Source organism: Nitrospira sp. (genome assembly GCA_016788885.1).
In the GTDB taxonomy this organism is placed as follows: domain Bacteria; phylum Nitrospirota; class Nitrospiria; order Nitrospirales; family Nitrospiraceae; genus Nitrospira_A.
The window spans coordinates 1-56526 of the sequence record JAEURX010000043.1 but is presented as its reverse complement, the minus strand read 5'-3'; the positions used below and the strand labels follow the sequence as shown (position 1 = coordinate 56526).

At 59.4% G+C, this 56526-nt stretch carries 60 protein-coding genes and 1 other RNA gene; 56 read left to right on the top strand and 5 right to left on the bottom strand.

Annotation, left to right across the window (positions count from 1 at the left end; translation table 11 throughout):
- The first annotated feature begins 354 nt into the window (after positions 1-354).
- The 7 genes from JNL86_11995 (at position 355) to JNL86_11965 (ending at position 9748) form a co-directional block, all read left to right on the top strand.
- Positions 355-2049 carry an NADH-quinone oxidoreductase subunit L gene (locus JNL86_11995; GenBank protein ID MBL8043629.1) on the top strand — a complete coding sequence of 565 codons (1695 nt, stop codon included), beginning with the start codon at positions 355-357 and terminating at the stop codon, positions 2047-2049.
- 73 nt (positions 2050-2122) lie between these two features.
- Complete coding sequence (locus tag JNL86_11990; protein ID MBL8043628.1) at positions 2123-3415, top strand: hypothetical protein; 1293 nt, start codon at positions 2123-2125, stop codon at positions 3413-3415.
- The gene (locus JNL86_11985; GenBank protein ID MBL8043627.1) at positions 3403-6669 is read left to right on the top strand and encodes a DUF2309 domain-containing protein; all 3267 of its coding nucleotides are present in this window, start codon (positions 3403-3405) and stop codon (positions 6667-6669) included. Before JNL86_11990 ends, JNL86_11985 begins: the two co-directional genes overlap by 13 nt.
- A 54-nt stretch (positions 6670-6723) precedes the next feature.
- Complete coding sequence (locus JNL86_11980) at positions 6724-7065, top strand: DUF190 domain-containing protein (GenBank protein MBL8043626.1); 342 nt, start codon at positions 6724-6726, stop codon at positions 7063-7065.
- Positions 7066-7182: 117 nt separating this feature from the next.
- Positions 7183-7452: a hypothetical protein gene (locus JNL86_11975; GenBank protein MBL8043625.1), complete on the top strand. Its 270-nt coding sequence runs from the start codon at positions 7183-7185 to the stop codon at positions 7450-7452.
- A 318-nt stretch (positions 7453-7770) separates the two neighbouring features.
- On the top strand, positions 7771-9378 hold the full coding sequence (locus JNL86_11970) for a hypothetical protein (GenBank protein ID MBL8043624.1): 1608 nt from the start codon (positions 7771-7773) through the stop codon (positions 9376-9378).
- Between the two features lie 76 nt (positions 9379-9454).
- Positions 9455-9748: a hypothetical protein gene (locus JNL86_11965; GenBank protein MBL8043623.1), complete on the top strand. Its 294-nt coding sequence runs from the start codon at positions 9455-9457 to the stop codon at positions 9746-9748.
- 11 nt (positions 9749-9759) lie between these two features.
- Here the strand turns inward: JNL86_11965 and JNL86_11960 are convergent, their stop codons facing one another.
- Together JNL86_11960 and JNL86_11955 are read right to left on the bottom strand one after the other, a co-directional pair.
- Complete coding sequence (locus JNL86_11960; protein MBL8043622.1) at positions 9760-10797, bottom strand: tetratricopeptide repeat protein; 1038 nt, start codon at positions 10795-10797, stop codon at positions 9760-9762.
- A 17-nt stretch (positions 10798-10814) separates the two neighbouring features.
- Entirely contained in the window at positions 10815-12296 is a 1482-nt protein-coding gene (locus JNL86_11955) for an FAD-dependent thymidylate synthase (GenBank protein MBL8043621.1), read from the bottom strand.
- A gap of 211 nt (positions 12297-12507) precedes the next feature.
- Here JNL86_11955 and JNL86_11950 point away from each other — a divergent pair, with 211 nt between their 5' ends.
- The 9 genes from JNL86_11950 to JNL86_11910 all read left to right on the top strand — a co-directional run bounded on the left by JNL86_11950 (position 12508) and on the right by JNL86_11910 (position 23629).
- Positions 12508-13785, top strand: a complete 1278-nt coding sequence (locus tag JNL86_11950) for a histidine--tRNA ligase (GenBank protein ID MBL8043620.1) — start codon at positions 12508-12510, stop codon at positions 13783-13785.
- Between the two features lie 97 nt (positions 13786-13882).
- Positions 13883-14203 carry a DsrE family protein gene (locus JNL86_11945; protein MBL8043619.1) on the top strand — a complete coding sequence of 107 codons (321 nt, stop codon included), beginning with the start codon at positions 13883-13885 and terminating at the stop codon, positions 14201-14203.
- A 22-nt stretch (positions 14204-14225) separates the two neighbouring features.
- Positions 14226-14576 (top strand): DsrE family protein, encoded by a 351-nt coding sequence (locus JNL86_11940; protein ID MBL8043618.1) that lies wholly within the window; start codon positions 14226-14228, stop codon positions 14574-14576.
- A gap of 15 nt (positions 14577-14591) precedes the next feature.
- On the top strand, positions 14592-14864 hold the full coding sequence (locus JNL86_11935; protein ID MBL8043617.1) for a hypothetical protein: 273 nt from the start codon (positions 14592-14594) through the stop codon (positions 14862-14864).
- Positions 14865-15220: 356 nt separating this feature from the next.
- The gene (dnaA, locus tag JNL86_11930; GenBank protein ID MBL8043616.1) at positions 15221-16555 is read left to right on the top strand and encodes a chromosomal replication initiator protein DnaA; all 1335 of its coding nucleotides are present in this window, start codon (positions 15221-15223) and stop codon (positions 16553-16555) included.
- Positions 16556-16578: 23 nt separating this feature from the next.
- A complete protein-coding gene (dnaN, locus tag JNL86_11925; protein MBL8043615.1) occupies positions 16579-17709 on the top strand; it encodes a DNA polymerase III subunit beta in 1131 nt (376 codons plus the stop codon).
- Between the two features lie 153 nt (positions 17710-17862).
- Positions 17863-20337 carry a DNA topoisomerase (ATP-hydrolyzing) subunit B gene (gene gyrB, locus JNL86_11920; GenBank protein MBL8043614.1) on the top strand — a complete coding sequence of 825 codons (2475 nt, stop codon included), beginning with the start codon at positions 17863-17865 and terminating at the stop codon, positions 20335-20337.
- Between the two features lie 174 nt (positions 20338-20511).
- A complete protein-coding gene (gyrA, locus tag JNL86_11915) occupies positions 20512-22971 on the top strand; it encodes a DNA gyrase subunit A (GenBank protein ID MBL8043613.1) in 2460 nt (819 codons plus the stop codon).
- A gap of 40 nt (positions 22972-23011) precedes the next feature.
- Complete coding sequence (locus JNL86_11910) at positions 23012-23629, top strand: hypothetical protein (protein MBL8043612.1); 618 nt, start codon at positions 23012-23014, stop codon at positions 23627-23629.
- Here JNL86_11910 and JNL86_11905 read toward each other — a convergent pair.
- Complete coding sequence (locus tag JNL86_11905; GenBank protein ID MBL8043611.1) at positions 23571-24071, bottom strand: DUF721 domain-containing protein; 501 nt, start codon at positions 24069-24071, stop codon at positions 23571-23573. The two genes, JNL86_11910 and JNL86_11905, sit on opposite strands and share 59 nt — an antisense overlap.
- Positions 24072-24123: 52 nt before the next feature.
- Between JNL86_11905 and smpB the strand changes: the two genes are divergently transcribed.
- The 30 genes from smpB to JNL86_11755 all read left to right on the top strand — a co-directional run bounded on the left by smpB (position 24124) and on the right by JNL86_11755 (position 46751).
- Positions 24124-24603 carry an SsrA-binding protein SmpB gene (gene smpB / locus JNL86_11900; protein ID MBL8043610.1) on the top strand — a complete coding sequence of 160 codons (480 nt, stop codon included), beginning with the start codon at positions 24124-24126 and terminating at the stop codon, positions 24601-24603.
- A 498-nt stretch (positions 24604-25101) separates the two neighbouring features.
- The gene (locus tag JNL86_11895) at positions 25102-25548 is read left to right on the top strand and encodes a DoxX family protein (GenBank protein ID MBL8043609.1); all 447 of its coding nucleotides are present in this window, start codon (positions 25102-25104) and stop codon (positions 25546-25548) included.
- 182 nt (positions 25549-25730) lie between these two features.
- Positions 25731-26069 (top strand): hypothetical protein, encoded by a 339-nt coding sequence (locus JNL86_11890; GenBank protein MBL8043608.1) that lies wholly within the window; start codon positions 25731-25733, stop codon positions 26067-26069.
- 14 nt (positions 26070-26083) lie between these two features.
- Positions 26084-26968 (top strand): pirin family protein, encoded by an 885-nt coding sequence (locus JNL86_11885; protein ID MBL8043607.1) that lies wholly within the window; start codon positions 26084-26086, stop codon positions 26966-26968.
- Complete coding sequence (locus JNL86_11880) at positions 26965-27606, top strand: DsbA family oxidoreductase (protein ID MBL8043606.1); 642 nt, start codon at positions 26965-26967, stop codon at positions 27604-27606. The genes JNL86_11885 and JNL86_11880 overlap by 4 nt, the downstream gene beginning before the upstream one ends.
- A 12-nt stretch (positions 27607-27618) precedes the next feature.
- Positions 27619-28062 carry a VOC family protein gene (locus tag JNL86_11875; protein ID MBL8043605.1) on the top strand — a complete coding sequence of 148 codons (444 nt, stop codon included), beginning with the start codon at positions 27619-27621 and terminating at the stop codon, positions 28060-28062.
- 4 nt (positions 28063-28066) lie between these two features.
- A complete protein-coding gene (locus JNL86_11870; GenBank protein ID MBL8043604.1) occupies positions 28067-28585 on the top strand; it encodes a DUF5069 domain-containing protein in 519 nt (172 codons plus the stop codon).
- Positions 28563-29669 carry an NAD(P)H-dependent oxidoreductase gene (locus JNL86_11865; protein ID MBL8043603.1) on the top strand — a complete coding sequence of 369 codons (1107 nt, stop codon included), beginning with the start codon at positions 28563-28565 and terminating at the stop codon, positions 29667-29669. Before JNL86_11870 ends, JNL86_11865 begins: the two co-directional genes overlap by 23 nt.
- A 29-nt stretch (positions 29670-29698) precedes the next feature.
- Positions 29699-30121, top strand: coding sequence for a hypothetical protein (locus tag JNL86_11860; protein MBL8043602.1), 423 nt, complete (start codon positions 29699-29701; stop codon positions 30119-30121).
- Positions 30118-30564, top strand: coding sequence for a VOC family protein (locus JNL86_11855; protein MBL8043601.1), 447 nt, complete (start codon positions 30118-30120; stop codon positions 30562-30564). The genes JNL86_11860 and JNL86_11855 overlap by 4 nt, the downstream gene beginning before the upstream one ends.
- Before the next feature lie 229 nt (positions 30565-30793).
- Positions 30794-31030, top strand: coding sequence for a CDGSH iron-sulfur domain-containing protein (locus JNL86_11850; GenBank protein ID MBL8043600.1), 237 nt, complete (start codon positions 30794-30796; stop codon positions 31028-31030).
- A gap of 45 nt (positions 31031-31075) precedes the next feature.
- Positions 31076-31816 (top strand): FAD-dependent oxidoreductase, encoded by a 741-nt coding sequence (locus JNL86_11845; GenBank protein MBL8043599.1) that lies wholly within the window; start codon positions 31076-31078, stop codon positions 31814-31816.
- A gap of 266 nt (positions 31817-32082) precedes the next feature.
- Positions 32083-34173: a sigma 54-interacting transcriptional regulator gene (locus JNL86_11840; protein ID MBL8043598.1), complete on the top strand. Its 2091-nt coding sequence runs from the start codon at positions 32083-32085 to the stop codon at positions 34171-34173.
- An 89-nt stretch (positions 34174-34262) separates the two neighbouring features.
- Complete coding sequence (locus JNL86_11835; protein MBL8043597.1) at positions 34263-34703, top strand: periplasmic heavy metal sensor; 441 nt, start codon at positions 34263-34265, stop codon at positions 34701-34703.
- A 140-nt stretch (positions 34704-34843) separates the two neighbouring features.
- Positions 34844-35947 (top strand): efflux RND transporter periplasmic adaptor subunit, encoded by a 1104-nt coding sequence (locus JNL86_11830; protein MBL8043596.1) that lies wholly within the window; start codon positions 34844-34846, stop codon positions 35945-35947.
- Positions 35944-37923: an ABC transporter ATP-binding protein gene (locus tag JNL86_11825; GenBank protein MBL8043595.1), complete on the top strand. Its 1980-nt coding sequence runs from the start codon at positions 35944-35946 to the stop codon at positions 37921-37923. Before JNL86_11830 ends, JNL86_11825 begins: the two co-directional genes overlap by 4 nt.
- 20 nt (positions 37924-37943) lie before the next feature.
- Positions 37944-39074: an ABC transporter permease gene (locus JNL86_11820; GenBank protein ID MBL8043594.1), complete on the top strand. Its 1131-nt coding sequence runs from the start codon at positions 37944-37946 to the stop codon at positions 39072-39074.
- A 10-nt stretch (positions 39075-39084) separates the two neighbouring features.
- Complete coding sequence (locus JNL86_11815; GenBank protein MBL8043593.1) at positions 39085-40239, top strand: ABC transporter permease; 1155 nt, start codon at positions 39085-39087, stop codon at positions 40237-40239.
- Positions 40240-40492: 253 nt separating this feature from the next.
- On the top strand, positions 40493-40630 hold the full coding sequence (locus JNL86_11810) for a hypothetical protein (protein MBL8043592.1): 138 nt from the start codon (positions 40493-40495) through the stop codon (positions 40628-40630).
- A 30-nt stretch (positions 40631-40660) separates the two neighbouring features.
- Positions 40661-41167: a DoxX family protein gene (locus JNL86_11805; GenBank protein MBL8043591.1), complete on the top strand. Its 507-nt coding sequence runs from the start codon at positions 40661-40663 to the stop codon at positions 41165-41167.
- Between the two features lie 62 nt (positions 41168-41229).
- The gene (locus JNL86_11800; protein ID MBL8043590.1) at positions 41230-41517 is read left to right on the top strand and encodes a hypothetical protein; all 288 of its coding nucleotides are present in this window, start codon (positions 41230-41232) and stop codon (positions 41515-41517) included.
- Positions 41518-41530: 13 nt separating this feature from the next.
- On the top strand, positions 41531-42448 hold the full coding sequence (locus JNL86_11795) for a hypothetical protein (protein MBL8043589.1): 918 nt from the start codon (positions 41531-41533) through the stop codon (positions 42446-42448).
- Positions 42449-42540: 92 nt separating this feature from the next.
- Positions 42541-42837 carry an antibiotic biosynthesis monooxygenase gene (locus tag JNL86_11790; protein ID MBL8043588.1) on the top strand — a complete coding sequence of 99 codons (297 nt, stop codon included), beginning with the start codon at positions 42541-42543 and terminating at the stop codon, positions 42835-42837.
- Between the two features lie 31 nt (positions 42838-42868).
- The gene (locus JNL86_11785) at positions 42869-43309 is read left to right on the top strand and encodes a periplasmic heavy metal sensor (GenBank protein MBL8043587.1); all 441 of its coding nucleotides are present in this window, start codon (positions 42869-42871) and stop codon (positions 43307-43309) included.
- Positions 43310-43411: 102 nt separating this feature from the next.
- Entirely contained in the window at positions 43412-43750 is a 339-nt protein-coding gene (locus JNL86_11780; GenBank protein ID MBL8043586.1) for a hypothetical protein, read from the top strand.
- Between the two features lie 143 nt (positions 43751-43893).
- Entirely contained in the window at positions 43894-44265 is a 372-nt protein-coding gene (locus JNL86_11775; protein ID MBL8043585.1) for a hypothetical protein, read from the top strand.
- A gap of 131 nt (positions 44266-44396) precedes the next feature.
- A complete protein-coding gene (locus JNL86_11770) occupies positions 44397-44822 on the top strand; it encodes an OsmC family protein (protein MBL8043584.1) in 426 nt (141 codons plus the stop codon).
- A gap of 5 nt (positions 44823-44827) precedes the next feature.
- On the top strand, positions 44828-45526 hold the full coding sequence (locus JNL86_11765; protein MBL8043583.1) for an HAD family hydrolase: 699 nt from the start codon (positions 44828-44830) through the stop codon (positions 45524-45526).
- A 16-nt stretch (positions 45527-45542) separates the two neighbouring features.
- Positions 45543-46127 (top strand): sugar O-acetyltransferase, encoded by a 585-nt coding sequence (locus JNL86_11760; protein ID MBL8043582.1) that lies wholly within the window; start codon positions 45543-45545, stop codon positions 46125-46127.
- A gap of 18 nt (positions 46128-46145) precedes the next feature.
- Positions 46146-46751, top strand: a complete 606-nt coding sequence (locus JNL86_11755) for a nitroreductase family protein (protein ID MBL8043581.1) — start codon at positions 46146-46148, stop codon at positions 46749-46751.
- Between the two features lie 16 nt (positions 46752-46767).
- On the opposite strand, the gene JNL86_11750 is transcribed toward JNL86_11755, so the two are convergent.
- Positions 46768-47451 (bottom strand): SAM-dependent methyltransferase, encoded by a 684-nt coding sequence (locus tag JNL86_11750; protein MBL8043580.1) that lies wholly within the window; start codon positions 47449-47451, stop codon positions 46768-46770.
- Positions 47452-47549: 98 nt separating this feature from the next.
- On the opposite strand from JNL86_11750, the gene JNL86_11745 reads away from it, so the two are divergent.
- From JNL86_11745 to JNL86_11730, 4 genes are all read left to right on the top strand, one after another.
- A complete protein-coding gene (locus tag JNL86_11745; protein MBL8043579.1) occupies positions 47550-48284 on the top strand; it encodes an SDR family oxidoreductase in 735 nt (244 codons plus the stop codon).
- A gap of 18 nt (positions 48285-48302) precedes the next feature.
- Positions 48303-48686 (top strand): RidA family protein, encoded by a 384-nt coding sequence (locus JNL86_11740; GenBank protein MBL8043578.1) that lies wholly within the window; start codon positions 48303-48305, stop codon positions 48684-48686.
- Between the two features lie 240 nt (positions 48687-48926).
- Complete coding sequence (locus JNL86_11735) at positions 48927-49613, top strand: DNA-3-methyladenine glycosylase 2 family protein (GenBank protein ID MBL8043577.1); 687 nt, start codon at positions 48927-48929, stop codon at positions 49611-49613.
- A complete protein-coding gene (locus JNL86_11730) occupies positions 49597-50472 on the top strand; it encodes an MBL fold metallo-hydrolase (protein ID MBL8043576.1) in 876 nt (291 codons plus the stop codon). Before JNL86_11735 ends, JNL86_11730 begins: the two co-directional genes overlap by 17 nt.
- A 3-nt stretch (positions 50473-50475) precedes the next feature.
- On the opposite strand, the gene JNL86_11725 is transcribed toward JNL86_11730, so the two are convergent.
- The gene (locus JNL86_11725) at positions 50476-51390 is read right to left on the bottom strand and encodes a hydrogen peroxide-inducible genes activator (GenBank protein MBL8043575.1); all 915 of its coding nucleotides are present in this window, start codon (positions 51388-51390) and stop codon (positions 50476-50478) included.
- Positions 51391-51511: 121 nt separating this feature from the next.
- Here JNL86_11725 and JNL86_11720 point away from each other — a divergent pair, with 121 nt between their 5' ends.
- The 6 genes from JNL86_11720 to ssrA form a co-directional block, all read left to right on the top strand.
- Entirely contained in the window at positions 51512-51718 is a 207-nt protein-coding gene (locus tag JNL86_11720) for a hypothetical protein (protein MBL8043574.1), read from the top strand.
- 44 nt (positions 51719-51762) lie between these two features.
- Positions 51763-52839, top strand: a complete 1077-nt coding sequence (locus JNL86_11715) for a c-type cytochrome (protein ID MBL8043573.1) — start codon at positions 51763-51765, stop codon at positions 52837-52839.
- A 147-nt stretch (positions 52840-52986) separates the two neighbouring features.
- A complete protein-coding gene (locus JNL86_11710) occupies positions 52987-54612 on the top strand; it encodes a hypothetical protein (GenBank protein ID MBL8043572.1) in 1626 nt (541 codons plus the stop codon).
- Between the two features lie 20 nt (positions 54613-54632).
- A complete protein-coding gene (locus tag JNL86_11705) occupies positions 54633-55583 on the top strand; it encodes a VTT domain-containing protein (GenBank protein ID MBL8043571.1) in 951 nt (316 codons plus the stop codon).
- Between the two features lie 37 nt (positions 55584-55620).
- Positions 55621-56235: a hypothetical protein gene (locus tag JNL86_11700; protein MBL8043570.1), complete on the top strand. Its 615-nt coding sequence runs from the start codon at positions 55621-55623 to the stop codon at positions 56233-56235.
- A gap of 144 nt (positions 56236-56379) precedes the next feature.
- Positions 56380-56526: a transfer-messenger RNA gene (ssrA, locus tag JNL86_11695) on the top strand; the annotation flags it as partial.

Below are 56526 nucleotides of genomic sequence, written 5' to 3'. Positions count from 1 at the left end.
GTGTGAGTCTGCGCGATGGTCGGACGGATTATAGTCGCGGCTGCTTCCCCACTCCAACCCCCCTCCGCCCCGCCTCGAACAGGGCCACGCTCACCCTCCGGGTTCGCCGACTTTTCGCTTGCAATTACGGGGGATGCACGGCTACATCTACCGGAGTTTTCCGGTGGTGCCGACGAAAGGTCGTGATTCGTGCGCGGCCCGGACCCACACCAGTCATGCAATGAGACAGGCAGTAGGGTCTTGCCGGTGTTTCCCTGTTGGGAAAGGCCGGGGACAGTGCAGGCCAGTCGTTGGTTCCTTGTTGCAAGGACCGTCGGCTGGCCTTTTTCTTTTCATGGATCATAGAGGGTCGGCATGTCTTTCCTCGTCCTCGTCCCGTTGTTGCCGTTGCTGACGGCCTTCATCGTGATGACCGGCGACCGCGCCGAACAGGACCAGAATGCGCGGGCCGGGCTCCTCCCGATCGTCGCGTCGTTCTTGGGTGCCCTCCTCACCCTCGCGCTGGTGACCTCCGGTGGGCCGGTCACTATTCAGTGGTACGATCCGGCGGCCATCTCCAATCTCGCCTTCCCGATCGGCTTCTACATTGACCGGCTCAGTGCCGTCATGATGGTCCTCATCACCGGCGTAACCACGCTCATTTATCGCTATTCCATGGGGTACATGTATCAGGATCGCGGGTATCGGCGATATCTGGGCATGTTGGGCCTCACGACCGCGGTCCTGCTCTGCATGGTTTCCAGCGCGAATCTGGTGATGCTGTTCATCTTCTGGCAAATTCTCTCCTGGCTCCTGTTTCTTCTGGCCCACAATCACGGCCACGCCGCCACCCTCTCCGGCGCCGCCAATACGTTCACCATGTTGCGGCTCAGCGATGCCGCCTTCCTCGCAGGCATTGTCCTAGCCTATTCGTTGTACGGCACGTTCGAGTTTCAGACCTTGTTTACACGCGCCGCGGAGACGCCCATCACGCTCTTCATCTGGCCCGAACTGGGTTGGGAGATGAACGGCGTGACCGCCGTGACGTTGCTTATTTTCGGCGGCGCAATGGGCAAGTCGGCCCAGTTCCCGATTCACACCTGGCTGCCCCGCTCCCTCTACGCCCCGACGCCGATCCACGCCCTGTTACACGCGGGCATCATCAATGCCGGAGGATTTCTGCTCAACCGGCTCGCCCCGCTGTACGGGCTGAGTCCATCAACGTTACACGTGGTCTTCATCATCGGCATGCTGACGGCCATCCTCGGCGCCACCATGATGTTGACTCAAAACGACATCAAGAAAACGCTGGGCTTTTCGACCATCGGGCAGATGGGCTACATGATCATGGAATGCGGCCTGGGCGCCTTTTCCCTCGCCGTGTTCCATCTGATCGCACATGGCCTGTTCAAAGGCACCGTGTTCCTCAATTGCGGCAATGTCATCCATAAGGCCCGCCAGGAGCCGTCGTTTCCCCACCTCGATCGGGAGGCGGAAGAGAGCGAGTTCTCCAACCTGACTTGGTCGACCGGATTCTTCACCACGTTGGTGTTGCCGCTGATCATCCTGCTGGTCACTCACGGTGTCCTGAGAATTCCGCTGCTCGAATCGCAAGGCACCGTCATTTTCCTGTTTTTCATCTGGGTCACCTCGTCGCAGGCCATCCTCTCGCTGACGCGCATCCGTGCCGTGGCTTCGTGGAAAGTCTCTGCCGCCATGCTGGTGACCCTGGTCATCGTGGTCTTCACCTATCTGTTTGCGGTGGAGAGCTTCACCCGCTTCTTGTACCCGAACCCCGAAGAGGTGGCCTCCTACTTTAAGGCGGCGGCACTTCCCGGGCGACTCTTCGACAGCTTGGTCGTCGGCACCACCCTGATGACGGTGCTGAGCTGGGTCTATCTCTATGCCCACGCGCATGGCCGTACGATCACCATTCCCCACTGGATCGAGGCCTTGCTCGTTCGACTGTATGTCGTGTGCACGAACCGGCTCTACCTTGATCAGGCCTACCTACATATCGGCCGCCTCGTGACTCGCGTCGCCCATCGCCTGGAGAAACGCCTGTCGTGACCCCTCACCTGTCAAACACGCCCGGACAGGGTGTGAGGGTAGTCGTCGGAGGCCCGTTGTGATGCGAGCCTGGATGGCACCGTGGCTGCTGCTCGCTCTGCCGATCCTTGGCGCGGGGCTCTCCGTTTTCTTGAAGGCCTCTCTTCCACGGATGAAAACGGTTGCCCTGGTGACCACTGTGGCGAGCCTCTGCTCCGTGATCGGCTCGGCTCTGGTTCTGGGCGAACCCGCCTCGGGCGTGCCCTTTCTCTGCCTGCTGCCGCTGGCGGCCTGCCTGTCGCTGCTCGGCCAGCCCCTGCACCGCGACACAAGTGCAGCCTGGCCCATGACCCTCATTCTGCTGGGCCTGGGGCTGGGCACCCTGACCACTCAGGGGCTCGCCCATGCCATCCTGCTGCTCCTGTTGCTCATCCTCCTGTCCGCTTTGTTATACCGGCATCAACCCGATCCGGCACCGGACGCCTGGCGGGGACTCTCGTCATTCTCGTTGGGCCTCATCGCGACGCTCCTGGCCCTGACGCTTCCCACTCCGGCCTCGAACATTGCCACGCTGGTGGCTTGCGCCACGCTCTTCCCGCTGCTGCCGGTCCACAGCGGCTTCGTCGCCACGGTGGGCGGCTTGCCGGGCAATCTCCCCGCGTTCCTGGCCGTGCTGTTACCCATGGTCGGGTTTCACGATCTCCAGGTCATTCTCCCGACCCTCTCCGGCACGGTGCTCCGCACCCTGGGGATTTTGGCCCTCGCGAGTGCCGTCTACGGGTCGCTGCGGGCATTGATTCAGTCGCGACCGTTGCCGCGCCTGGCCTATGCCGCGCTGGCCTTCTTCGGCATGCTCTGGTGGTATGTCGCCGATACGGGAACCGCGCCGATTCCGGCCACGATCTATCTCAGCGCCGTGGGGCTCGCCACCAGCGGCCTGCTGCTGGCCTGGTTCGCGATCCGAGCCCGGTACGGCGACGTCGATCTTCGAGCACTCGGCGGCATGGCCTATCCCATGCCCCGTTTCAGCACGCTGCTCGCACTGCTCGCGCTCGCAGCCCTGGGCATGCCGCCGTTCGGCGTATTTTCCGGCTTCTTGAGCATGCTGCTCCTGCCGACCTTTACGCCGTCCGCCTCCTTCGCGATCATCATGCTCGTGTGGCTCACGGCCTCGTGGTATCAGATTGAACTGGTGCAACAACTCGTGTTCGGTCGAGCGCGCCTGGAAGTCCGTTACGAAGACCTCCGCCAGACCGAGTTCATGTCGCTTGTGCTGTTGCTCTTCTTGTTGTTAGTGCTCGGGACCGCGCCTTCCCGGTTGTTCGAATCGAACGCGCCGACGCCTCCCGTGTCGACTGCCTCACAGGGGAACACATGGATCCGCTGATCTCCTCACCAGACCAGACCGATCTTGAAGCCCGCCGCATGGAATTGCGGGGCACGATCAGATTGGCCAGCGAGGTCATCGCGCAGTACTGGCCCATGCGAACGTTCGTCCACCACAATCCGTTACACAGCTTGGAGTATTTGCCCTTCACCGAGACGGTTCGCCGCGGCAAGCAGTTTTTGGGCGGGAACGGCTACCTCTCCGGCGACATGTACCGCCGGTACTTGAAGTCGGGACGCATTCTGGTCCGGCACGTCGACGACGCCCTGGTCGCTCAGGCCCGTCCTGAAGAAGTCGACCTCGGATCCTGCCGCATTGCTCATCGCGAAGTCCTGCGGGCCTGCCTGACCCACGGCCTCTCCCATCCGACCGACGAACCGCTCGACCGGCTCATGGAACGCGCGCCGGACGAAGAGCCCATCGACGCGCTGGCCGAACGCCTCGTCTCCTTCTCGACGCCGAACGTGCAGGACCTCATGGCCGCGACCATCCGTGAGGATGTGAGCACCCTCGGACGGGATCTGACACTGACGAGCTGGTGCGACCGGACGGTGGGGTCCACGATCGTCGCCCAAATCAACGGGGAACTCGTGAAATGGTGCGAGGCATTCCTGGACGAGGGCCACGCCACCTGGCCGATGCCCGAACGGCGCCAGGGCCTCTATGCCGCATGGAAACACGCCGCCGGGAAAGAATGGATGACCTGCGGCATCGACGATAGCCGCCGGAAAATTGCCGCCCTCCCGGAGCATCCGGAAGACACCGTGCTCGAGTGTCTCGAAGCACTCGAGATCCCGCTGGAGTTCAGACAGGACTACCTGTCCCTCCAGCTCGCGGCCCTGCCCGGATGGGCCGGTTTCATCAAATGGCGGGCCGAAGAAAATGACTACGCCTGGCAGCAGGCCTATCCCGTTGGTCTGGTGAAGTTCCTGGCCGTGCGGCTGTGGTATGTGCGGGAACTGGTCCAGCAGGTCTGTCAGCGCGAGTTGGGCATCGATGGCACCTATCGCGCCATCCTGCGCTTCATGGACCAACAGCCCCACGCGTATTACATGCGGAAGGAATGGGTCGCCGGCCGGCTGCCGGCGTCGTACGCCGCTCGGGTCGCCCGACTCCACGCCCAAACAGGGCCTCCGCAGAACTCGTCCCTGCTGGCGCGGGAATGGGAGCAGCTCACCCATCACTACCAGATCGAGTATGGCCCACGGCGTGAGCGAGCCGCGCAACGGGGGATGGCTCGGCGCCTGTTGACGCTCGCCCAGGCGCTGGAACTCGTGCCGACGCTCTTGATGGACGCCCCGCTGCCGGCCCTACGACAACTTCTGGACTGGATCGACACGTTTCCGGAATCGGCACATGGCCCGGTCTGGCTGACGGCGTTCGAGGCCGGCTACCACGAGCATCTCTTCGGCATGCTGCAGCGCGCGCCGACCAAACCGCAGCCGGCTGCCCCTGATCACCGGCCACCAGTCCGGCCCCATTCGCAAACGGTTTTTTGCATCGACGTACGGTCCGAGCCGTTCCGCCGCCACCTCGAATCGACGGGCGCCAACGACACCTACGGTTTCGCCGGCTTCTTCGCCGTCTTTATCCGTTACCGGGCCTGGGGCAAGGAACATGAGACCGAGCAATTCCCGGTGATCATGCGCGCCAAGAACGAAGTGCGCGAGATTCCGCGGAGCTATCTGGATCATTACATCTCTAAACACCAGTCGCGTGCCAAACTCGTCCACGCCGGACACACCTTGTTGCACGATCTGAAAGAAAACGTGGTCACTCCCTACGTGATGGTGGAGTCGCTCGGCTGGTTCTATGCCCTTCCTATGATGGCCAAGACGCTGGTGCCCGCACTGTACAAACGCCTGACGACCTGGGTGCGACGATTGTTCGTCCCACCGATCGCAACCATCCTGACCGTGGATAAACTGGCCCCGGCCGAAACCGAGGAAATGGTGGTCTCCGAGCAGCGTGCCTTAATCTGGAAAGCCTTGCGCGACCAACTCGGGCTGCATGGCTCCCGGGTCGAAGCCGAGTTCGTGGAGGCCCTGCGACGACGGGCGCTGGATGACGACGCCCCGGTGGACCCATACCTGACCGATGCCGCCAAGGCAGTCGAGCTGTCCTCCGAGCAGCTGGCTGCGTTCCTCAATGATTTACGCAAGCACTACCGCATTAACCGCCGCGCGGCTTCGCGTCAGAAGGAGCGGATCACCCGTACCGGCTTCACGCTCGAAGAGCAGGTGCTGACCGTCGAGACCGCCTTGCGCATGATGGGACTGGTGCGGAATTTTGCGCGATTGGTGCTCTTCTGCGCCCACGGCAGCACGACGGAGAACAATCCCTTCGAATCAGCGCTGGATTGCGGCGCCTGCGGCGGGAACGAGGGGAAGCCGAACGCGCGCGCCTTGGCCGCCATGGCCAATCGGCCACCGGTGCGCGAGCGGCTGGCGAAACGCGGCATCGATATTCCCTCCGACACGCACTTCCTTGCCGGGCAGGTCGATACCACGACCGACGAGGTGCAGCTCTTCGATCTCGAAGACGCCCCCCCGACCCACCGTAAAGATGTCGCGCGCCTGTACGACGATTTGCGCGAAGCCGCGCAACTCACCAGTCAGGAGCGCTGTACACGCTTCCCCGACGTCGGTGTGGTGCTGGCCCTCAACGAAGCCTCGGCGCATGTGGCGGGTCGCAGTGCGGATTGGAGCCAGGTACGACCGGAATGGGGCCTCTCCGGCAACACGACCTTTATCATCGGCCGCCGCGAATTGACGAAGGGGCTGAATCTCGGCGGGCGTGTCTTCTTGCAATCCTACGACTATCGGGAGGATCCGACCGACCGGTGGCTGGAAGTGCTCCTGACTGCGCCGCAAGTGGTGGCGCAGTGGATCAACATGGAACATTATTTCTCGGCCGTCGACAACGAGGTCTATGGAAGCGGGAGTAAGATCTATCACAACGTCGTCGGACGCATCGGCATCATGGCCGGTCCCTGGAGCGACCTCCGGCTCGGTCTGGCCTGGCAGACCGTCATGAATGATGAGGTCCCCTACCATGAACCCATGCGTCTCCTGACGCTGGTAGAGGCCTCGCGGGCCCGTATAGAAAAACTCATCGCCCGGCATGAAATTTTGCAGCATTTCTACCACAACGAATGGGTCCATCTGGCCGCGCTGGACCCTGAAGATGGAAGTTGGTACCGCTACATGCCGTCGGGAGTCTGGCGTCGGGTCAGGCATCCGGGCGACGCCTAGCGCACAGATGGCATCAGCACGAACTCGCAGGATCTTTTTCAAAGGAGTGGAGAGATGGCCGCACTCACGTTGCATCCCATGAAAGAAATTCGCGTCATTGTATCCGGGGAGCATCGGCCGTTTGTCACGGAGTTGCTGGACAAGGTGGAAGCGACCGGCTACACCATCATCGGCAACATCTCGGGTAAGGGCCATCACGGCGTGCGCGAGGCCCATTTCATGTTCAGCGAGCAGGAGAGTCTGATCATGATCATGGCCGTGGTACCGGAGGAGAAAGTGGAGCCGGTGCTGGCCGGACTCCGGCCGTTGTTCGACCGCCATTCAGGCGTGATGTTCGTGTCGGATGTGGCCGTCAGCCGGCGTGACTACTTCGGCAAAAAAAGCGCGAAGTCCTGAGTCCGACGGTGCGAAACGGAGCCCCGGCATGCCTTCCCATGGGGACGCCGACCTTGTCTTCTCCCCGATGATTGTCTACAATGTGCCCCCGTTGGCTTGTAAGAGGAAGGACGGCACGTGAAGGGATTACGGTTCGAACGGCTCGGGCGGGATCGCCACTACAACATCATTTTCCACATCGGCAGCAGCTATGTGCCGGTGAGCGACGAGACCATCGACGAACTGAAGGCGCAAAGCCTGTTGTCCTCCGAACGTTTCCTCGACCTGCTCATCGACAAAATCGGGTACACCAACTACCTCAAAGAACAGATCCGCGCGGAGCTCCAAGCCTCCGGCGATCCCATGACTCAGATGACCGTTCTGCAGGGCGCCATCCGGGAACTCTAGACCTCCTCCTCATCGTTGCACATCGTTCCATTCACTCGCGCTCGACGCGTGCGTGAGCCTTGTTCGTCGCATCCTTCCTCAGGCTCTCCGACCGGTCAGCATCATCTCACGGAGCGCGGACCCTGTACGGGATTCGATACGCCGAACACCTACCTGTATCCACTGAGATACACCTAGGTAGAAATGAGGTAACAATGCCACCATTGTCAACCACCTGAAATCTCGAAACTCACCTCAGCGCACGTCCAGCGTGGACTCGCTCTTCGAGAGGGTACGGCACTTGCCTTTTCTTCTTGGGAGAGAAAGGAGGTGAGTCGTATGTCCACGACGTCATCCAGCGGACGAACCAACCAGCTCACACACAAAAAGTCGCCCCCACATCGAGTCGGTGCTCAGGATCGAGAGGCCAGCGCGGCCGCCATCGACTCAGAAAGGACAAGGGTACGAGCCATGCTTCAGGAGATCATCGAAGGTCCGACGGCTACCATGAGACCGACCACCGACCAAGCGGGCAGCCCTTCGGCCAGCATGACGGTTCCCATCGGGTATATTCCCACCCCGACACGTGAATACCGGCAGCATCGCAAATTGTTGCGTGCGACCACCGGCGTCGCCAGCCGTCCGGCCATTCGCATCATCCCCGAACGCGAAGCCGGCCGAGTGGTGATCCCGATCCCCATTCCTATTCCTCGGATCATCGGCTCCCGCGTCCTGATGTGGAAGCAGGATCCCTCGGTCAGTGAAATCGGGATTCGCAAAGCCTTTCTTCCCGGCTTGATGCTGGCGGGGCCGAAAGACAGTCGTATCTCCATTCAGGGCCTGCCCCTCGTCTCACCAAACGCCATGGCGGATTATATTGAGACGCCCGGAACGCAGGAGTTCGATGCGGTCCATACGTTTGCCGTCGTGCGGCAGATGCTGACCCTTGCCCAACGGGCCCGCGGCGGGGCCGTGGCGCCATGGCAATGGAACAGCGCCTCCAACACGGATGCGATCAGCGTCTTCCCCCGCGCCGGCGTCACCCCAAACGCCTTCTACAGTCGCAATCTCAAGGCGTTGAAATTCTTCTTCTTCACCAAACCAGGGAGTCCTCCAGGAACCCCGCAGGTGTTCACCTGCCGCTCGTTCGATATCGTCGCGCACGAAACCGGACATGCCATCCTGGATGGCTTGAAACCGGGCTGGCTCGACCCCAGCAACCAGCCGCAAACCGGCGGATTGCATGAATCGTTCGGTGACCTCTGCGCGATCTTTCTGACGCTCTCACAGCTCGACCAGGTTGAGGCGGTGATTGCGCAGACCAAGGCCAACTTGCATGACAAGACCTTCCTGGCCGACATGGCGGAAGAGTTCGGCCTTGCACTGGGCCGCCCCAACGGCCTGCGCAATGCGGACAACGATCTCAAGCTCAGCGAGGTCACGAACGAGGTGCACGATCTGTCACAGGTGTTTACCGGAGGAATCTACGATGTCCTCGCCGATATGTTTGCATTCGAGCGAAAACCCGGGCTGCGGGACGACGCCAGGGTGCTGCTCGAGGTCGGAGAGTATCTGTTTGGCCTGATCGTGCGAGCCATCGCCGCCGCCCCGGCCGCGAATGCGACGTTCGCAGACATCGCCAATCAGATGCTGACCATTGCGCACACGGACGGCAAGCCGGTACAGTACCGAAACTTCATTCGGAACCGATTCACGGTGCGGGAGGTGGTCGTCTCGCCGACTCCGCTCACGGCTGACCACAAGGTCGGTATGAAGCTCCTGCCCGCGTTTGCGGAAGAACTCGGAGTCGCCCAAGACCGGCGCGGCTGTTGCGGAACCATGCAGCTGCCTGAATACAATCAGGGTGACCGTGTGTTCGAGGATGATCTGGAGGACCTTCGAAGCCTGTTCAGCGACAATGGTCGGGTGAAGCCCTCCCATCGGTAACTGCAGCAGCGTCCTGGCGGCTCGGGCAGTCACATCGCATCCCGAGCCGCCGTCGCGCCCCTGCCGAGGATAAGAGATGAAGATCGCGATTCAGCGAACCGGCGGGTTCGCGGGGCTTCAAGAAGAACTGGCCTCGGTCGATACGGCGCAGCTGCCGCCTGCGGAAGCGCGGCGCATCGAGGAGCTGGTGGGGAACGCAGGGTTCTTTGGTCTCCCGACGGCGCTTGGCGGCGAGATCACGGGCGCAGACCTCTTTCAGCTTCGAATCACCGTCACCGACGGCGCACGCCGTCACACCGTCGAGTTTCCAGATCACGAGTCGCCCGAGTTGGCGCCCCTGAGAGCGTTGGTCCGGTCACTGGCTCCCTAACGAACTACCCGTCAATCTCCAACCTGGCCGCTGGAGAGCAGGGCATTCATGATGGCGTTTTTCTTGGCGGGATCTTTTTCGAAGCGAATGGCTTTGGAGAAGTTTTCGGCGGCGCTTTCCCGTTTGCCCTTGGCAGCATAGATTCTGCCGATGCCGTAGAGCGCCTGAGCTTCCTCGGGGTTGGCTTTCACGGCGCGATTGAAAGCATCCATGGCCTCCGTCGGGCGGGATTGCTCCATCAACAACCAGCCGAGTGCGGTATGGGCGGGGGCCAGATCCGGATTGGCCTCCGTGGCAGCGCGATACTCTTTCATGGCGAGATCCATGCGGCCTTTGGTTTCATACACACCGCCGAGCGCAAAGTGAATTTCGGCATCGTTCGGATTGAGTCGTAGGGCCTCTTTGTACGATTGCAGCGCCGGTTCCACCTTCCCTTGCTCTGCCAGCGCACAACCGAGATTCGCATGGGCCACGGCGTCGTTGGGATTGAGCTTGATCACTTCGCGATATTGCGGAATGGCCATTTCAAGCCGTCCCTGTTCCTGGTAGGCCACACCGAGATTGGTGCGCGCCGCGGCAAATGAGGGGTCGAGTTTCACCGCCTCGCGATACTCTTTGATCGCCATTTCCAGATGCGCCGCCCGCTCATGGATCTGAGCCAGAAAGTAATGGGGATAGGCTGACTGAGGCGCAAGCTTCGCCGCTTCTTTGTAAAACACCACCGATTGTTCGGACTGACCGGACTGCGCGAGGAACATCCCCTGCACCAGGTTGACATGCGCATTGTCGGGATGCTGTTTCAGAATCGCTGCAAGCCAGCCCCCCACCCTGTCGATGTCGGCAGTTTCCTGTAACGCATGGGCATGGACCCGCCAGGCATCCGCAAACTCCCCGCGTAGCAGATGCGTGACGTTGAGGGCAAAGTACGGGCAAGGATCCTTTTCTCCAGCCGCCTCCACCGTTCGGACCCACACTCCCGCTTCATACCCGAAGCGGTCCCAATCCCCCGCCAGGAGCGCTGTGTCAATCTTGTGCTGATGTTGGTGCATAACAGGTTGGTCGCCGGTCACCGCGTCAACGCATCCTGCACGTCGGGCGGAGTCGCCTGCATGCGCGCGCCGAGCACGGGATACCGTGCGGTAACTTTTTCTTTCATGCGCCAGGCGATGGTACGATAGGACCAGTGCCCCTTCACCCCGGATCGTAATTTGGCGATGTATTCCGCCTCAGCGAAGTCCATCTTGAACAGACAGCGCACGGAGAAACCAAAGGGAATAGCGTAGAGCGCGGCTTCCTGGCTCGACTTCCGCAACTGTTCGATATCTGCCTTCACATGCCCCATCGCCTCGCGGTACTCCCGCTCAAGGCCGGCATCGATCAGCATGGGTGGAGTGTCGAAGCCATGCACCGTGGTGAAATTTTGCTGCACCTGCTGACAGCGCCGGTGCCGGTGCATGTCGCGCCAGCCGCCGATATCCATCATCACGTCGAAGATCAATGCGTACCCGCTCCGGAATTCCTTGATCAATTCGTCGTACGGGCCGCGTTTGCGAAAGGCGACTTCCAGAGTGTCCTGCTTTTGCTTCTCCGTCCAGTCACGAACCACCGCGAGGATCTTCCGATAGGGGGCTTGCGAGGCGCGATAGAGCAGCGTCGTGACCACCTCATCCAGCGGATCATGCGGCTCAATCAAATCGACCGGCTCTGCGGCTCCCCAGGCAGAGGGTTGGTCCAATCCCGTGCCCTTGAGCGCATCCTTCGCATAGCGGGCCAGGTCACTATAGACCTCGGCCTGATAGACATTCGGTTTCGCATATCGCGCCAGCGTCGGGGCCATCGCTTCCCCGGCACCGGCCGACTGACCGCACAGCTCTCCCCACACATTCACGGGCGGCTTTCGACAGGCATCCTGTAAATCCTCCCCGATCTGACGAAGTTCGGGAATCTGCGACGACAAGAAACGGGTGATCTGTTTTTCGAGCGTCCGAATGCTGACCACCTGGCCGACATTAGTTTGCGCCGCCAAGGGCAGCAAGTACCGAGTGACGTCGAATGCCCGTGCGGCGATGGCCCGCTGATATGCCGAGGGAGTCATGTTATCTGGGCGAGGTTCCTGTTCGGTGAGGAATTGGCTCAACGGATCATGCAGGGCGCGGTAGACCGTCGACAGTCCCCGAAGAATGCCCAGATAGACCGCCTCCGTCTCTTGCCCTCGAATGGTGTCCGGCACATACCAGCTGGAGGAGGCGAAGTTTTGATACCGACTCGACTTGGCCTGGCCGTCCCAGACTTGTTCGTCTTCCAACCGAATCGCGGCCAACTCCGAAATCTGTTCAAAACAGATAATGACGTGGCCGAGATCCGCAATCGAACCATGACCGTAGTCGAAATAAAACTGTTCCCAGAATTTTTCAGATGAATGGCCGTGGACCCACTTGAGGCTCTCTTCAATGGAGTCCGGAGACCGACTGTAGCGCGCCAAGGCATAGGCGGACTTCTCCGGTGGCATCGGAGCCAGAGCGATCACGCGGCGGGATGGAGTCGTCATAGGTTTGCAGTATGGAGTGCGTGGCGTATGCGGCGAACGTACTGACGCGGCGGCACCATGCCATTTTTTACAAAGAGGGCACTATACGCCCGCGGCAAAGACGGTGCAACAGCACCGTCTCTCGCGAGATGAAGCTGCCGACCGCGTTGACTTGCCCGCAAGCCCGCCGTTATAGTCCCGCACGAATGACCGGGAAGTGCCCACCAGCGTGATGATTAAAGCGATCAAAGGCGTTAAAGATCTGCTGCCGGAAGAGTCTCCTCGCTGGCGGTTTATCGAGGACACGGGGCGGCGTTGGGCCCAGCGCTACGGGTTTCAGGAGATTCGGGTCCCGATTTTCGAAACGACGACGTTGTTTGCGCGGAGCATCGGCGCCACCACGGACATCGTTGAAAAAGAAATGTATACGTTCGCCGACCGCGACGGGTCCTCCCTGACCCTCCGCCCGGAAGGCACGGCCGGCACGGTTCGCGCGTTCATCGAACATAATCGCGCAGCTGATCCCAGGCCGCAGAAATTCTATTACACCGGTCCCATGTTTCGACACGAGCGGCCCCAGGCCGGCCGGCTCAGGCAGTTTCATCAATTTGGGGTGGAATCCTTCGGCATCGCTAACCCGCGCGCCGACGTTGAGGTCATATCCCTACTCTGGCGTCTCTTGTCCGATCTGTCTCTGCCCGGGCTGACCCTCGAAATCAATAATCTTGGATATTCCGACGATCGGGCGCGCTACAAACCTCTCCTCGTGGCGTTTCTGAAGAGCGTGGAGACTCGCCTCTGTGCGAACTGTCAGCGCCGGATCGAGGGGAATCCGCTGCGCGTGCTCGACTGCAAGGTCCCGGACTGCCGATCCGCCACGGAGGACGCACCTCGCCTGGCCGATTCCCTTTCTCCGGCAGCGCGCGACCATTTTGCATGTGTCACAGCGGGCCTTCAGTCAGTCGGTATTCCGTTCGACCTGAATCCTCGCCTCGTTCGCGGCCTCGATTATTACTGCCTGACGGCCTTCGAGGTCACCTGCTCGCATTTGGGCGCACAAAATGCCGTCGGGGCCGGCGGACGGTATGACGGCCTTGTCGAACAACTCGGCGGTCCCGCCGTTCCGGCTGTTGGATTTGCAGTGGGCCTTGAACGAATTGCCTTGATGATGCCGGACGCCGTGATTGTCCCCTCGGCTCCACGGATCTACGTGGCCGCCTTCGGCACCAAAGCCGTCGACGTCGGATGTGCACTCCTCGATGAACTCCGGCAAGCCGGGGTCCCCGCCGACATGGATTTTCGTTCGACGTCACTGAAAGCCCATTTGCGCCAGGCAGACCGTCTCGGCGCCCTCTATACCATCCTGCTTGGTGACGACGAAATTGAGAAGGGGACCGCCACCCTGCGCAACATGCAGACAAAGGCACAAGAAGATTTGCCTCTTCGAGACCTGGTTTCCTCCCTGCAGGGCCGACTCCGTACACCGGAATCGGCGCCTTTTTCCAGTTGACTTTCCTGCCTAAAATTCGTACGCTCCGCTTTCACTTTTATATATATAAACTGTTGATTCTTAAGCACTCCTAAAGTTTTTCCACAGACGAATTCGTATGAGCGTCAAAAAGATCGGGATCCTATTATCCACACCCCCATCTCACCCTAGTGTGGAGACTGTGGCACAAGTGTCATCCGAAGCCATGGCTCAGGGTCACGATGTGTATCTCTATTGTATCGATGAAGGGGTGAAGAATCTTCGCGACCCGCGGTATAGCGACCTCGTCGGACGCGGCATGAAACTCTTCGTCTGTGCCTACGGGTGTCAGCAACATGGGGTCTCGACGGATCAGTTGGACCCCCGGATTTCCCTGTGCGGGTTGGTGGTGCTCTCAAATATTGTAAACGGTTGCGACCGTTTCCTCGCGTTCACGTAACCACGTTCCTGAGGATCTGACTGTGCCCCCCACAGCTTCCATCGTGTTGATCATTCGGCAGGACCCGCGAACCTCTGCCCTTCCCGTCGAGGCACTTCGGATCGCCCTCGGATTGGCCGCAGGCGAGAATCCCATCACCGTAGTCCTGATGGGTCCGGCCGTTCAGCTCTTGGCCGAGGATACGGATGAAATTGTCGATATCGACATCCTTGAAAAATACCTGCCCTCGTTCGAACATCTCCAGATTCCCTTTCTTCTCGTACATGCCGCCGGGCCACAACCGGCATTGCAGGATGGATTTGCTGCCACGGAAGGCACACTGGACCTGGCACGCCAAGCTATGACGAGAGCCGAGCGAGTCTTGGTCTTTTAGTGAGAGGGAATACACATGGCCGCTCGTAAGACCTTATATTTATTAAGACAACCTATTCGCGATTCGAATCAGTCTCTGTTACCGTCAGTCGAAGAAGTCGACGTGGCCGGAACTGCGTCACTGGTTCTCCTCGAACAAGCTGTGGCTTCGGTACCGGCCTTTCCCGGTCCGGTCTATGTCCTGTCCCAAGGCTCGAATCCTTCCGTGCAGTCTGAGTCCAAGAATTGTATTTCGTATCGAGACCTCGTGACGTTGATTGCCGAACATGAAAGAACCATTGTGCTCTAACCTAACGACTCTTCTCTTATATATCTTCGCTAGAAAGAGAAAATTAGGAGTCGTCGGAGTAGGAGTAGGTCTTGTGAGTTCTGTGGATGAGCGGGAGAAGACGCGTGGCTGTTGGCGATGGAAGAACCTAGCCCATGTTGATGAGATGGTGTATAAGGCAGGGTGTGTTGTGGGATAACGTGAGGGCCGCTGTGTAGGAGATTGACGATGGTCGGCCCGGTGTTGGGATGTCCACAAGAAGGAATGAAAAATTCTCCTCGCGCGATCAGGACTGTGGCGGCGATCCATGGAATTGTCCACACCTGTTGATAAGCCTGTGAACATTTATAAGTTATTGAAATGAAAAGATGAATCAGATGTGGGATGACGCCCTAGTCTACATTCAGGAGAAGGTGCCGAAGCAGGTCTATGAAACCTGGTTCACACCGGTCGTTCTCGATCGAGTCGAGGACACGACGGCCTATCTTGCCGTGCCGAACAAGTTCTTCGGCGAGTGGCTGGGCGAGCACTATCACGACTTGTTGGCGGAGGCGGTCTCTGCAGCGCAGGGTGGCGGTCGTATGGATGTGTCCTTCGTGATCAACAACAAGCAGGCTCCCCCCGCTGTGCAGCCGGAGCCTTCCTCTGCGGAGACGGGCGGGCGCGGCTTCGTGGCGTCGCGATCAAAGCGCGGCGTGCAGCTTAATCCCAAGTATACGTTCAAGAGTTTCGTCGTCGGGGCCGGAAACCAATTCGCCCATGCGGCCTGTATGGCGGTGGCTGAACAACCGGCCAAAGCCTACAACCCGCTGTTCCTGTATGGCGGAGTGGGACTAGGTAAAACACACCTATTGAATGCGATCGGGAACTATCTGGCTGAGCGGAGCGATCTTCGTATCGCGTACCTGACCACGGAACAGTTCACCAACGAAGTCATCAATTCGATCCGGTACGACAAGATGATCGATCTGCGGAAACGATACCGCAATGTCGACATGTTGATGATCGACGATATTCAGTTCCTGGCCGGAAAGGAACGCACCCAAGAAGAATTCTTTCACACCTTCAATACGCTGTATGAGGCCAGGAAGCAGATTGTCCTCTCCAGCGACCGATTCCCGAAAGACATGCCTGATATCGAGGAGCGGCTCCGCTCCCGGTTCGAGTGGGGGCTTATTGCGGATCTGCAGCCGCCGGATGTCGAGACGCGTATCGCGATTTTGCGGAAAAAGTCTGAAGATGAGCGGATTGCGCTGCCCGAAGAGGTGATCCACTTTCTCGCCACAACGATGAAAAACAACATCCGTGAGCTGGAAGGATCCCTGGTGCGGGTCGGGGCCTACTCCTCACTCACGGGGCAGGCGATCACCCTAGAGATGGCGAAAAACGTCTTGCGCGATCTCATCGGTGATAAGAAGAAGATTGTGTCGATCGAAGATATCCAGGAAGCGGTGGGGTCGAAATACCACGTGAAGATTGCCGACCTGAAATCGCGCCGCCGGAGTAAAACGCTGGTCCACCCCCGTCAGATCGCGATGTATCTCTGCCGGGAGTTGACGGATGCGTCATTTCCGGAAATCGGCCGCCAGTTCGGGGGGAAGGACCACACCACGATCATTCACGCTTGCCGACAGATCAGCAAAGCGAAGGAATCCGACAGCGCCTTGCATACCACGCTGGAGGGCCTGAAAGAACAGATTTTGAGGGCGTGACGGCTCTCTGAGGGAGATCGACCATGAAGGTACGCATCGGACGAGAGGAATTGTTGACGGGCCTGCAGCGCGTGCAGGGTGTCGTGGAAAAACGGAACACCATGCCCATCCTCTCGAATATTCTGTTGGAAGCCAAGCACGACGGGGCGGAAATCGTCGCCACGGATTTGGAACTCGGCATGCGCGGGCTCTACAAGGCGTCCGTGTTAGAAGCCGGTGGTGTGACTATTTCGGCTCGCAAGTTGTACGAGATCATCAAGGAATTGCCCAGCGGCGAGATCGAGCTGACTTCGGGGGACAACAATTGGACCACGATTCAGTCGGGCAAGAGCCAGTTCAAGGTCGTCGGCCTGCCGAGCGGTGATTATCCCGCGCTGCCATCCATTGAACGCGAAGGGCTGACGCCGTTGGCCGGGGCGGGACTGCTGGAATTGATCCGTAAGACACTGTTTGCCGCCGGTGACAATGACGCCCGCTACATCCTGAACGGCCTGCTCGTCAGTCTGTCGACGACCGACAAGAAGACGACGCTGTTGCGCCTGGTCGGTACCGATGGCCACCGTTTGGCCGTTGCGGAACGTGAGGTCGGAAGCCCGAACGCGAAGCCGCTGGCTCAGGACATCAAGGCCATCATCCCCAAGAAAGCGGCTCAGGAAATACGGCGCCTGCTCGAAGAAGGCGGCGACGAGGAACCGCTGATCGGGTTCACGAAGAATCTCATGATTTTCCGCAAGAGCGGGCTGCTGCTGACTTCTCGACTGATGGAAGGGAACTATCCGAACTATCAGCAGGTGGTTCCCAAGGAAAGCGGCAAGCGGATTGTGGTCAATCGAGGATTGTTGGAGAGCGCCCTGCGCCGGGTGTCGGTGCTGTCGAAGGACAAGGCCAATGCCGTGAAGCTCTCCTTCGCGCCGGGTGGGATGACCTTGTTCTCCAGTAATCCGGATTATGGGGAGGCGACGGAGGAATTGGCGGCGCGTTACGAGGGTGAGGCGCTCCATACCGGCTTCAACGCCCGCTACCTCCTGGACGCCCTGAGCGTCATGGATGGAGAGTCGGTCTCGTTGCAGATGGATACCGCATTGAGCCCCTGCCTGATTCAGGAGGCAGAGAGTCCGGGTTTCAAATGCGTCGTGATGCCGATCAAGATTTGATAACCCACATGCCTTTGTACGGGATGCTCGACATGCCCGTCCGGCTGGGCCCCAATGCGCGCGGGTCCGGGACGTACCCATGGGGCGGGTTGAGGGCTCGCATCGTGCGAGCCCGCCGCCGGCGGACCCGTGCAGAATTCTGTTAGGAGCTGAATGGCCAAGGACGACCAGCAGGACAATTCTGTCAAGCCGAAATCCGACAGTTACAGCGCGGATCAAATCAAAGTACTCGAAGGCCTCGATGCCGTCCGCAAACGACCCGCGATGTACATCGGCAGCACGGGCGTGGACGGGTTGCACCATCTCGTCTACGAAGTCGTGGACAACAGCGTCGACGAACATATGGCCGGCTTCGGGGAAGCCATTGAGGTCACGATCCATATCGACGGCAGCGTCACGGTCGTCGATAACGGACGCGGCATTCCCACCGGCATGCATTCCACACAAAAGAAATCTGCTGCGGAAGTGGCGCTCACCGTCCTGCATGCGGGCGGCAAATTTGAACAGGGCGCCTATACGGTGTCCGGCGGTCTGCATGGTGTCGGCATCTCGGTCGTCAACGCGTTGTCCGAATGGCTGGAGCTGGAAATCTGGCAGGACGGCCAGGTGTTCGAGCAACGCTACGAGCGCGGAAAGCCCCAGGCGCCATTGGCCGTCACCGGCAAAACCAAACGCCGCGGCACCAAGGTCCGTTTCAAGCCCGACGGCCAGATATTCGAAACGCTGGAGTTCAGCTTCGATGTCCTGGCGCAGCGGCTCCGGGAGCTGGCCTTTCTCAACAAAGGCCTGGCGATCACGCTCAAAGACGACCGCAAGGAAAAGGAACAGGTCTTCCATTACAAAGGCGGCATCGTCTCCTTCGTCGATCACCTCAATGAAGCCAAAACGCCGTTGCACAAACCCATTTACGTGCAGACGGAACGGGCCGATCTCATCCTCGAAGTGGCATTGCAATACAACGACGGGTATGCCGAAAATCTCTTCTCCTTCGCGAACAACATCAACACCAAAGAAGGCGGCACCCATCTGGTGGGCTTCAAAGCCGCGTTGACCCGCACGATCAACAGTTACGCCAACGCCAATGATCTTCTCAAGAAGGATACGGAATCGCTGAGCGGGGACGACGTGCGGGAAGGCCTGACCGCGGTCGTCAGCGTGAAAGTGCGAAACCCGCAATTCGAGGGACAGACCAAGGCGAAACTCGGCAATAGCGAAGTGAAGGGCATCGTTGAGGCCGCGGTCAACGACGCACTGGGTACCTACTTCGAAGAGAATCCACCTGTCGCCCGCAAAATCATCGGCAAAGCCATCGATGCCGCGCGCGCTCGGGAAGCCGCGCGAAAAGCGAAAGATCTCATCCGGCGAAAAAGCGCTCTGGATGGTGGATCCTTACCCGGCAAGCTGGCCGACTGTTCCGAAAAAGATCCGGCGTTGAGTGAGTTGTTCATCGTCGAGGGAGATTCCGCCGGTGGTTCGGCCAAACAGGGTCGCGATCGGAAATTCCAGGCTATCCTCCCGCTCAAGGGAAAAATCCTCAATGTCGAAAAGGCCCGCTTCGACAAGATGCTCAGCAGCGATGAAATCCGCACGCTGATTCTGGCGCTTGGCACAGGCATCGGTCGAAAAAAGGAAGATGGCGACAAGGCGGACAAGGATGCGTTCGACATCGCGCGGACGCGGTATCACAAGATCGTGCTCATGACCGACGCCGATGTAGACGGCAGTCACATCCGCACGCTGCTGCTCACCTTCTTCTTCCGCCAGATGCCCGAGCTGTTGGAGCGCGGCTACATTTATATCGCCCAGCCTCCTCTGTTTAAGGTGAAAAAAGGCAAGACCGAACGGTATCTCAAGGACGAGCCTGCGATGAATGAATATCTCGCGGATCTCGCCGTCGAAGGGGTGGAAGTCGCTCTCGAGAACGGCCGGGAATTTGTCACCGGTCGCCGGTTGTTGCCGATTCTCAAAAAGCTGATCGCTTTCGAAAGCCTGCTTCACAAGGTCAACAAGAAGCATCATGAAGCCAACATGCTGCGAGCATTCGTCGATGAGCCGGGTTTGACACGCGAGGTGTTGAAGGATCCGGCCTCGCTGCGGACGGTCGTGGACCATGTGAAAGCCACGCTGGCACTGGTGTATCCGAAGGCCGAGCCGACGATCGACATTCTGGAGGACGAAGAACATCAATCGAGCAAGCTGGCCTGCAAGGTGGCCACGGGCGGGATCGCGTATGAGTTGCAGGTGACGCACGAACTAGTCGGATCGGCCGACTTCCGTGAATTGCAAAAACAGGCCCCCTCGGCCATCGGGTTGGGGAAACCTCCGTACAAGATCAAGATCAAAGAGGCCGAGGTCCTCAAGAACGGGTCGGCCGAACTGGTGCAGGCCATCCTGGAGGAGGGCAAACAGGGGTTGAACATCCAGCGGTATAAAGGTCTGGGCGAAATGAATCCGGGCCAGCTGTGGGAAACCACCATGGATCCCGAAAAGCGGACCTTGCTGCGAGTGAATCTCGAAGATATGACCGGCGTCGATGAAATTTTCACGATTCTGATGGGCGATGAAGTGGAGCCCCGGCGTAACTTTATTCAGCAACATGCGCTGGAAGTCCGGAATCTGGATGTCTAGCAGGACTGGCACCGAAGCCGACACGTTGGTTTTGTGAATTCAGAGGATGCTCAAAACGGCGCTTCGGCAAGGCCGCTGGCAAGACAGGACCGGAGACGTACCCTCAGGGTACGTTGAGGACCTCTCGAGCCGGGAACGAAGCCGAGGGACATTTTCAGCATCCGTGGAGGGTAGATGCCGCCAGATGAACGTTTAGGACAGATTGCGATCGAAGATGAGATGCGCTCGTCGTACCTTGACTACGCGATGAGCGTGATCGTCGGTCGCGCGTTGCCCGACGTGCGTGACGGGTTGAAACCGGTCCACCGTCGCATTTTGCACGGCATGAATGAGATGGGGTTGGCCGCCAACCGGCCCTACCGCAAGTCGGCCAAAATCGTCGGCGAGATCATGGGTAATTACCATCCCCATGGCGACTCGGCGATTTACGACACCCTGGTGCGCATGGCGCAGAACTTCAACATGCGCTACATGCTGGTGGACGGCCAGGGCAACTATGGCTCGATGGACGGCGATGCCGCGGCGGCCATGCGGTATACGGAAGCCCGGTTGACCAAACTGGCTGAAGAGCTGCTGGCGGATATTGAAAAAGAAACGGTCGATTTCGGCCCCAACTATGACGAGTCGCGCGTCGAACCATTGGTCTTGCCCTCCCGGGTGCCGAATCTGCTGGTCAACGGCGCGGGCGGGATCGCCGTCGGCTATGCGACCAACATTCCCACGCACAATCTGGGCGAAGTCATCGAGGGGTTGCTCCTGCTGCTCGAAAACCCTGAGGTGACCATTGCGCAGCTGATGAAAAAAATTCCCGGCCCCGATTTTCCGACCGCCGGGTTCATTTACGGCACGTCCGGCATTAAGGATGCCTACGAGACGGGGCGCGGGCTTCTTACCGTCCGCGCAAAGGTCGCGATCGAGACGGACGAACGCACCGATCGCGAGCGGCTCATCATCACTGAAATTCCGTATCAGGTGAATAAGTCGAAGCTGATCGAAAAAATTGCCGACCTGGCGCAGGAAGACCGCGTGACCGGCATTTCCGACATCCGCGACGAATCCGATCGCGAAGGCGTCCGGGTCGTGATTGAGCTGAAGCGCAATGAGATTCCGCTCGTGGTGTTGAACAATCTATACAAGCACAGCCAGTTGCAGACGACCTTCGGTGTGAACATGCTGGCGCTCGTCAACAATCGGCCGGAAGTACTCAACCTCAAGCGTATTCTGGAAGCCTTTGTCGAGCACCGGCGCGAAGTGGTCGTGCGGCGTACGGCGTACGATCTACGTAAGGCGGAAGAACGCGCCCATATCCTCGAAGGGCTCAAGATTGCCCTGGACAATCTGGATGCCGTGATCGCCTTGATCCGGCGCTCGCAATCGCCCGACGTGGCGCGCGCGGGCTTGATGCAGCAGTTCCAGTTATCTGAAATCCAGGCCAATGCCATCCTGGAAATGCGGCTGCAGCGGCTCACTCAGCTGGAGCGCGACAAGTTGGTGGAAGAATATCGTGAAGTGCTGAAGACTATTGAATACCTGCGCTCGGTCCTCGGCAGCGAGGCCTTGGTGCGCAAGATCATCCGCGATGAACTGACGGAGATCAAAGAGAAGTATCAGGACGAACGCCGCACGAAAATCGTCAAAGAAGAAGCGGAGCTGACGCTCGAAGACCTGATCGCCGAAGAGGAAGTCGTCGTGACGATTTCGCATGCCGGGTACATCAAGCGAAATGCCGTCACGCTCTATCGCGCGCAACGGCGGGGCGGCAAAGGCAAGATTGCCATGGGCATTAAGGAAGAGGATTTTGTCGAGACCCTCTTCACGGCGTCCACGCATGACGCGCTGCTGTTCTTTACCGATGCGGGCAAGGTCTACTGGCTCAAGGTGCACGAAATACCCGAAGCGAGCCGGGCCGCCAAAGGCAAGGCGCTGGTCAACCTGTTGGCCCTCTCCAAAGACGAGAAGGTCACGGCAACGCTGCCGGTCAAGGAATATGCTGCCGATCGGTTCGTCATCATGGGCACCAAACAGGGCGTCATCAAGAAGACGGAATTATCGGCCTACAGCAATCCACGCCAGGGCGGCATCATCGCGCTGTCGCTCGACGCAGGTGACAAATTGATCGGCGTGGATCTCACTGACGGCCAGCGCGAGATTTTGTTGGGCACGAAGCAAGGCATCACCATCCGCTTCAAGGAAGAAGATGTGCGGGCCATGGGACGCACAGCCCATGGCGTGCGCGGGATTACCCTGGAGGCGGGCGATGAAGTCATCGGCATGGAGACCATCACACCCGATTCCACCACGGCTATTCTCACCGTCACCGAAGGCGGTTACGGCAAGCGCACTCCCGTGAACGAATATCGCGTGCAGGGACGCGGCGGGAAAGGCATCATCAGCGTCAAGACCACCGAACGGAACGGTCTTGCGGTCGGATTCCTCCAGGTCCGCGGCGAAGACGAAATCATGGTGATGGCGGCACAAGGGAAGGTGCTGCGTTGTAAGGTCGACGACATCCGGGAAATCGGCCGGAATACCCAGGGCGTTCGCCTGCTTGATGTGGATGGCGATGAGGATCGCGTAGTCGCCGTGGTGCGACTGGTCGAGCGTGAAGAAGGGGCACCCGACGAGGGCGAGTAATTTTCCGTGAGCCGTCTGGGGTCAGGCGGCCCTCCTCATCATGGTCATGAATCACCAGACTCCGCCGCCGGCTGTGGCTCCCGCCGGCCTCCCTGCCAAGCGTCCGCTGGATACGGTGGTGAAGATGGCGCTAGGGGTTCTCTTCTGCTCCTTTGCGCTGATCTGGGGCGGCATGTTTCTCAGCCGGCCTGACCGGTCCATTCCTCCCTACAGCATCGGGTCTCAGGAAGGTTCGGTCGTGGCGGTGCACGTTCCACCCTGGACCAGCGACACCGAGATCGAGACGTTGATCGAACGCTTTCGGAAGGTCGGGACAGAGACCAGAAATTTCGGCCCGATGAAAATCCATCCGACCACGGTGGACGATCCGAAAGGACGCTATCAACGCATTGCGATCTATGTCTTTACTGACGAGGGGTGGACGGAGCCGGACATGTTACACCGGTATGTGACCGGCGAAGATCGGACGGTGCGGGATGGGTTCGAAGGATCCGTACGCGGATTCTACCGATTGGATGAACAAGAGGAGGAAGGCCGCATCGGGCCGGTTCCGAAAGGCAAGGACAGCGCCGCGAGTGCCGCCTATTCGCGTCTCTTGTTCAAGGGGCCGGTCGGGATGAGCGTTCCGGCGGCGTCATCGCCAACGCCTGCGCCATGACGGTCGCGAGCTGTTCGCGGAGCGCCTGATCCTGAATGCCTTGGGCATGGAGCGCCGCTTCCCTGAGCAGTTCGGCACTCGGCTGGGGTGTTCCCGCGTCCGCGGTTGACGGCACGGGCTGCGATGCGTGTTCTGTGGACACATCCCCGATACGCAGCACGATCTCTGTCACCAACGGCTCTCCGGCCATCGAGTTGATCTTTTGGAGCAACACCGGCTTGAGAAAGGTGAGTTGCTGCAGCCAGACCGAGTTGTGCACGAAGACGTAGAGTTTCTTGAAGCGGATCTGGTCGGGGCGTGTGTGTGTGGCGATCGGCTCGCCCACGATCTCAGGCCAATGGCGTCGCAGGCGCGCCTCGACGAGCTTGCTCTCCAGACCCAGCCGGTGAGCAACCCCGGCCAAAATCGTGCCGAATGAATCGAGCCTGCTCTGTCCTCGCATGAGGGCATCATAACAAAATGCGCCCGGCGGGAACAGCCGTCGGCGGAACGCCATGACAAAGACACAGGATCACGACGACCAATTCAAAGTGGTGGCCACCAACCGGAAGGCTTACCATGACTATTTTATCGAGGAGAAGTTCGAAGCTGGCATCATCTTGCGGGGAACAGAGGTCAAGTCTCTCCGGGAAGGACGAGTGAACCTGCAGGACAGTTATGCGTCGGTCGATGACGGCGAAGTCTATCTGAATCACTGCCACATCAGCCCCTATTCGCACGGTAACCTGATGAATCATGATCCGCTGCGCAGGCGGAAGCTGCTCCTACATCGCAAGGAAATCAATAAGCTGATCGGGAAGACCCAGCTCAAAGGCCTCACGCTCGTCCCCTTGCGTATCTACTTTTCCAAACGCGGCCACGCCAAGGTGGAGGTGGCATTGGCCAAGGGTAAGAAGCAGTATGATCGTCGAGAGTCCATCAAAGCGCGTGAGGCGGGGCGTGAGGTCGAACGGGCGATCAAGAGCCGAAAGTAAACCATTCGCAGTATGAATCAGGCGAGGAGATGTGCTCTCCTATCCTGGCCGGCGTGACGCAAACATCGTTATTCCGTCCTTCCTCCGTTCGCGTTCCCCCACTGGGCTGTCCCCCTGAGGTCGACCTGCCCCTGTGCGGCATTGTCATATTCAGTCGTCAGTCTGAGTCACTTCCTCACTTGCCGCGGTTGCGCGGACGTGCTTGGGCACCTGCCCCCCCGATCATCGGTATCGGTTTCCGATTTCGCTCGTGAAGCATTGCACACGCCTGCCTGCGCATTCCCTGTTTCCTGCAAGATCGGCTGTTTCGGCACGCGGCACATGGAGACGGTTCGCTCGTCCATCAGAGCATCGTCTCCTTTCAGTCCACTCCATCGGATCACTTTGGATTGCCGTAGAGGGGTTGACTTTGTTCTAACTAGAACTATTATACTAGGGCTGATGTGGGGCGTTGAGCGATCGGGAGTCGCCGTGAGCTCGGAACGATCGGAGGGACCAATGCGGAACTTGTTTCACACCGACGATGCCTGGACCGGCTTCATCTTACGGATGACCGTGGGGTTGGTCATGCTCCCCCATGGCGCGCAGAAGATGCTCGGTTGGTTCGGTGGCTTTGGATTCGACGGCACGATGGGATTTTTTACGCAAAAGATGGGCCTCCCCTGGATCGTCGCGTGTCTGGTCATCATCGGGGAGTTCTTCGGCAGCCTCGGGTTGCTGGCGGGTCTGTTGACGCGCGTCACCGCCGCCAGTTTCATCGTGATCATGCTGGGAGCCATTTTGACTGTGCATGCGCCGGTCGGTTTTTTCATGAACTGGTTTGGGCAGCAGCAGGGTGAAGGCTACGAATATCATCTGCTCGTGATCGGGATGGCGGCAGCCTTGCTGATGACGGGAGCCGGGCGCTGGTCACTGGATAAAATCGTGGCGGACCGACTCGGCTGACCCAGGAAAGGACAGGAAGGGATGTTTGTCGTACTGGGGGTAACCGGACACACGGGAAAAGTCGTCGCAGAGACATTGCTGGCTCAAAATCAGCCGGTGCGAGTCGTGGTGCGATCGGCCTTGGCATGGTCAGGGGACAGGGAGTACTCCCCACCTTCATTGCCCCGCAAGCCAGGATCCCGATGATTTCGACGGGCGACATCAGCCGTGTGGCGGCGGATCGATTGATGGCCGGCGGACCGGGGCATGTGATTGTGGAACTTGCAGGCCCGGAGGAGTACAGTCCGGAGCAGGTCGCGGAGGAATTCGGCCGAATCCTCGGGCGTGCGGTCCGCACACAGGCTGCGCCGCTCAGTGCCGTGGTGCCGACCATGACGTCGTTCGGTTTTTCCGACGAGGCGGCACGATTGTTCGAGGAGATGTACACGGCCTTCGCCAAGGGCACGATCGTGTACGAGTTTCCCAACGCGCTGGTACGCGGTACGATTTCCCTCGCCGAGGCCGTGCGAGGGATGGCCTAAGAAAGGAGGCGGTGATGCACACGGAGACAATTGGAACCAAGGAACTGGTCGGTGTCTATCAACCCGGTTCTCATCATATGGTGGGAGATGGATTTCCGGTCCGCAATATGATTCCGGGCGCCGGTGTTGACGAACAACTATCTCCCTTCTTGATGCTCGACTATATGGGACCCGAGCAGGTCCTGCCCGGCAACAGGCAGCGCGGGGTGGGAGAACATCCGCATCGCGGGTTCGAAACGGTGACGATCATGTATCACGGAAAAGTGGCGCACCGCGATTCGACGGGCAGCGGCGGCATCATCGGGCCCGGCGATGTGCAATGGATGACGGCCGCATCCGGCGTCGTGCATGAAGAGCTGCACGAAAGGGAATTTTCGAGACAGGGTGGATTGCTGGAAGGGATTCAGCTGTGGGTCAATCTGCCGAAGGCCTTTAAAATGACCAGCCCGCGGTACCAGACTTTGGTCAAAGAGGACATTCCGGTGGTGGATCTCGGCGGAGGTGCTGGCCAGCTCCGGGTGATCGCCGGGACCTTCCGCGGTGTGAGTGGTCCTGCGAAGACCTTCAGTCCGGTTCATCTCTATGATCTGCGGCTGACGGCCGGACACCAAGTCGATGTGGCGCTGCCGGAAGGGTTCAATTCGTCGCTGTTCGTGCTCCATGGTCAGGTGATGGTGAACGGCGCACAACACATGGGCGAGGTGGAACTCGCGCTCCTCGGGCAGCGAGGCGAACGGGTGACACTCGAGGCGAAGCAGGATACCACGCTGCTCGTCTTGAGCGGGCAGCCGATCGACGAACCGGTCGCGCGTTATGGCCCGTTTGTCATGAATACGCGAGACGAAATCATTCAGGCGGTGCACGATTACCAGGCGGGAAAGATGGGACATCTGTCATGAGCGGGACGGCGCTCACCGTCGATGTGTACTCAGACGTGGTCTGTCCTTGGTGCTACATCGGGAAGCGGCGATTGGAACAGGCGCTCGAATCGGTGCAGGCGCAGGAACGCGCCCGTGTCTTCTGGCGCCCGTTCCAGTTGAACCCGACCATGCCTGCAGCCGGCATGGATCGCCGTGTGTACCTCGAGACGAAGTTCGGAGGGCCGGGCGAGGTGCAGGCGATCCACGATCGAATTACCGTCGCAGGCGTGAGTGCAGGTATTGAGTTCGCGTTCGGTCGAATTACCCGGACCCCGAATACGTTTGATGCCCACCGGCTCGTCTGGTTCGCTCAGCAACAGGGGCGGCAGGATGCCGTGGTGGAGGCGTTGTTCCACGGCTACTTCACGGACGGGGTGAACGTGGGTGAGGCGGACGCCCTGGTCTCGTTGGCCGCAGGGGCCGGATTAGACGCGGCTGCTGTCGGACGTTTCCTGCAGACGAAGGATGGAGTGGATGCCGTGCGGCAGGAGGAAGCGCGCGGGCGTCAGCTGGGAATTAGAGGTGTGCCCTACTTCGTGTTGAACGGGAAGACGGTGGTATCGGGCGCGCAGTCGGTTGAGACATTTGTCGACGCGATCGCCCAAGTGAGTGCATAAGGAGCAGCTGATATGGCGGTACAGGTCTATGGATGCAATCACATCGTGATCGAAGTGACCGACGCCAAGAAAGCGGTCCGGTTCTACTCGGACGTATTCGGCTTGAAGATGATGCGTGGCGGGGAAGGCGCGGCCTGGTGCAAACTCGGTGAGCATCAATTCCTGGCGATTTTCGAGGTGGAGACGTTGCAGCCGGATCGGGTGAAACATTTCGGATTGATGGTGCGGGATGCGCAGCAAATTAAAGAGGTACGGCGAAAGCTCACCACGAAATATAAATATAAGGTAAAGATGGAGCCCCAATTCCGGTGCGATTTCCGCGACCCCTGGGGAAACCGCATTCAGGTCGGCGACCTGTCTGATGAGTCATTGGTGTGGCTGCTCCCTTATCAAGAGGTCCAGAAGGCCGGAATCACGTTCTCCAAGCCCTCGCGCGCTCGACAAGGAAGGACGTGAGCGGATGGCTGATTTAGAGAAGGTTCGCACGCTTGCGAAAGATCTGACCAAGGCCTATCCTCGCAGCCCGCGGGAAATGCTGGGGGGCTATGTCATCGGGGCGCGTTGCGCGGACAAATGCCGGGCATTCCTGCTCGGCATCAATGGGGAGTACAACTACTGGCCCTGCTCTTTGGCAGGCCTGTTGTTCGCGTTCACGGGGATCACCCCGGACCAGTTCAAGGAGATCGTGGCAACCGGAGCAACCGATGAGGAACTTGGCGCATGGATCAACGTGCACAGCAAGGTCCAGGATCGACAGGCAGTCATCGAATGGAACAATAAGATGCGGGATCTGCGGCTGTCTGAGATGGCGCCGGCGGTGCAGGCGTATATGGAAGACTACATCCCGAAATACGTGCCGACGCATCGCCCTGTGTATACCTACTTCGATGTGTACGATCTGGAAGAGAAGCGTGTGCGATTTCAGCGCCCCGTGCTTGATGTGAAAGGAAGTCCCGGTGCCGGATGTGACATGGACTGAGATCGGCCAGGTGGATGAGCTGAAGCAACGGCCGCTGCAGCAAATCATCTGCGGGACGACCACGCTCGCCTTGAGTTATCGCGACGGCGCGTTTGCGGCCATCTCGGGGATCTGTAACCACATCGGTGGGCCGCTGGGAGAAGGACGACTTGACGGCGACTATGTGGTCTGTCCATGGCACTACTGGAAGTTTCATCGGCATACCGGTCAGGGGGAACCGGGCTACGAGGGAGACCGCGTACCCGGTTATTCACTGATGATTGACGGCGGACGTTTGTATGTTGATCTCGCGTCGGCCACCAAGCGGAAGAAGTTGGTGAAGACACCACATCCGCTGGCCCGTCCGATCGTTCGCGCAGAGGGCCCGATTCGCGTGTTGGGGCTCGCCACGACGGCGATGACCGTCGACCAGCCAAGGTACAGCGCCTCCGATGCCCTGCTTGAAGTCGCATTGGGGTATGCACGCGAGCAGCTCGAGGCCGACACGCGACTCATCCGCCTGCGCGATCTGTCGTTTCGTGCCTGTGAGGGGTTCTATTCCAAGGCGGCGGAGGCCTGTACCTGGCCTTGCTCGATTACGCAGATGGATCCAGCGGACCAGATGGATCAGGTGTACGAGGGCATCGTGCATTGGGCGGATGTGATTCTGGTGTCGACTCCGATCAGATGGGGCGGCGCCAGCAGTCTCTACTACAAAATGGTCGAACGCATGAATTGCATTCAGAACCAGGAGACGATCGCGAACCGGCACCTCCTGAAGAATAAAGTCGCGGCGTTTATCATTATGGGCGGACAGGACAATGTACAGGCCGTCGCGGGCCAACTGATGACGTTTTTCGCCGAGGTCGGCTGCCAGTTTCCGCAATTCCCGTTCATCGCCCATTCGAGAGGATGGAGCGCGGAGGACATGGAGCGGAACAATTCCGAAGTGCAAACCAGTCGTGAATTGCGCGACGGGGCGCAGGCGTTGCTGTCGCGTGCCGTGGAGATGGCACGGCTGATGGTCGAGGGGCGATTGGCGGGGCACCCGCTGGCCCGTGGCGGCCGGAAGGCGCATCAACTCGATAGTGAACCGACGGGATAAGCGGGATGGCTGTGTAAGGAGACGAGATGATGTCAGGTCAGGATCACATGCGCACACATCTGAGCAACCTCTCGCGGGCGTTGCTCCGCCTGCATAAGGCGCTACTGGACAGTGAACGGGTCTCCTATGAGCGGGTGCATGGGCGAATCGAGACGAATGGCGCATTCTTTCAGCTCGTGCTCGGAGATGCTTGGTTCGCCTGGTTGCGCCCGCTGTCCCAACTGATGGTGAAGATCGATGAGCTGTCAGAGGAGGAGGAAGTCGAGGATCGGGCGGAGATGACCCTGACCATCGACTCGGTGCGGACGATGTTGACGCCGTCTGAGGAAGGCGATGGATTTGGCCGGCACTATTACGACGCGCTGCAGCGCGAGCCGGATGTGGTGCTGGCGCATGCGGCGGTCAGGGCACTGCTCCGGACACCGTCGACCGGGAAGGAGTCGATCACATGAAGGCGCACTATCTGGGCCACGTCGTGTTTTATGTGAAAGATCTCGGGCGGTCGCTGGCATTTTATCGCGACCTGCTTGGATTCCAGGAAGTAGGAAGAATTTTCAACGGCGCGGCCGCGGCGCTCACATCCGGCCGCACGCATCATGAACTGCTGCTGATTCAAGTCGGCGATGCGCCGGGCCCTCCGCAAGGGCGGCGGCGAGGGCTGTACCATATCGGCATCAAAATGGGAGATAGCCTGGACGAACTCCGGGCGGCCAAGCAGGAGCTCGAACGGTCAGGTATCGTCATCGACGGGATGAGCGACCACACCGTGAGCCAGAGCCTCTACCTTCGTGACCCGGATGGCAACGAAGTCGAGCTGTATGTGGACGCCGACGAGGCGACGTGGAAAAACAATCCGGCGGCCGTAGTGTCGCCGATCAAACCGTTGGTCCTCTAGCTCCTCGAGCGGATCAACTCTGTCCTCTTCTGCGGCAGCGGATGGCTGAGGATTGGCGCATTTCTCCCCAAGCAGTGTGGATGTTGAGTGTACCGGTAAGTCGAAGAACAAGCCCTTCGCCTATTGGAGATGGCAGGGGTTTGAGTCTGATGGATGGAAGTGTTCGGAGCCCAGTGGGGCAAGTCAGTGTGTCGAAATGAAGTCATTCAACTAAACGGGAGGTCACAGCATGGAAGAACCAGTCATTGCAGCGAAGCAGCCGGCCGTGTTGGAGTTGGACGCAGGTACGCACTATTGGTGTCGATGCGGGCGCTCGAAGAAGCAGCCGTTTTGTGATGGGGCTCACAAGGGAACCAGTTTCACGCCCATGGCGTTCACGACGACCGAAAAGAAAACCGTGGCCTTGTGTCAGTGTAAGCACACCAAGAATCCTCCGTTTTGCGACGGGACGCACAAATCGCTCTGAGTTCCTGGTTGACCGGCGTGCCGCGCGTGATACGAGAGGGAAAGCATGGGTGAGGCGGCGGACGAGAGCGGGTATTCAATCACACTGACCGAGCGGCGTCTGGTGGCGGAAGGGACGATGGCGTTCTACTTCGACAAGCCGTCGCAGTTCGCCTTCACGCCGGGTCAGTTTGTCGATCTGACGCTGCCTCAGCCTTCTGAGACCGATGCAGCGGGCAATACCAGGGCCTTTTCCATCGCGAGCGCGCCGCAGGAATCAACCCTGATGGTTGCCACCCGGCTCCGCGATACCGCCTTCAAGCGCGAACTGCAGCGCATGCCGCTCGACTCAACCGTCCGGATGGAAGGGCCGTTCGGGAACTTGGTGCTACATGCCGACCAGACACGCCCGGCCGTCTTTCTGGCGGGCGGGATCGGCATTACACCGTTTCGCAGCATGGTGGTGCAGGCGGCGATGCAACGGTCGCCGCACCCCATGGTGCTCTTCTACTCCAACCGACGACCGGAAGATGCGGCGTTTCTGGACGAATTGCAGTCCTTGCAGGACAAGAATCCTCACTATCGCTTCGTAGCCACCATGACCGAACCCGCGAATTCCTCCCGCCCCTGGCAGGGCGAGACGGGGTACATTAACGCGGTGCTGCTCTCCAAACACCTCGTCAATGTGAAGAAGCCGATCTATTACGTGGTCGGCCCGCCGGGTATGGTCGGCGCATTGCGCACGATGTTGAAAGAAGCCGGCATCGACCACAGCGATATTCGCACGGAAACATTCGCAGGCTACTGACTCAAGACGCCGTCATCCCCTCGCGGTTTGTCTTCCTCTGAATCGCCGACCACCGTGCCTTCCCTATTGATCACGGCGCCACAACGATCATTCTGTTCTCGATCAGATCAATCAGGCGGCGGAGGACAATGAGAAGGGTATCACGACCAAACCGCTCGTGCGCCTTGGCTCGTACCAGCAAAACATCGTGTTCGAGACCGCGGGCGAGAGTGCACTCCGGTGCCGTTGCGTACTGCGGCGGTCGCGGGCATACTAAGCCACGACTCATGAATAACCAGCCGCCCTTCTCATCTCCGCAAGCGACGCAAGAAGACAGTGGGCGCTATGGCGCCTTGTTGCAGGTGGTGGAGGCGATTGCGACCCATTCCGACCTGCCGAGTCTCATTCAGGATCTCGCCCGCCGCCTGCCGATGCTCGTTCCCGTCAATTTTGTCGGCCTTTCCCTCTATGATGCGCAACGCGACATCATGCGGCTGCATGTGCTGCAAGCGAATGTTCCGGCTGACATCATCGGCGGCCAGGAGGCACCCTCCGGCGACACACCGGCCGGCCTGGTGTGGGACACCCAGCGTCCGTTATTGATCAATGATCTGACCAAGGAATCCCGTTGGCCGTCCATTGTCCGGCTGATGCGGGAGGACGGCGTGCAGTCCTGCTGTCTGGTGCCGCTGACGTCGGTAGAGCGTCAGCTGGGTTCGCTCGAATTTTCCAGTCTGCAGCCCGGTGCCTATGGGGAGCAGGATCTGGACTTGATGCAGCAGATCGGGCGTCAGGTGGCGGTGGCCGTGGAGAATGTGCTCAACCGTGAGGCGGCGGCGGCCTCACAGCGGGACGTCGAACGGCAGCGCGATCGCTTCGGTCTGTTATTGCGCATGACCAACACCATGGCCTCCACGCTGGACCTGCGCGAGGTGTTCAAAGCGGTGAGTCTCTGTCTCCGCGAGATGGTCCCGCAGGAATATGCCAGTTTAATCCTCTACGACAGCAAGACCCAGCGCGTGCGTCTCCATGCGCTCGACTTTCCCGACAATCAGGGCGCACTCACGGAGGGAAATAGCTCAGACGCCTACGATTCGCCGGCCGGTCTTGCCCTCCAGACGAAGCGGCCGGTGGTTGTGCCGGATCGGCACAAAATGCAGGCGTTCTCACATCCGGTGACGCAGCTGCTGGTCGAGCGCGGATTTCAATCGAACTGCTCACTGCCGCTGTTGTCCCGTGATCGCGTGATTGGCTGTCTCAATCTGGCCAGCCGTCAGGAGCAGGCGTTCGTCGAGCAGGACATCGAGTTTCTCAGCCAGGTGGCCGGACAGATTGCGCTCGCGGTGGACAATGCTCTGGCCTATCAAGAGATCACCGAACTCAAAGACCGGCTGACCGAGGAGAAGCACTATCTCGAAGAGGAGATTCGCCTCGAACATGGTTTCGACGATATCATCGGCGATAGCCGGGCGTTGAAACAGGTGTTGGGGCAAGTGGAAATCGTGGCGCCGACCGACGCGACGGTGCTGATCCTGGGTGAAACCGGCACCGGGAAAGAGCTGATTGCCAGGGCCATCCATCGCCTGAGCGGGCGACATGCACGCACGTTTGTCAAACTGAACTGCGCCGCGATTCCCACTGGGCTGCTCGAAAGCGAGTTATTCGGCCATGAGCGGGGGGCGTTCACCGGAGCCATCGCGCAGAAAGTCGGTCGGTTCGAATTGGCCCATGGCGGGACGATCTTTTTAGACGAGGTGGGGGAAATTCCGCTGGAGCTGCAGTCTAAACTGCTTCGTGTGTTGCAGGAACAGGAGTTCGAACGGCTCGGGAGCACGCGCACCATCCACGTAGATATCCGTCTGATCGCCGCCACGAATCGCGATCTGGCGACGCTGGTCGAAGAGCAACATTTCCGTGGCGATCTCTATTACCGGTTGAACGTGTTTCCCCTGAACCTGCCGCCTCTCCGCGAGCGACGGGACGACATCCCCATGCTCGTGCGGTATTTCGCGCAGCACTATGCCGCGCGCATGAAGAAGTCCATCGAATCGGTTCCCGCCCCCACTCTGGAGGCCCTGTCCCGCTACCACTGGCCGGGCAACATCCGGGAATTGGAAAATCTGGTCGAACGGGCCGTCATTCTCACTCAGGGAACGCAACTGCATGTGCCCCTCCAGGAACTGAAACTGGTGGAGCCGGAGCGTCATGCTGCGACGCCTTCCCTGCAGGAGGCGGAACGCGAGCAGATCCTTCGTGTCCTGCGAGAGACGAAGTGGACGATCGGCGGACCGGGCGGTGCGGCGGTTCGGCTTGGCCTCAAGCGCACCACCCTCACCTCCAAAATCAAAAAGCTCGGCCTGTCCCGCCCTCGGGAATAATCGCGCGCTGCCCCCTACCATGTCGCTTCGATTGCTGTTTCAATGTGAAGAGGCAGTCTGATCTCATACCACTCACCAAGGAGGGCAGCATGAGGGCGCACAAGATGGTTCGGGTTGCGATCGGGACGCTGGTTCTGGCCGGAGCGTTGGTCGGGGCCGGTTGTCATCGGCACTATACGCCGGCGGAACGAGCTGATTGGATGACGAGTAAGATCGCCAAACACTTGGACCTCGACGATCAGCAAAAGGCGAAGCTGATGGCCGTCAGGGATGAAATGGTGGCGGCTCGTGCCGAATCGCAGCAGGAGCGCAACGCCATCATGGAGGAAGCGATCGCCCAGGTGCAGGGCGACCGGCTGGACCAGGCCAAGCTGACGCAACTGATGGATCGTCACCAGGCTGAACAGAAGCGCGTGATGCAGCGTCTGTTGCCAAAGGTGACGGAGTGGCATGCGACGCTGAGACCGGAGCAGAAGACCGAGGCTGTGGAACACCTCCGCAAGTGGATGGCCCGGTATGGAGAGCATTGAGTCGTCGTCCGAATGGTGGGTTGATTTGCCATAGAGGCTGAGCCCTGGCAAAAGGGTCCATCATCGACTACAGTGTCGACGCACGTGCAGCTGGGCCGTGCGGTGTGTCTTCGAAACAGGGGCTGCGACAGACTGATTGTATGACCACCCGTACCTCCACGATCGTCGCGGCCGTCCTCGCTGCGGTGTTGCTTGCAGGCTATGTCATTCTCGATCGACTGGTCTGGCATAACGGGCTGCCGGAGGGGCTGATTCAGGCCAATGGCCGGATTGAGGGTGACCATGTCACCGTGGCCAGCAAGTTTCCGGGGCGCGTCGTAGATCTGGCGGCGCGCGAAGGCGCCAACGTCGTCAAAGGCAGCGTCTTGATTCGGCTGGACGACGCGCAGACGAAAGCGAAAGTCGATCAAGTTGCGCGGTTGGTGGACAGCGTGATGGCGCAGGTGGAGGCGGCCCATACGGCCCTCGCGGTCCTGAACCTGGAGGTGCCGTTGAGCATCGAGGCGGCCGCCGCCAAGGTCGACAGTGCACGTGCCGTCATCCGGAAGGCACAGGCGATCGAACATGAAGCCCGTCGCGATGTCGATCGCATCCGGGCGCTGCTGCCCGAACAGGCGGTGTCGCAGCAACAGGTGGATCAGGCCGATGCACGTTGGAAGGTCGCGGTGACGGAAATCGCCGTGGCAAAAGCCGGGCTCGACCAAGCCAGCAAGGAACTCGCACAGGCTGAACTGGGGAAGGAACGTATCCGATCGAAAGAGGCGGAGGTCGCGGCGCTCGAACGGCAACGCGACCAAGCAGATGCCACGCTTGCGGAGGCTCGCAGCGTGCTCGACGATCTAACGATCCTGGCTCCGACAAACGGCACGGTGACCACACGCATGGTGGACATCGGCGAAGTTGTGGCGACCGGCGCGCCCCTACTCGAAGTGGTCGACCTTGACCGCCTGTACCTGCAGGTCTATGTCCCGGAACTCCAAATCGGCAAAGTCCGGCTGGATTTGCCGGCCCGCATCCACACGGACGCGTTCCCCGACGAACCCTTCGAGGCGACCGTCCGCTACATCGCCTCGAAAGCGGAATTCACACCCAAAGAAGTTCAAACGCCGGACGAACGGGTCAAGCTGATCTACGCCGTCCGCCTCTACCTCACGGCTAATCCGAATCATCGTCTCACACCGGGGCTTCCGGCCGACGCGCTGATCCGTTGGAAGGACGACGTCGCCTGGTCGAAGCCTCGATGACAAGCCTCGCTCCATCGTCGACGGATGTGGTCGTCCGGGTGTCCGGCTTCGTCAAGCGGTACAAGCACCATCTTGCCGTCGATGGCCTGGACTTCACCGTGAATCGAGGAGAGATCTACGGCCTCATCGGGCCGGATGGTGCAGGGAAAAGCACGGTGATGAAGGCGATCGCGGGAGTGTTGGGATATGAGGGAGGATCCGCCGAGGTGTTCGGGATCGTCGTGGATTCCGAGCGGGCGGCGGAACAGGTGAAGCGGCGGATCGGATTTCTCCCCCAAGGATTGGGACTCAATCTCTACCCTGAGCTCTCCGTGGAGGAGAACATCGACTTCTTCGCCAGGCTCAGGTTGGTGTCCGAGGCCGACCTTCGTGAACGCAAAGCGCGATTGTTGGCGATCACCCGCCTGGAGCGTTTTCGCACTCGGCTGATGAAGCAGCTCTCGGGTGGCATGAAGCAGAAACTCGGGTTGATCTGCACGCTGATTCATGAGCCGGAGCTCGCCATTCTGGACGAACCCACGACCGGCGTCGACCCGGTTTCGCGGCGGGACTTCTGGGCCATTCTGGCAGAATGGCAAGCCGTCAAGGGGATGACCGCGCTCGTCTCGACCGCCTACATGGACGAAGCCGCCCGCTTTCATCGGCTGTCATTTCTTTCCCATGGACAGGTGCTGGCATCCGGAACTCCGTCGGACGTTCGAGCATTGGTTCCCGGCTTGGTCGTTACCGTCGAAGCAACCCCGCAACTGGACGCCATGGTGCGCCTGAAACGTCGGTATCCCCAGGTGGAATCGATGGGTGCGTCGCTGCACGTGTTTACACCGGAGCGGGAGCCGGATGCTGCCGCTGCAGGGATCAGGGACGCATTGGACTCGTTGCCGGTCACGCAGCTCCACACCGACGAGCCGGAGTTGGAAGATGTGGTCGTGGCACTGCTGCTGAAAGAACAGGATGCACAAGCGGGGGCGTCGGCAGCATCGGGCCATGCCGCGCATTCGTGGAATAGGCAACCGTTCGATGGATTGGCCGTCCAGGCCAAGGAGCTCATTCGCGATTTTGACTCCTTTCGAGCGGTGGATCGGGTCAGTTTCGACATGAAGCAAGGCGAAATCTTCGGCCTCCTGGGGGCGAACGGCGCGGGTAAGACGACCGTCATCAAGATGCTGACCGGGATTCTGCCGCCGACGGGCGGAGAAGGACGCGTGGCCGGCGCCGACATGCGGACGGCAAGCGGTGCGATCAAGGAACGCATCGGGTACATGTCCCAGGCCTTCTCCCTGTATCTGGACCTGACCGTGATCGAGAATATCCGGCTCTTTGCCGGGATTTATGGATTGGCTCGTCGACAGGCGCAACAACGGATGGAATGGATCGTGGACATGGCCGGCCTCGGCGGCTATGAACATGATCGGACAGGACGCCTCCCCATGGGGGTGCGACAACGTCTGGCATTGGGTTGTGCACTCGTCCACAGCCCGCGTGTCCTGTTTCTGGACGAACCGACGTCCGGCGTGGACCCCATCGGCCGTCGACGGTTCTGGGAGATCCTGTCGCGGTTGGCCCGGGAAGAAGGCGTCGCCATCCTTATCACCACACACTACCTCAGTGAAGCGGAGCACTGCGATCGGTTGGCCCTCATGTATGCCGGACGTATCGTGGCCGAAGGCACGCCGGCGGAACTCAAAACACAGGTGGAGCAGGAAGTGGGCCACCTTCTGGAGATTGCCGTCGACAAGCCGGGAGCGGCGCTCGCGCACGTGGCCGCGTCGGGATTCCCCGGCGCCGCGCTCTTCGGCACAAAGATCCACGTCCTCTCGCGTGATCCCTCCCGTGATGAGGCACGGCTGCGGGAGGTTTTGGGTCGCGTCGGGATCGCGGTTGCGGCGGTGCGCCCGCGAATGCTGAGCCTGGAGGACGTGTTTGTGTCGCGAGTCATGGCGCTGGAACAGGCGGCGCACAAGGAGGGGGCCCCCTGAACCTGCAACGTATCAGCGCGGTGGCGTTCAAGGAATGGAAGGAAACCACCAGGGACCGCCTGTTTCTGCTGTTGGCGTTCCTATTGCCGGCGCTGTGGCTTGTGGTGTTCGGGTATGGGTTGAACCTGGATGTCGAAGACATTCCGTTTGCTGTCGTGGATCGGGATCACAGTGAGTTCAGCCGGGAGTATCTTCAGCGGTTCATCCAGTCGCGCTACTTTTCGTTTCGGGGGTATGTCGACGAGGAGCGTACTCTGGATCGTCTCCTGGCCGAAACGACGATCCGGGCGGCCATCATTGTGCCCGAGCGGTTTCAGGAGCAATTGGCCGCTGGCGAACCGGTCGCCGTACAGACGTTGCTCGACGGGACCTTTCCGCTCCATACGGATATCGCCAAGGGCTACGTGATTGCCATCAACCAGGCGTTCACGCAGGAGCGACTGATCGATTTCCTGCGCCGCTCCCGTGGCCTGACCCAGGAGCAAGCCGGCGTCCTCGTGCGTCCGCTTGGTGTCGAGGTGCGGTACCTGTACAACGAGGAAGTCCGCAGCACCTGGTCCATGGTGCCGGCGCTGGTCATGTTCACGCTGATGCTGGCGTCTCCCCTGCTGACGGCGCTTGGAGTTGTGCGGGAAAAGGAAACGGGATCGATCTACAACATCTATAGCTCCACCGTCAGCCGCGCCGAGTTTCTCACCGGAAAGCTGCTGCCCTATATCGTCATCTCTCTCGTGAACGTCCTCGTGTTATGGCTGATAGCCGTCGGTCTCTTTCACGTGCCGTTCAAGGGCAATTTCCTCCTGTTCTTTTCCGCGTCGGTGTTGTTCGTATGTTGCACCACGGGGATCGGCCTGCTGATTTCGCTGCTGGTGCAGACACAAATGGCGGCCCTGATCATCACGATGGTCGTGGCAATGATTCCGACGATCTTGTTCTCGGGCTTGTTGGTCCCTGTCGCCTCGTTAACACGCGGCGCGAAGATCCAAGCGCACCTCTACCCGGCCATGTATTACACCGACATCGTGCGGGGCAGCTTTCTGAAAGGGGTCGGTGCCGATGTGCTGTGGATCGATCTGTTGGCGTTGGCGATCTTTGCCGCCGCGATGAGCGTAGTCACGTATCGTCTCTTTACGAAGCGACCGAAGACCTGAGGGGCAAGAGATGACGGCTCGACAACGGGCAGCCATGTGGGGGCAACGTCTCGCGGCGTTGACGTGGAAGGAAATCTTGCAGTTGTCGCGTGATGTGCCCTTGTTATTGTTTCTGGTGTATTCGTTTTCTCTCTCGGTACTGGTCAGCGGGGCCGGAATCACCATGCAGCTCACCAACGCGGAGCTGCTGGTGCATGATGCGGATCAGAGCCCCTCTTCCCGCGAGCTGATTCACCGGTTCCAGCCTCCATATTTCTTCCTCTCGGGAGCCATCAGCGATCCACGGCAAGGGCTCCGGCAATTGGATCAGGGCCGCGCAATGCTCCTATTGGAGATTCCTCCTCGTTTTCACGAGGCCCTCATGAGCGGAGAACGAACGGCGGTCCAGCTGCTCGTCGACACCACCAACGCTCCTCAGGGGCTTTCGGCCGCAGCGTATACCGTGCGGATTGCGAGTCTGTTCGGGACCGAGACGGGCCTGGCTTCCGCGGGTCTTGCCGGAACGCGAGCGACCGTGCCCGTTGTGTCCAGTGCCCATCGGGTCTGGTTCAACCCCACCCAGGACGAACGCTGGTTCCAGTCCATTTCACATGTCTTGCGCATGATCACCATTTTTGCCGTGTTACTGCCGGCTGCCGCGCTGGTTCGTGAAAAGGAGCGAGGCACGGTCGAGCAGTTACTCGTGTCGCCGTTGTCTCCCTTCCAGATCATGTTTTCAAAGGTCCTCGCAATGTCCGGGGTCATCCTCCTCGCGACCGCGCTGGCCCTGTACGGCGTGTTGCACCCGGTGTTCCACGTGCCGATGAAGGGGTCGGCGGGACTCTTTTTTCTGCTGACCGCGCTGCATGTCTTCACCACCGCCGGATTCGGGTTGGTGGCGGCGACTATGGCGAAGAACCAGGCTCAAGTCGCCATGATGACGCTCTTCGTCGTGGGTCCGATGCTGTTATTGTCAGGCATCACCTCGCCGTACGAGTCGATGCCCAAGTGGGTGCAGGCGATCATGACGTTGTCGCCTCTGCGTTACTACATCGACATCACGTATGGCGTGATGCTGAAGGGGGCAGGCTTGGACCTGCTTTGGAAACCCGTCCGGGCCATGCTCCTGTTGGGCGGCACATTGTTCGGGAGCGGCATGTGGCGCTTCCGACGCCAATTCCACTGAGCCCACATCGCTCCATCACCGTGCGCACTGCCACTTCCCGTCATATTGTGACGAAGGCCTTCGTCACCTGACGATGGATCGTCGTTTCTCTTTCGTCACGTCAACCCCGCACATCGGGACTCATCAGGCTCCGTCTTCGAAATCCAACGTATCGTCAATGCGTTAGCGCGTGTCACCTCCGTGGCGCCGAACGGGAACGGCCCTTGCTGATAGGGATGCACAGCAACGCATTGAGAGAATGGAGGGTGAGTCCATGAAGAACGTGATGGTGTGGATCTGGTGGTACGGACTGTTGGCCTGCATTCCCCTCGTGACCCTGATGGTGTTGGTCAAGGATTGGATGATTCAGCCGGCGTGGCAACCGGTGAGGTTTCAAGGACGCACACGGTAATTCAACCCCATAAGACGAAGGAGGTTCGACATGTACAGCTTTTTCAAAACAGATGATTCCTGGGCTGGTTTGATTCTGCGGGTGGTGTTGGGGGGTGTGATCTTCGCGCATGGAGCCCAGAAATTGTTGGGCTGGTACGGAGGGTTCGGGTTCGAGGGCACCATGGGATTCTTTACTCAAAAAATGGGTCTTCCCTGGCTAGTCGCGTTTCTCGTCATCATCGGCGAATCCATCGGCAGTCTGGGATTGATCGCGGGCCTGCTCACGCGGTTCACGGCGGCGAGCTTCATCGTCATCATGCTCGGCGCGATCCTGACCGTGCACTTGCCGCAAGGGTTCTTCATGAACTGGTTCGGACAGCAGGCCGGTGAAGGGTTCGAATATCACCTGCTCGTGATCGGCATGAGCTTGGCGTTGCTGGTCGTCGGGGGAGGCAAGTGGTCGCTGGATGGTCTGATCGCTCGCTGGTTTGGCGAACGGGCGGCAGTTCCGGTGACGAAGGCGCGGGAAGCGAGTTTCGCGTTGCGCATGTTCTGAGCGTCATGGTGAAGGCCTGGTACCGGTCCGGCCGTACTCGATGAACGAAAAGATCCACGACCATGTTGAAAATTACGGTGTCGAAGACAAACCGGGGAACCATCTTCGTACTTTCCGGACGGTTGGCCGGTCCCTGGGTCAAAGAATTGCGGAATTGCTGGCTGAACCGGGAATTCGGCGAACCGGCCCCATGCCATGTCGATCTCCACGAAGTGACCTTCATCGATGAGGCGGGGACCAGGTTGCTGTCCGAGATGTATCACAAAGGGGCCACCATCTTCACGTCAGGCTGTCTGACGAGGGCCATCGTGCAGAGGTTAGGCAAGACAAGAATTCTCAGTCAAAAATGAAAGGAGTCGTATCATGAGACACACTATGATGGTTCTTGGTTCGTTGGTGTTGAGTTTGTTCCTGGGAGTGGCCTCTGGATTCACCGCCGAAGGCGTGGTCAAGAACGCGACGCACATGAAGGTCAGCGGGGTGGTGTCGAATGTGCAGTCCGGGATCACCACGGTGAAGACGCCCTGGGGAACGATGAAAATTGCGTCGACGCTCACGCCCAAGAATCTCGAGGTTGGGGAAGAAGTAGAAATGCGGGTCAATGAAAACAACGCCGTGATCGATGTCCATCGGAAGGGGGACAAGCCCCATGCCCATCGCTTCGTGACCGGCAACCTGGTCTATACCTCGTCGGACAAGAAGGAAATCAAGGTGTGGACGCCGGAAGGAGAGAAGGCCATCGATGTCCAAACCGGAAAGTCCAAATTGTCCGCTTTAGAGGAAGGGGCGCCGGTGACGATCGAGTTGAACGAAGCAGGAAAGATGATCGACATCAACCGGTTCACCGTGGAGATGAGCTTCGACGAACATCCGAGGACGAAACCCGGCTATGTCATTCAGGCGGATGGGGTGGTCACCAAGTTTGAGTCTGGCCTTGTCTATGTGAAGACGCCGGCCGCTCAGTACACCCTGATGAGGAAGTATGCTCCTGCTGATGCAGCGGTCGGCGATCGCGTGTCACTCTGGATCAATGAAGAAGGCATGGTGATCGACGTGCATGGCAAAGACAAGGCCAAGTCCGGGACCCATCGCCTGATCTTCGGCAAGTTGATCCGTACTGGGCCGAACAAGAATCTGGTCAGGCTCGCCACGCCGGATGGCGTCAAGGAATTCCCGCTGGAGCGGATGGAGATCAAGACCAAACCGATCGAAGATGGTTCGCATATCGTGCTCGAGTTGAACGAAGAAGGAACCGTGATCGACGTGCGAAAGGCGCAGTAACCTGATTGGGTCTGGCGGGGGCTCTGCTTCCGCCAGACCGTAGGTGACTCGTCAGCGGATGTCGCGGTCGAGGATGGTCATGGAGGTGCCTGATGCCGGTGACATTGATCAATGTGTTTTCGGTGCCCGCCGACAAAGAGGCTGAGTTTGTGCAGTGGTGGCGGGACGTCAAGGAACAGATCACGAAGCAAGAGGGATTCATCAGCGGCCACTTTCATAACAGCCTCAAGCCGGACAGCCGGTTCAACTATATCAACGTGGCCATGTGGGAGAATGAAACCCTGTATTGGAAGGCCTACGAGAGGAGTGTCACGCCCATGAAGGAGAAGCTGAGAGAGCTGGGCGTTGAGATGACGCCTGCTCTCTACCGCGTAGCCTTCGAGTATTGAGCCCATGAGATCAATCAGGGAGGAGGAGCGTATGAGGATGCAGAACACATTCAGAGTGGTCGTCGGGACGTTGGTTCTGGCCGGAGCGCTGGTTGGGGCTGGCTGTCATCGGCACCATACGCCGGCTGAGCGGGCGGATTGGATGACGAGCAAGATTGCTAAACATTTGGATCTGGACGACCAGCAGAAGGCGAAGTTGATGGCGGTGAGGGATGAAATGGTGGCGGCCCGTGCCGAATCGCAGCAGGAGCACAACGCCATTATGGAGGAAGTGATCGCTCAGGTGCAGAGCAACCGGCTGGACCAGGCCAAGTTGTCTCAGTTGATGGACCGACACCAGGCCGAACAGAAGCGTGTGATGCAGCGCGTCCTGCCCAAGGTGGCGGAATGGCATGCGACCCTCCGGCCGGAACAAAAGACTGAAGCGGTGGAACACATTCGAAAATGGATGGATCGCTATGGCGACCACTAAGAAGAGGGCCGTCAGGCGGTCGGGTTGTCCCGGAGGAATGAAGTGCGCTGAGAATGAACGGTGAGCGATGAACAATCTACAGAGTGAAACCAGGAGGATGCGATGCGATACATGAAAGGATTCTGCGCGATGTTGTTTGCGGCTGGACTGATGTTCTCGGCCGGTTCCCTGTTCGCCGAAGTGGAGGATGGATCTCACATCAAGATCACCTCGCCGAAGGATGGGGCCAAGGTGGGAGAGACCTTCGAGCTGACCTACGAACTCACGAAGGGGGCTAAAGCGGCTCATGGTCATGTGTATCTCGACGGCGAACCGCAGAAGAAGTTTCCCGGCACATTCAAAGGTCTCAGCAAAGGCAAGCATAAGATCACAGTTCAAGCCGCGACTCACGATCACGAGCATTTGGCCGCAACCGATACTATTACGGTGGAGGTGCAGTAAAGCCAGATTGCAGGAAAGGGCAATCAGCGCTTGCATAGACCAACGAGACTCTCTAACGTGAGAAGTCAGCACGCAAGTGCGAGTCCTGCATCCCACTGGAGCATGGGAATAACATTGATCACCGATCTATAGGGAGGAAGACCATGGCAACACCAGTGATGACCAATGACCCGGCAAAAGCCAAGGAATTCTTTGAGGCCAAGATGGCCTTCACCACCGGTCCGGTTGAACTGGAGCGGATGATGAAGAACAAGGAAGTGAATGTGGTCGATGTGCGGGCGGCGGAAGATTATGCCGAGGGGCATATCCCCGGCGCGGTGAATCTACCGAAGGATCAGTGGCATTCCTTCACAGGGTTGCGAAAAGACAAGATCAACGTGCTCTACTGTTATTCACAGGTCTGTCATCTTGCCGCGACCGCTGCCGTGCAGTTTGCCGAGCAGGGCTATCCCATTATGGAGCTCGACGGCGGATGGCGTTGGTGGAAGGATGACGGATTCGACGTCGAGAAGTAGGCAGTGCTCCGATCGATTCAACGACGCGTGATGGTCTGATGGTGTCATGCCGCGGAGGCGGACGGTCTGTCCGCTGACGGTGGACTGTACCGCGCCGTACAGGCGATGAATATCTAAATCTGGAGGATCTTATGAAACGGCATGCGTCGGCACAATGGCAGGGAGATCTCAAAACCGGCAAAGGGACCGTCTCGACCGACAGCGGTGTCTTGAACGGGACCCAATATTCATTCAGCACGCGATTTGAGAATGGGAAAGGCACGAACCCGGAAGAGCTGATCGCCGCCGCGCATGCTGGTTGTTTTACCATGGCGCTCTCCGGTCAATTGGGGGCGGCGAATCTTGTGGCCGATCACCTTGCGACGACCGCCACGGTCACCATGGAAAAACTGGATGCAGGATGGACCGTCACCGGCATTCATTTGGACGTGAGGGGGAAGGTGCCAAACGCTGATGCTGCGGCCTGGGACAAAGCGACCACGGCGGCCAAAACCGGCTGCCCCATCTCCCGCCTATTGAATACCACCATCACCATGGACGCCAAGTTGGAGCGCTGACCGGTATGGCTGTTGTGCATGATCGTGAGGGGCTCGCGTTTCTCTTCGACCTGGACGGCACGCTGGTGGATAGTGTCTATCAACATGTACTGGCCTGGCGTGAAGCCACTCAAGCCGCGGGAATCGAATTGCCGGTCTGGAGGATCCATCGCCAGATCGGGATGAGTGGCGGTCTGATGTTACATGCCCTCCTGCGCGAAACCGGCCGGCCGGTTTCGAAGGAGGACGCGGAGCGCATTCAGCGGGTCCACGCAGAAGCGTTCGTGAAACAGGCTCCATCGCTACGGATACTGCCTGGCGCGCAGGATCTGCTGGATGCGCTGACGGCGGGTCGTGTGCCCTATGCCATCGCGACCAGCGGACGGCTGCAGAGCGCACAACATACATTGAAGTTGCTGAAGTTGCCTGCCGGCACGCCGGTGGTAACTCGCGATCAAGTGAAACGCGCCAAACCCGATCCCGATTTATTTCTGACGGCTGCCGAGCAACTCCATATGCCGATTGGCAAGTGTATCGTGGTCGGTGATAGCGTCTGGGACCTGCTGGCCGCTCGCAGGGCATCGGCGCTCGGCGTGGGTCTGTTGTCGGGAGGCTACGGTCGAGAGGAACTCGAACGGGCGGGTGCATACCGTACCTACCATGATCCCGCCGACCTCCTGCGTCACTTGGACGAATGCGGAGTTCGCCCAGACCCGCTGGTGTAAGTGACGCCGTGCCAAGATGACTGAACAAAGCGACAAGCGCAACATGTTAGCCGGGGAGCTGTATCGCGCATCGTCGGGGGAGCTCACCCTGGAGCGTCGCCGGGCGCAGATGATGCTCGCTCGCTATAATGCCATCACGGATGGCGCGCCGGATCTACTGCTGTCACTGCTTCGTGAGTTCATGGGTTCCGTCGGAGATGGAACCGTCATCATGCCGCAGTTCACGTGCGATTACGGCTACAACATCCACCTCGGCCGGAACGTGTTCATCAACTATCATGGCATTTTTCTCGACTGTGCTCTCATCGACATCGGGAATGACGTGCAAGTCGGCCCTGCCGTGCAGCTATACACGGCGCAGCATCCGCTCGAGGCAGAGGTACGCCGGTCCGGCCTGGAATCTGCGCGACCGATCCGGATCGGGAATGACGTCTGGATCGGCGGCGGAGCGGTGATTCTACCCGGTGTGACGATCGGTGATCGCAGTGTGGTGGGTGCGGGCAGCGTAGTGGTCCACTCGGTCCCCGCCGATTGTGTCGCAGTCGGCAATCCAGCACGCGTCGTGCGCAAGTTGGCCTCACCCGCCCGGACAACAGAATAATTCACAGAAGGAGCGTTCATGGAAAAGCCCGCTGAGACGCACTCTCCCATTCATGATCTGCTGAGGCGTCGATGGAGCCCGCGAGCCTTTTCGGAACGGATGGTCGAACCGGAAAAATTGAGAAGCCTGTTTGAAGCGGCTAGGTGGGCGCCGTCATCGAGCAACGAACAGCCCTGGCAGTTCGTCGTCGGGACCAAGGCCGATCCGCCAGCGTATGACCGGCTGTTGGCCTGTCTCAAGGAAAGCAATAAGAAATGGGCGTTCCGGGCGCCGGTGCTGCTTCTCTCTGTGGCGCGGATGAACTTTGAGGAGAACGGGACGCCGAACCGGCATGCCTGGCACGACACCGGCATGGCCGCACTGAGTCTCTCACTGCAGGCCACGGCGATGGGATTGGTTGCGCATCAGATGGCGGGCTTCGACAGAGAGATGGCAAGGGTTGAGCTCAAAATTCCGGCGGGGTATGAACCGGTGGCGATGATCGCGGTCGGGTATTCGGGTGATCCGGCGATATTGGATGAGCGGTTGCGTCAGCGGGAGCTGGCATCTCGAGAGCGAAAGTCCGTGAGAGAGATCGTATCCATCGGGCGCTGGGACGTGCCCCCGGATTGGCCGACTGACTGAAGGCGTCCCGACCTGGTTACGGTCGACGCACGCGTAGCATGTCATTCCCCCCGCGTTGAAGCTCATATCCCACCTGTTCGATCGAGACTTGGTACCCATCGTGTTGCAATTGGTTGCAGACCGGCTCGAGATGTTGCGACCGTTCGGCTCTCAGGGCGATCAACGGGAAGATCCGGACCTCACGCGCGACCCGCATCAGCGCACGAACCGAGTCCAAGTGGAACGTCTGGGAGAAGTGGTCTGAGTACAGAAACAGAAAATGGGACGAGAGGGCAAGGTCGAACGCGTCGCGCTCGAACGGCAAGGCCGGCAAGGAACCACAGACATACCGGTCCGTTCCCCTCCCCTCGCGGTAATCGGCGACAAATGCGTCCATGACCGTGATCCGGTTCCGTCGCAGATCCTCCGGGTCGCGATGATACGTCCAGACCCAATTCTGCGGCGTCGCTCGCACCTGCTCGATCACATGATCCAGGGTGGAGAAGAATTGCCGTTGGATCTCTGCTCCGGTGAATTGATACAGTGGGTCGAACGAGCAGACCGTGCCACCGGCGGCCGTGAGTTCGGCATTGAAGCTGGCTGGTCCGGCGGCGCAATCCAGAATGCGGCATCGACGGTCGGATGCGCTCAGCGAGAACATCAATTCGTACTCGCGCAACGAACGGCCGAACGGGACCGTCTGATCCAGCTGAATGCTCATCGACGAACAGTAACAGATGGACCGGGCGGAGGCGAGTGCCGGCGGATGGTGGATCATCTCCGGATGCCCGGTCGGAGCTCGTGGGTGCAGAGGGAACAATGATGGGGTCGTTGAGCGGAAAGGTGGCGATTGTTACAGGAGCATCCGGCGGGATCGGCAAAGCGATCGCCTTGAGATTGGCCGAACAGGGGGCCACCGTCGTGGTCCACTATCGAACTCGCGCGCAGCAGGCGGGTGATGTCGTAGCTGCTATCCAAGCACGCGGCGGAACGGCGTGGGCGCTCCACGCCGATATGAGTCGTGCGGATGAGGCCCGGCGAGTGGTGCAGGAGACCGTTGCCCGGTACGGCCGTCTGGACATCCTGGTCAACAATGCCGGAAAGTTCTCGCCGAAATCTTTTCTCGAAACCACTGAGGCGGATTTTGATGCATTGATCGGGTTACACGCCAAGGGGCCCTACTTTGCGATGCAGGAGGCGTCCAAGGTGTTGTCGGAACAGGGGCGTATCGTGAACATCACCACCGCCGGCACGCAGTTGCATTTTCATGGCGCCAGCGCGTATTTGGGCAGTAAGCGGGCGTTGGAGCAATTGACGAAGGGCATTGCCCAGGAACTCGCTCCCAGAGGGATTACCGTGAACGCCGTGTCGCCCGGGATTACCGACAGCGGCGTCCTGACCGACCAGTACCGGCAGATCGGTCTTCAAGGCTCTCCGACCCAGCGCCTGGGCCTTCCGGCGGATATTGCCGATGTGGTGGCATTTCTGGTGAGTGAAGAGGCACGGTGGCTGACGGGACAGACAATTCAGGCCGGCGGCGGTATTGTCATGTAAGGCGATTCAGGAGGAGTCATGAGCAGACGCAATGTGTCGACAGGGGGACCATGGGAAGCAAAAATCGGCTATTCACGCGCCGTACGTGTTGGGCAATCCGTGCAGGTTTCCGGTACGACCGCAATGACAGGCGCGGGGCTTGTGGGAAAAGATGATCCCTATGCCCAAACCATCCAAGCGTTGAAAACGATTGAAGCGGCGCTCGTGCAGGCCGGTGCATCGATCGCGGATGTCGTGCGGACACGTATCTATATGGCCAACATCGATCAATGGCAGGAAGTCGGCCGAGCGCATGGTGAAGTCTTCGGGGCGATCAGGCCTGCGACCACCATGGTGGAGGTGAAGCGCTTGATCGATCCGGACATGCTGGTTGAAATCGAAGCCGACGCCATCATCGGGTAGCCGGATGCGGAAAATGACGGCCAGCGGCGTTCTCGCGTCGCGCAGAGGCTCCACGTACCAGGCAAGTACGTGGAGCCTCTTGGACAGGGCCGGCTCACCGTCTCGCCGGCGTCCACAAACCTGGCGCTCAGTATTCTTCGCGCCGTGGACCTCGCTGCGGCCTTGCCGGACCGCCAGTTTGCGCATCCAATAGGCCGTGCTGGTGCTGACATTGCAGGCAAAGTACACACCGAGGAGTGGATGAGCAGGCTGTCACCGGAAATGGCTCATCTGTGCCGCATCGATCCGGTGATGAAAGGCCTGATCGCAGAGGTCGGCCCCTATGCGCTGCCGCTCCCCCATCGACGCTCTCCATTCGAGTCACTGGTCCGTGCCATTGCCTATCAACAACTCCATGCAAAGGCAGCGGAGTGTATTCTCGCGAGGTTTATGGCCTTGTGTCCGGGTCGTCGGTTTCCGCAGCCGTCCGATGTGTTGGCGTTGGAACCGGAGAGGATTCGGGAAGCAGGATTCTCTCGCGCGAAGGTTGCTGCGCTGCAGGATTTGGCGGTGAAGGCCATCGACGGCACCGTCCCGACCGCAGCGGTCATTCGGCGGCTCGAGGATGACGCCATTGTCGAGCGGCTCATGGCGGTGCGAGGCATTGGCCGGTGGACCGTCGAGATGTTGCTGATCTTTCAGCTGGGCCGTCCTGATGTCCTGCCGGTCGATGACTTCGGCGTGCGTAATGGATTCCGGATCGCCTATAAGAAAGCGGTGATGCCGACCCCTCAAGAGCTGTTACGATATGGGGAACGTTGGCGGCCGTATCGTACTGCAGCTGCCTGGTATCTCTGGCGCGCAGTCGACCAGGCAAAAGCCATGCGAACCGGAGCGCTCCTGTCGAAACCCTCGACAAGGCGAATCTCAAATGGCCGACCCGCATAAGCGACTAGACGCGAATCGTCCCGGCAACTTCTACGTCGATGCCACCTGCATCAATTGCGACGCGTGCCGGCAGCTGGCCCCTGCCAGTTTCGAGGAAGTCGGAGACTATTCAGCTGTGGTGAATCAACCGGTCACTGCCCAGGAAGTTGGGGAGGCGTACCGTGCCCTCCTCGCCTGCCCAACCGGTTCGATTGGAACCGAGCAGAGCGATACACTCTCGTTGAATGCCGCGAAGGCCGATTTTCCCCTCCTCGTGGAAGATGAGGTCTATTACAGCGGGTACAATTCAGAAAAGTCTTTCGGCGCCAACAGCTTCTTCGTGCGGCATCCGGATGGCAACTGGTTGATCGATTCGCCGCGGTATCTCAAGCCGCTGGTCGAGGCCTTCGACCGGATGGGCGGGATTGCGTACATCTTTCTGACGCATGAAGACGACGTGGCCGATGCCGCCAGATACGCGCGGCGATTCGGAGCGAAACGGATCATTCACCGCGCAGATGCGCATGCGATGCCCGGTGCAGAAGTGATCATCGATGGTTCGCATGCCCAATCGTATGGCGACATGTTTGAGATCATTCCCGTCCCCGGCCATACGGCAGGCAGCCTCTGTCTTCTCTACCGGAACCGGTTCTTATTTACAGGCGACCATCTCTGGTGGGATCCCGAGACCAATGAGTTGAATGCTCCGCAGCAGTTGGTCTGGAACGCGGACGCGTTGCGCCGATCGATCGCGACCTTGGCATCCTATCCGTTTGAATGGGTACTGGCCGGTCATGGAGGACGGATACGCTTGTCTCAGCAAGAGATGCGTGCAGCGCTCGACGACCTGATCTTCCGTAGGCAACGAGTTCAACGTTGACGCTCAGGCCGTTGCGGGGATCGGCTCCAGCCCCGCGATCTTTAACATTCCCACCGCGTCCTGAATCGCCGTCATGACGGCCGGCCTCGCAAAGCCCTTGCGCCAGGCCAGGGCGATGCGCCGCTCAGGCACCGGTTTCGTGAACTCCAATACGGTGAGCCGTTTGTTCAGATGTCGGCTGGTGACGGCGCTGGAGGGCATGACGGTAATGCCCAGACCTGAAGCCACCATCTGGCGAATCGTCTCCAGCGAATTCCCCTGCAAGCCTTCGGAATCCGATCGACTGAGTTCCGGACAGGCCTCCAGCACCTGGTGCCTGAAGCAATGACCGGCATGGGGAAGCAAGACGCGCTCACCGGTCATGGCCGAGGGATCGATTGTCCCCTTTTTTGCCAGCCGATGATCTGCCGGTACCACGGCTTTGAATGGTTCGTCGTACAGGGCCTGCACCAGAATTCCCGGCTCCTCAAACGGCAGGGCGATCATGATGACGTCGAGCTTTCCGCTCTTCAACATAGCCGTGAGATTCACCGTCAAATTCTCCTCGATTTCCAGCGGCATCTCCGGCGCCCGCTTGTGCAGGAGAGGCACGAGATCCGGCAGCAGATACGGGCCTACCGTGGAGATGGCGCCGAGCCGTAAGGCTCCCACCAGCTGATTCTTCCCTTGGGCCGCAAGCAGCTTGATGTGGTCCACCTCTTCCAGCACCCGTTGGGCTTGGTGAACGATCTGTTCCCCCAGTGGCGTGAGCACCGCCTGATTTCTGCGCCGCTCAAAGATTGCCACGCCTAATTCCTCCTCCAACTTTTTGATGGCCAGACTCAGCGCCGGTTGCGTCACGAAACTGCGTTCGGCTGCCCGGCCGAAATGCCGTTCCTGAGCAAGGGCGACGATGTACTGCAGTTCAGTGAGGGTCATGGACCGGAAGACCTCCATGATAAATGTATCTAATCGTCGAGCAATACACTATCAATTGGACTGATGGTTCTGCAACCGGTATCGTGTCGTTCATGAGATGGCAACCACAAGGAGGCGAAGTATGCGACAGGTCATAGCTCTCATAGGAATCGGGTGCTTCATGGTTCTGTTGCAGGGCTGTGCTGCGCCGGCAAAACAAGCCGGTCATGAAAGGGTGGCCTTTGCGGAAGACCAGGGCAGGGCGCTGTCAGATGATGCCTTCGTCAAGAAGGTCGAACAACACCTGGATCGACAGGACCGACCCGGTTCGACGTTGATGTTTCGGTGATCACTGTGTGACTCGCATCGAATGGGAAAGAAGATGGAGGGATCATGGGAACGAGAAGGGTGAGATGGGTCGCGGGGATGGCGGCAGGTATCATGGTCGGAGCGATGGGTATGGCGGCCACGAAAGTCCTGGGTGATTCGTCTGCGCCGTCCCCTGGTGGGTCTAGTACGACCACGCAGGCCGTGCTGCTGGGATTGGAAGATCCTGCGGCCTACATTCCGACTGACAATCCGCAGACAGCCAAGAAGATCGAGCTGGGGCGGATTTTGTTTTTTGATAAACGGCTGTCCAAGACCAACACCGTGGCGTGCGCGAACTGCCACATGCCTGGATTGGCGTTCACCGACGGACAAGCCGTCTCCATGGGAATCAATCGACTGCAGGGTGGCCGCAGCGCCCCCACAGCCATCAACCGCGTCTATAGCAAGGTGCAATTTTGGGATGGCCGCGCCCAGACTCTCGAAGAGCAATCGACTGGGCCGTTCGTCAATCCGGTTGAACATGGCTTTCTCGATTATGATGAAATGACGGCGAAGATGAAAAAAATCAGTGGCTACCGCAAGCTGTTCGAAGAGGTGTTCCACGACGAGATTACCGAGAAGAACATCGGCAAGGCGATCGCCAGTTTTCAACGGACGCTGGTCTCCGGCAATAGTCCTGCGGATCGATTCGACGTCGGCGGCGAGGAGCAAGCCTTGACCGATTCGGCCAAACGAGGCCTGGAATTGTTCCGCGGCAAAGCCCGCTGCACGCGTTGCCACTCCGGCTTCAACTTCTCGGACGAGAAATTCCATAACCTCGGCATCGGCTGGGATACCAACAGCGTGGACCTGGGCCGCTACATGGTGACCAAGAATCCCGAAGACATCGGCGCCTTCAAGACGCCGACGTTGCGGGAGATCGCGAGGACTGCCCCCTACATGCACGATGGCCGCTTCGGAACGCTGGAGGAAGTGGTGAAATTTTACAATCAGGGCGGGATTTCGAACCCTCACCAGGACAATACGATCATTCCGCTCGAACTCTCCAACGGAGAACAGCAGGATGTGGTGGCCTTCTTGCGATCCCTGAATGGCGAAGGCTGGCAACAGGTGGCAGCGCCCATCGAGTTTCCGCAATAACGGAGTCGTCCATGACCGAGAAGGGCCCTGGTCTCCCGATCACGGTCCTTCTCATCGGGCTACCGCGCTGCTTGCAAATGCCTGTCCGGTACGGGTAACAGAGAAGGAGAAGATGAACATGTTCGTGCCCTTCCCGGTTACGCCGATATGATGACTGCCGTATCCCGCTGGATCGACCGCAATATCCTGGAACTCGCCCGCGACTTCCAACTTTCTTATCTCCCCCCGCTCATGGTCTACATGGCTGCCGGTATTTCCGGGCTCACCGGCATCGTCGGCACTTTTTTTGTGAAAGATTATCTGGGCCTCTCCGCCGCCTTTCTCGCGGCATTGGGGTTTTGGGCCGGCATTCCCTGGGCGCTCAAAATGCCGTTCGGGCATCTGGTGGATCTTCTGTGGCGCTGGAAAAGCCTGCTCGTATATCTCGGCGCGGGAGTCATTGCGGCCAGTCTGCTCATCATGGTCGGCTTGATCGGTCATCGCGAAGCGATGATTGCCGTGATGCCGGCGGAAATCTGGTACGTGCTGAGCGCGCTTCTGGCACCGATCGGCTATGTGATTCAAGACACGGTTGCCGATGCCATGACGGTTGAGGCGGTTCCGAGAGTCGACGAGCGGGGCCTTCCCATCGAGGAAGCCAGGCTCAAGCTGATGCACACGACGATGCAGACACTCGGTCGAGTGGCCATCATCAGCGGCGGGATTCTGGTGGCGTTCATCAATCTGTACCTGTTCACGGGTGTCGAGAATCTGCCGAAAGAAAAGGTCGCGGAGATCTATCAGCATGTCTATCTCCTGGCCCTGACCATCCCGGCCGTGTCGGTACTCGGGGTGATCACCGCGTCGATTCTCCGGTTGCGAGCGAAACGCCGGCTCCAGAGCCAGGGTATGACGTCAGCCCAGGTTGCCGCGCTGCTGGACAGGCCTGTGGAACCGACCAGGCCCAATTGGTGGATTTTGGGAGGCAGCCTGTTGTTCGTGTTGTTTACCCTCACGGTGGGTGTGGCGGATTTTCCGTTCAACGAAGAGATCGTCTTTGCCGGATCGATGGCCATCGTGTCGGTCTTGATGGTCCGCCTGACTCGTGAACTGACTCCCGACGCCAGGCATGTTCTCGTGGGCACGGCGTTGGTGGTGTTTGTGTTTCGATCGGTACCGGGGCCCGGCGAAGGCGCGACCTGGTGGATGATCGACAAGCTCAAATTCGATCAACAGTTTCTCTCGGTGTTGTCGCTCATCGGCAGTGCCCTGACGCTGGCCGGCATGTTTCTTTTTCGCCGGTTTATGGCGGAACGATCCATTGCCTATGTCGTCGGCTTTCTCACCGTAGCGGCGTTTGTCCTCGGACTCCCCATTGTCAGCATGTATTACGGACTTCACGAATGGACCGCGGCGCTGACCGGCGGCGTGGTCGATGCACGGTTTATCGCTCTCGTGAATACGGCGCTGGAATCGCCGCTAGGCCAAATCTCCATGATTCCCATGCTGGCCTGGATTGCGAACTCCGCCCCGACCAATCTCAAGGCCACGTATTTTGCCGTGATGGCCTCTTTCACGAATCTCGCGCTGTCTCTCAGTCAGCTCGGAACGAAATATCTTAATGAGCTCTTTGTGGTGACCAGAGAGGTACGGGATCCGGTCACCAATGCGATTCAGACGCCGGACGATTACACCCAACTGGGCACCTTGCTCATCGTGCAGACGGTGTTGGGTCTCGCGCTGCCCTTCGCCGCGATTCTCTTTGCGCGGTTCTCTCGTTTCCGGAGTGCCTGAGCCGGAGGACGCCATCGGCTATGAATACCTTTGATTTCCTCGCCGAGCATGGAGCGTCGGTCCTGTTTTGGGTGGTCTTCGTCGAGCAGATCGGTTTCCCGCTTCCTGCCCTTCCACTCCTCGTTGCTGCAGGTGCGCTGGTTGGAGCCGGAAAGATGAGTCTTGCCGCAGCCTTGCTGCTGCCCGTTGCCGCTGCTCTGCCGCCGGATCTCGCCTGGTATTACCTGGGTCGTCAGAGAGGCGGCAGGGTGTTGGGGTTTCTCTGCCGCCTGTCGCTGGAGCCGGATTCCTGTGTGCGGGACACGGAAAATCTGTTTCATCGCAACGGCCCTCGCGGCTTACTGCTGGCGAAATTCGTTCCCGGTTTCAGCACGGTGGCACCTCCACTGGCTGGTATTGTCGGCATGTCGCCCGCGACGTTTGTCCTGTACGATATCGGCGGCACGTTGATTTGGGCGGCGGCCAGCGCCGGAGTCGGAGCGTTGTTCACCAATCAGCTGGAGCAGCTCATGGGGCTGTTCGACCAAGCCGGCGGGTTGATGCTCCTGATCATGCTCCTGGGATTGGCCGGATTCATCGGCTACAAGTTCTATCATCGGCAGAAATTCTTGCGACATCTCCGCATGGCCAAAATTTCCGTCGATGAGCTCAAGCAACGTATGGACGCAGGAGATGCCATCAGTGTGGTCGATGTCCGGCATCCGCTGGCCCTGGATCTGGATCCCGAAAGCATTCCCGGAGCCATCAACTTCACCTTGGAAGAAATCGAACACCGGCATCACGAAATCCCTCGCGACCGTGACATCGTGCTCTATTGCACCTGCCCGAATGAAGTGTCCAGCGCTAGAACGGCCTTCTTGCTCAAGAAGAAAGGGATTCACCGGGTGCGTCCGCTGGAAGGCGGGTTGGACGCCTGGCGGGAGCGCAACTTCCCCGTGGAGCGCCGCGTGAATACCGAATTGACGGAGTAAGCCTGTGCCGTATTTCGTCAAGGAAAGGTCGATGCCGATGGCAAGTCGAATGATTCCATTGATCGCAGCAGGAATGCTGCTGTCTGGCTGGGTGGAAGCGAGCGCATGGACAGACTTGAAGGGAGGCGCAGATACGACCGGGATCCTTCACGTGAAGGGCGGGACACGTCAGAAGGTCTCAGGCGTGAAATATAAGGTCGTAGGCCTGTTTCAGCGCGACAAACAGTTTATCGGCGGTTCGGCTGTGGCCGATGTCACCGAGCAGGTGGAATTCGAATTTACCTGGCCGCTGGAGGAAGGGGCGCAGCCCAGGGCGCTGCCGAATATTCCGACGAAAGTAGACAACCTTCGCGATGGCTCGGCGGTGTGTCCGGCCCCGGTGCTCAAAGGCACCTATGAACATTTCGATCTCAAGAGCATCACGGTGATCGGGGCGATGTTCGGTTTGATCGGTGAGCGGAGAACTCCGGACATGGATGAATACGTGGGCGGAGGCGGCTGCAAAGGCACCCATCCCGTTCCCGGACAGGTTCGCGAGGAACAACTGCTCGTGACGGTGCCGCCGGAATTGTTGGCCGGGCCGGTGCCGAAGGGACAGGTCATGAAACAGCAGGATCAGGGCTGGACTTGGACCTTCACGCCGATGCCGTGATCGCGCCGGTCAGTGAGCAATGGGACACCTCTGCTTCTTCTCTGGCTTCCCCTTGATCCATGCGTTAAGATGAGTATCTCAATAAGGGAAACGTAAAACGTGCCTTTCACCTTTTACGTCTGACATTTCACGATCTTCTAGAAAGGGGGCGACCGGTTTCGACGGGGATATTGACGCCATCGTCGCATGTCGAGATCTCGGGAACTCGTAAAATTCCGGGAAAAACGCAACTGCCAACCAAGAACTGGCACTCGCAGCCTAATTTAGGCTGAGACGTCGTTCCATCTGAGG

Excerpts from the sequence above, each read along its gene's own strand:
- JNL86_11990 (MBL8043628.1), top strand. The coding sequence starts at position 2,123 with ATGGCACCGTGGCTGCTGCTCGCTCTGCCGATCCTTGGCGCGGGGCTC.
- JNL86_11950 (MBL8043620.1), top strand. The coding sequence starts at position 12,508 with ATGATTAAAGCGATCAAAGGCGTTAAAGATCTGCTGCCGGAAGAGTCT.
- JNL86_11815 (MBL8043593.1), top strand. The coding sequence starts at position 39,085 with ATGACGGCTCGACAACGGGCAGCCATGTGGGGGCAACGTCTCGCGGCG.
- JNL86_11715 (MBL8043573.1), top strand. The coding sequence starts at position 51,763 with ATGGGAACGAGAAGGGTGAGATGGGTCGCGGGGATGGCGGCAGGTATC.
- JNL86_11960 (MBL8043622.1), bottom strand. The coding sequence starts at position 10,797 with ATGCACCAACATCAGCACAAGATTGACACAGCGCTCCTGGCGGGGGAT.
- JNL86_11870 (MBL8043604.1), top strand. The coding sequence starts at position 28,067 with ATGGCTGATTTAGAGAAGGTTCGCACGCTTGCGAAAGATCTGACCAAG.
- JNL86_11805 (MBL8043591.1), top strand. The coding sequence starts at position 40,661 with ATGTACAGCTTTTTCAAAACAGATGATTCCTGGGCTGGTTTGATTCTG.
- JNL86_11750 (MBL8043580.1), bottom strand. The coding sequence starts at position 47,451 with ATGAGCATTCAGCTGGATCAGACGGTCCCGTTCGGCCGTTCGTTGCGC.
- JNL86_11890 (MBL8043608.1), top strand. The coding sequence starts at position 25,731 with ATGATTTCGACGGGCGACATCAGCCGTGTGGCGGCGGATCGATTGATG.
- JNL86_11730 (MBL8043576.1), top strand. The coding sequence starts at position 49,597 with ATGGCCGACCCGCATAAGCGACTAGACGCGAATCGTCCCGGCAACTTC.
- JNL86_11745 (MBL8043579.1), top strand. The coding sequence starts at position 47,550 with ATGATGGGGTCGTTGAGCGGAAAGGTGGCGATTGTTACAGGAGCATCC.
- JNL86_11970 (MBL8043624.1), top strand. The coding sequence starts at position 7,771 with ATGTCCACGACGTCATCCAGCGGACGAACCAACCAGCTCACACACAAA.
- JNL86_11855 (MBL8043601.1), top strand. The coding sequence starts at position 30,118 with ATGAAGGCGCACTATCTGGGCCACGTCGTGTTTTATGTGAAAGATCTC.
- JNL86_11830 (MBL8043596.1), top strand. The coding sequence starts at position 34,844 with ATGACCACCCGTACCTCCACGATCGTCGCGGCCGTCCTCGCTGCGGTG.
- JNL86_11720 (MBL8043574.1), top strand. The coding sequence starts at position 51,512 with ATGCGACAGGTCATAGCTCTCATAGGAATCGGGTGCTTCATGGTTCTG.
- JNL86_11875 (MBL8043605.1), top strand. The coding sequence starts at position 27,619 with ATGGCGGTACAGGTCTATGGATGCAATCACATCGTGATCGAAGTGACC.
- JNL86_11795 (MBL8043589.1), top strand. The coding sequence starts at position 41,531 with ATGAGACACACTATGATGGTTCTTGGTTCGTTGGTGTTGAGTTTGTTC.
- JNL86_11755 (MBL8043581.1), top strand. The coding sequence starts at position 46,146 with ATGGAAAAGCCCGCTGAGACGCACTCTCCCATTCATGATCTGCTGAGG.
- JNL86_11880 (MBL8043606.1), top strand. The coding sequence starts at position 26,965 with ATGAGCGGGACGGCGCTCACCGTCGATGTGTACTCAGACGTGGTCTGT.
- JNL86_11710 (MBL8043572.1), top strand. The coding sequence starts at position 52,987 with ATGATGACTGCCGTATCCCGCTGGATCGACCGCAATATCCTGGAACTC.
- JNL86_11910 (MBL8043612.1), top strand. The coding sequence starts at position 23,012 with ATGGTCATGAATCACCAGACTCCGCCGCCGGCTGTGGCTCCCGCCGGC.
- JNL86_11775 (MBL8043585.1), top strand. The coding sequence starts at position 43,894 with ATGGCAACACCAGTGATGACCAATGACCCGGCAAAAGCCAAGGAATTC.
- JNL86_11840 (MBL8043598.1), top strand. The coding sequence starts at position 32,083 with ATGAATAACCAGCCGCCCTTCTCATCTCCGCAAGCGACGCAAGAAGAC.
- JNL86_11835 (MBL8043597.1), top strand. The coding sequence starts at position 34,263 with ATGAGGGCGCACAAGATGGTTCGGGTTGCGATCGGGACGCTGGTTCTG.
- JNL86_11725 (MBL8043575.1), bottom strand. The coding sequence starts at position 51,390 with ATGACCCTCACTGAACTGCAGTACATCGTCGCCCTTGCTCAGGAACGG.
- JNL86_11825 (MBL8043595.1), top strand. The coding sequence starts at position 35,944 with ATGACAAGCCTCGCTCCATCGTCGACGGATGTGGTCGTCCGGGTGTCC.
- JNL86_11905 (MBL8043611.1), bottom strand. The coding sequence starts at position 24,071 with ATGCGAGGACAGAGCAGGCTCGATTCATTCGGCACGATTTTGGCCGGG.
- JNL86_11965 (MBL8043623.1), top strand. The coding sequence starts at position 9,455 with ATGAAGATCGCGATTCAGCGAACCGGCGGGTTCGCGGGGCTTCAAGAA.
- JNL86_11895 (MBL8043609.1), top strand. The coding sequence starts at position 25,102 with ATGCGGAACTTGTTTCACACCGACGATGCCTGGACCGGCTTCATCTTA.
- JNL86_11810 (MBL8043592.1), top strand. The coding sequence starts at position 40,493 with ATGAAGAACGTGATGGTGTGGATCTGGTGGTACGGACTGTTGGCCTGC.
- JNL86_11985 (MBL8043627.1), top strand. The coding sequence starts at position 3,403 with ATGGATCCGCTGATCTCCTCACCAGACCAGACCGATCTTGAAGCCCGC.
- JNL86_11785 (MBL8043587.1), top strand. The coding sequence starts at position 42,869 with ATGAGGATGCAGAACACATTCAGAGTGGTCGTCGGGACGTTGGTTCTG.
- JNL86_11850 (MBL8043600.1), top strand. The coding sequence starts at position 30,794 with ATGGAAGAACCAGTCATTGCAGCGAAGCAGCCGGCCGTGTTGGAGTTG.
- JNL86_11770 (MBL8043584.1), top strand. The coding sequence starts at position 44,397 with ATGAAACGGCATGCGTCGGCACAATGGCAGGGAGATCTCAAAACCGGC.
- JNL86_11705 (MBL8043571.1), top strand. The coding sequence starts at position 54,633 with ATGAATACCTTTGATTTCCTCGCCGAGCATGGAGCGTCGGTCCTGTTT.
- JNL86_11765 (MBL8043583.1), top strand. The coding sequence starts at position 44,828 with ATGGCTGTTGTGCATGATCGTGAGGGGCTCGCGTTTCTCTTCGACCTG.
- JNL86_11790 (MBL8043588.1), top strand. The coding sequence starts at position 42,541 with ATGCCGGTGACATTGATCAATGTGTTTTCGGTGCCCGCCGACAAAGAG.
- JNL86_11800 (MBL8043590.1), top strand. The coding sequence starts at position 41,230 with ATGTTGAAAATTACGGTGTCGAAGACAAACCGGGGAACCATCTTCGTA.
- JNL86_11845 (MBL8043599.1), top strand. The coding sequence starts at position 31,076 with ATGGGTGAGGCGGCGGACGAGAGCGGGTATTCAATCACACTGACCGAG.
- JNL86_11860 (MBL8043602.1), top strand. The coding sequence starts at position 29,699 with ATGTCAGGTCAGGATCACATGCGCACACATCTGAGCAACCTCTCGCGG.
- JNL86_11980 (MBL8043626.1), top strand. The coding sequence starts at position 6,724 with ATGGCCGCACTCACGTTGCATCCCATGAAAGAAATTCGCGTCATTGTA.
- JNL86_11740 (MBL8043578.1), top strand. The coding sequence starts at position 48,303 with ATGAGCAGACGCAATGTGTCGACAGGGGGACCATGGGAAGCAAAAATC.
- JNL86_11700 (MBL8043570.1), top strand. The coding sequence starts at position 55,621 with ATGGCAAGTCGAATGATTCCATTGATCGCAGCAGGAATGCTGCTGTCT.
- JNL86_11885 (MBL8043607.1), top strand. The coding sequence starts at position 26,084 with ATGCACACGGAGACAATTGGAACCAAGGAACTGGTCGGTGTCTATCAA.
- smpB (MBL8043610.1), top strand. The coding sequence starts at position 24,124 with ATGACAAAGACACAGGATCACGACGACCAATTCAAAGTGGTGGCCACC.
- dnaA (MBL8043616.1), top strand. The coding sequence starts at position 15,221 with ATGTGGGATGACGCCCTAGTCTACATTCAGGAGAAGGTGCCGAAGCAG.
- JNL86_11735 (MBL8043577.1), top strand. The coding sequence starts at position 48,927 with ATGAGCAGGCTGTCACCGGAAATGGCTCATCTGTGCCGCATCGATCCG.
- gyrB (MBL8043614.1), top strand. The coding sequence starts at position 17,863 with ATGGCCAAGGACGACCAGCAGGACAATTCTGTCAAGCCGAAATCCGAC.
- JNL86_11760 (MBL8043582.1), top strand. The coding sequence starts at position 45,543 with ATGACTGAACAAAGCGACAAGCGCAACATGTTAGCCGGGGAGCTGTAT.
- gyrA (MBL8043613.1), top strand. The coding sequence starts at position 20,512 with ATGCCGCCAGATGAACGTTTAGGACAGATTGCGATCGAAGATGAGATG.
- JNL86_11995 (MBL8043629.1), top strand. The coding sequence starts at position 355 with ATGTCTTTCCTCGTCCTCGTCCCGTTGTTGCCGTTGCTGACGGCCTTC.
- JNL86_11945 (MBL8043619.1), top strand. The coding sequence starts at position 13,883 with ATGAGCGTCAAAAAGATCGGGATCCTATTATCCACACCCCCATCTCAC.
- JNL86_11955 (MBL8043621.1), bottom strand. The coding sequence starts at position 12,296 with ATGACGACTCCATCCCGCCGCGTGATCGCTCTGGCTCCGATGCCACCG.
- dnaN (MBL8043615.1), top strand. The coding sequence starts at position 16,579 with ATGAAGGTACGCATCGGACGAGAGGAATTGTTGACGGGCCTGCAGCGC.
- JNL86_11780 (MBL8043586.1), top strand. The coding sequence starts at position 43,412 with ATGCGATACATGAAAGGATTCTGCGCGATGTTGTTTGCGGCTGGACTG.
- JNL86_11935 (MBL8043617.1), top strand. The coding sequence starts at position 14,592 with ATGGCCGCTCGTAAGACCTTATATTTATTAAGACAACCTATTCGCGAT.